The sequence below is a fragment of the Candidatus Electrothrix sp. genome (assembly GCF_052785085.1).
This window is the reverse complement of sequence record NZ_JALAAI010000005.1, coordinates 1-57,671: the sequence shown is the minus strand read 5'-3', so window position 1 is coordinate 57,671 and position 57,671 is coordinate 1. Positions and strand designations below refer to the sequence as shown.

Below are 57,671 nucleotides of genomic sequence, written 5' to 3'. Positions count from 1 at the left end.
CTCCAGACGTCATTATTGCCAGCACCGCTGTGAGAATACAAACTCTTACTCCCTCCTTAACAGTTCGGTATCGCATTACATTCTCCTTATTATACAACATTTTTCAAACTTATTTTTCAATACTCTCACTATTCTTAACACGGTCAACAGTATCAAAGAGCTGTAAAGTACAGCAGGAATTCCTGATTCCCCTTTGCCCCACAAACCGATGAAGCAACTTCTCCTTGACAATGCAGCCCTATTTCTCCGGCAAATTGCTTTACGGATTCAAGAGCCTCTTGATGCAATGCCCTGTCCCGCACAATCCCACCTTGCCCGACTTTATTCTGAGCCAGCTCAAACTGGGGTTTTACCAGGGCCACAATACGTACCCTTGGTCCAAACAAGGGGAGCAACGGTGGTAACAAGGGTTGCAAAGAAATAAACGAGGCATCCAACACAGCCAGATCCACAGGGTCTGGCACATGCTGACGGGTCAGGTAACGGGCATTTGTCCGTTCGTGCAGAATAACCCGTTCATCCTGGCGTAATTTCCAGGCCAGCAATCCATACCCCACATCCACAGCATAAACTCTGACAGCCTTCCTTTGAAGCAGACAATCTGTAAAACCACCAGTTGAAGAGCCAATATCAGCACAGATCCACCCCGCAGGTTCAATTCCTAACTGCTTCAGGCCACCAGCCAGCTTTTCCCCGCCTCGACTGACAAAAGCAGATTTTTTTTTTCTCAGTCGAATTTCGCTGTCTGCCGGAACAAGACTGCCTGCCTTATAATCAGTCCGTGTATTAACAATAACCTGTCCAGCCCCGATAATGGCCTGGGCTTTTTTAAGATCAACTGCCAATCCCTGCTCAGTCAGTAGCTGATCCAGACGTTTCTTTTTTGCCACGTCTTGACCTTTGTTTACAATCCTTCCATACGTTGCCGGGCCACTCCTGCTTCCCTGCTGTTGGGATAATCAGCAATCAGTTTTGTATAGATAATCTTAGCAGTCTCATGATCAGTGAGTTTTTCAAAAGACATCCCCTGACGGAGTAAGGCAGCAGCGCTATGAGGGTTTCTACTGTAATTTGAAATAACCTTCTGATAATCAAGAATGGCTAAATCATATTCTCCCATATTGAAAAGACATTCCCCCATAAAATATAAGGTCTTGGCAGCCTGATCATCTCCAGGACGACCAGCAAGAACCTGCTCAAAGGTTTTATATGCTTCTTTATATTCCTTGGCTTTAAACAGAGAAATCCCTTGACCCAGCAAACCATCTTCCATTACTGCCCCTGATCGTTGGTTTTGCGGACGATGCTCGACAACAGCAGCTTGCTGCTGTACCGGGGCTGCTTGTACCTGTTGCTGAGCCTGATGCACTGGCTGTACTTGAGGACGCGGTTGTTGCTGTGCAACGTTCACAGCTTTTTTCTGCCTTTCTGGGGTAATGCGGGGATGGGAAGAGGTATTAACAACCGGCTGATTAATCCTGACTTGGGTCTGTGGTTGTGGAGCAGCATCCACCACTGTGCCATAATTTTTCCGTACCTTTCTATTACTTGGAAGCAAGGTTGTCTTATTCCGGCTTCTCGCAGCCTGGACAGCTCGCCTCCTGGCCTCCTCTGCCCGTTCTTTTGCCTCCCGCGCTTTCTTTTCCGCTGCATAAACACTGGCCTGACCCAACCGCTTTATATTTCCAGATAATGTATCAATCCTGGTCTCAAGCGACTTAATAAGCTGCTCATTTTCCCGTCGAATCTGGGTGCTCTCAGAACGGATCTGATCACTTTCAAAACGAATCTGCTCATTTTCCCGTCGCACCTGCTGCAAGGCCTCTTCCAACTCGGCAATCCGCTGGGCATCCTGTTCCCTCATCCGATTGATTGCTTCCAGATTTTCTTCTGTTACGGTCCGCAGTTCACGGGTTTCCTCTGCAACAGTATCCAACTGGCTGGATGATTCAGCAGTTCGTTTCAATACCTGATTTGTCGTATTGGATTCAACATCCTTAACTTTCTGATTCATAGTACGGAGCTGATAATTTAATCTCCGCACATCATCCACACTTGCGCATTGGCAAAGCAGAAAAACCGAGCAACCGGCAAACGCAATAGTTTTTATATGTTTCATATCTCTTTCCTTATATGTACAGCTGAATTAAAAGTTTTTCTCGTATTTTTCCAAGAAATTATTACTTCATCCGGGGAGACCAGCGCGGATAAGACTGGTTGCCCTCCAAGGCAAACATGGGGCGCATCCCTTCCCCATTGGCCAAGGCAACATAAATTTCCATCTTGCCATTGACCTTGCGGGAAAAGGCTATCAACCTGCCATCAGGAGACCATGTAGGAGATTCATAGCTGCCAGCACCCGAGGTTATCCGGGTGGACTCACCGCCATTGACAGAAATAGTATAAATATGATATTGGCCTTGAACAAGACGGGTATAGACGATTTTGTCCCCTCGTGGCGACCATGATGGCTCAACATTTTCTTTGCCCTTAAAGGTTAAACGACGCGCCCGCATGGTTTGGAGATCCATAATATACACTTGGGGCCGACCGCTTCGGTCAGAGACAAAACATATTGATCGTCCATCAGGAGAAAAGGACGGAGAGACATTGATCCCTGCCCGCTTGGTGAGACGTTTGATAATATCCCCATCCATAGTAATAAGGTATAAATCAGGATTCCCGTCTTTACTCAGGGTAACAACAGCTGACCGATTATTGGGAGAAAATGCCGGGGCCAGATTCATTCCCCTACGCCTGGATAGAGTACGGGTCTTTTTGCTCTGATCCAAATCTGTTACAAAAAGATCCTGATTTCCCCGGTGATAGGAAGTATAGGCCAGCTGGCGTCCATCAGCAGTAAAGCGCGGCGAAACACAGAGATGATGATGCCGGGTTACTTGCCGAACCTTGCGACCAAACACATCAGAGATATAAACTTCTTTCCGCCCGGTTGCATCAGAAATAAAGGCCAAAGAACTTTGGGCAACCCCTGGTTCGCCAGTAAAGGCTTCAACCAGAGCATCAACAAGGCGTAAGGCCATCTCTTCTCGCTGATGAGCTTTCCCCTGGTAATTTCTTGTTGCAAGCATATCTCCGCTCGTTACATCAAGCAGACTGCCATCAATACTCATCCGTTCTCCTGTCAGGCTATACCTTCCAGTCACAACATAGTCTGCACCCAAACCGCGCCAGTCCGGCCTGTGCTGCCCCTCATAACGATGAGCATCCAGAATGCGGACAAAACCATGAAAACGCAACCCCTCTTCCAGTAATCGGGCAAGATCGCGACCTGTCGCTGTATTCTGATTACCTTCTCCGTTAACAAAAGATGGCACAGCAATAACAAGCTTACGTACTCCAGAGCTGGCAATATCCAGATAAATCCGTTCAGCTGAAGCACTGGGAACGAGAAAAAAGAAAGTCACCATCAGGAGTGAAAAGACTGCACCACTACCAAGCAAGGATCGAAAAAATTTCATTACATGCATGCCAAAAATAAGTGAGTTAAAACATAGGCAAGAAGTATATACTGCCCACCGAATAAAATACAATGTATAATCCTGCCACTGAAAAATCAAGCTAATGCCAACACTCCCTTTAGGTCAGAAAGCCAAGCCCTGGGGAGTAAAATTCAACGCAAATTCCAAGGTCGACTTATCAATCAAAACAGGGAAATCCGGAAAAGGTGCAGAACTCTGTAAGGCCTTTAGCACGGATTGATCAAAAATAGTATTGCCGGATTTCCGTTCAATCCGCATATCTTTAATAAATCCATCCCGACCGATAGTCAGGGCAACCATCGCTCTCAGATGAGGCTTTTTTTTAAGTATTTCAGGAAGTTGCCAGTTGCTGCTTATTCTCCCGTGCAACGAAGCAATATACTGCTTGAGCACAGCAGGGTTTCCCTGTTCACTCCCAGAACCGCTGTACACACCGTTTCCAGCCCATCCTCCTCTGCTATCAGCAGCCCCCCAGGAAGCACGGGAGGATATCGGAGTATTAAGGCTTGAAACCGCCTGAGAAACAGAGGCATATTCCCGTTTCAGTGCTGCAGCCTCCAGACGAGCCTGTTCCGCAGCCTGTTCTGCCTGACGGGCCAACCGAGCTGCTTCAGCAATCTCCCGTTCCCTGCGTCGCTGATCAGCCAGTAGTTCTGCCTGCCTTCTCTTTGCCGCTACTTGTTGCTGCTTTTTTTTCCGGGCAATACGTCTTTTCTCTTCCTCAGCAGCCTGTTCTCGCTTACGTTGTTCAACAAGACGTTTTCTTTCTAATGCGGCCAGTTGTGCCTGTCGTTCCTGTCGTTCCTGGTACTGTTGTTTTTTCTTTGCCTCTTGCTCCTTTACTTCAGCCAACCGAACATCCTCAGCAAGCTTTTTTTTTCGTTTAAGAGGACGTAGTGAGACCGGCTTGGCCTGGGCAATTGACTGAGGACGAATTTTCGGCTCAGGCGCAATCTCTGGTACAGGATCAGGAGTTTTCACCACCTTTTCAATCACTTCTGGCTTGCTGTCAACAGCTTCCGGTACAGGATCTGGTGCTTTAACTTGTTTAGGTTGAACAGGTTCAGGCTGTTGAGCAGGAAATTCCTTTTTCTTTGCCTGCGGCATCACAGCCTGCTGTTCCACCTCTGGAGCCGGGGCAGCAAGAGGCAAGGAGAGTAAATCTACTACAACCACGTTGTCCATCTCAGGCCTCTTCCCCGCATCTGGCAGAACAACAGCTCCCGCAAAAACAACAAGATGCAGTGCTACAGCTATATTAAAGGGAATCTTCCAGCTGGGCACCCGCTCTGGCTGTGCTAAAAAAGTCTCCCAATTATCGACACTGTACAAACCACTCATTGTCTTTTTCACGCTCTCTTCAAGGCTGTCAGATTTGTTTCAAGTCTCTTATTGCTCCTTGTTATCAGGCTCGGTCACCATACCCAGTTTTGCAAAACCAGCCTGTTTGATCTGGGCCATGACTTTGACCACGGTTCCGTAGGGTACATTTTTATCTGCCCGGAGATACACTGGTTCCTTTTTCACCTCCTGCGATTTTTTTTCCAGCTCTTGCCGCATAAGAGCTAGAAGTACCGGTGTTTTACCAAGGTGAATCTTTCCATCACTGTCTATCTGCACAACCAAGGGATCTTCTTGCTGGCGCAAAGCCCTGGACGTGGTCTGAGGAAGATCAACATCCACCCCCTGAGTCATCATTGGAGCTGTTACCATAAAAATAATCAGCAAAACCAGCATGACATCCACAAGTGGCGTCACATTGATTTCCGCCATTACGCCTTTTCGACCTCTACTCCTGGAAGATCCCATAGCACTTTCCAATGATTCCCTCTCCTTTGAGAAGGACAACAAAATAATTCTGCCTGAGCCCGGCTACTCTCTTGACAGCATATCACGTTCAACCAGATTTAAAAAATCAAAAGAAAAATTCTCAATATGTGATTCAAAATCAGCTACTTTATTGCAGTAAAAATTATAAAACACAACTGCTGGGATCGCCACCGCCAAGCCTGCAGCGGTAGCAACCAAGGCCTCAGCAATACCCGGAGCAACAACAGCCAAAGAGGCAGAACCATGGGCCCCTATTTCCTGAAAAGAGGTCAGGATTCCCCAGACCGTCCCAAACAGTCCAATAAAAGGGGTAGCGCTTCCAGTGGTGGCTAAAAAAGAAAGAGAACGCTCCAGTCGATCAGTTTCCACCAGTTGGGCCTTGCGAACCGCTCGCTTCAGATTATCCATTGAGGCCAGCTTGCTTTGCAGGGTTTCTGTGGGGACACGTTCACTGCGGGCTGCACTGATCTTGCGCAACTCATTAAAGCCTGAGACAAAGACAGAAGCCTCTGGACTGAGCGTAAAATTCTGTGCAGCCTCATACGCATTATTCAGGGTTTTTGATTCCCAGAAATCTGCTAAAAAATCCTCCGAGGCATAACGAGCCCTTGAAAATAAAAAATATTTGGAAATAATAATCCACCAGGAAAGCACGGAAAAAATAAGCAGGACAAGCATAACCAGCTTCACTACCCAACCGGCATGCGCCATCATGCTTAACACAGAAAGATTCACAAATTTCCCCCTACTGATCTGTTCATTCAGCTCTTATCAGTGACACTATTCAAACCAACGACGCTGCCCACTGAATAGCATTTCTTTCGCCGTTAAAACAGCTCTGCAATACGTGATTATACAGGAACTCAAGAGAATAAAATCAGAGCAACTTTATCCATTGTTTATCTTAAAAAAACATAGAAGGAGTATAACGGGTTCTGAGAATTATGTCGACCCTGAACTGAATATAGTGTACATAAGCCTGAATAAAATCAAACAAATTCTTTTCTGTTTTTTTTGCGAGTTAAACTTCCCTCTTGAAAAAACGAAGAAAAACATCCATAACGACCCATAACGACAAGAGGAGGTCTTTCATGTCGGATGCAATCTATGATGTTATTATTATCGGCGCAGGACCAGCAGGTATCCAGGCAGCCATTCATTCAACCAGAAGAAAAACCCATGTCCTGCTCTTAGGACGGATTGAAAATAGTGCTCTTTACCCGGCCCATGTAGAAAACTACGCCTGCATCAGCGAAATCCTGGACGGCAAGACCTTACTGGAAGCAGGTATGCATCAGCTTCAGCGTTTTGGCACCGAAGTACGACCTGATGATGTTTTAAAAATTGGCCAGGGAAAAAATGAGTTGTTCACTGTGGAACTGGAAAGTGGTGATACTGTCATAAGCCGGACCATCATCTTTGCCATGGGGGTCTCCAAAAATAAACTTTCCGTTCCTGGTGAAAAAGAACTCAACGGCATGGGAGTCAGCTACTGTGTTGACTGTGATGCCAACTTCTATCGCAATGATACCGTAATGGTGGTTGGTAACCAAAGTGCAGCCATTGATGGAGCATTAACCCTGCTTGATTATGCAGCCAAGGTCTATCTGGTGGCAGAAGAGCTGCAAGGTTCTGAGGCGATGCTGGAAAAACTTCATGCCAGTGACGTTGAACTCCGCACTGGTGACTGGGTACAGGAAATTACTGGTAATGACAAGCTGGAAGAGGTTCTCCTCAAAAATGGGGATAAGATACAAGTCGATGGTCTTTTTATCGAACTGGGATCCAAAGGAGCCCTTGAATTAGCCACCCAGATCGGCGTAATGTTAGACACTGAACGCTTTAAATATATTGACGTTAATCGCAAACAGGAAACCAATATCCCAGGGATTTATGCAGCCGGTGATATTGTCGGCCCTCCGTATCAGATGGCCAAGGCTGTTGGCGAAGGTTGTGTTGCAGGCATCGAAGCAGCCATGTACGCCCGAAAGAAACGGCAGTAGTCCGGTTCACCGTACCACCCCTCAATAAAGGGCGATCACCAGGGTCGCCCTTGTGCGCCCTACGAGAACCCCACTGATCATCACTCTTTCTTTCCTTTTTCCTCTATTGGTTTTTTTCGCAATCCATCCATAGCATGTCTCAAGGCCATGATTGGATTGGTCAGGATCATCCGGGGACCAACAACCCGCATCACCTTACGAATTTTTTCACGCATGCTTGGTTTATAGCAATGAACCTGACAATTGCCACAGGTTGTTTTCCCTTCCTGAAAAGGACATTGAGCAAGACTTTGCTCGGCATAGCGCAACAGTTCAGCACAATCCGCACAGAGTTCCTCGCTGTCATTATGTTTGAGCCGACGACAGTACTGGTGAATCATTACCGCAACCGTGTCAGCTTCGCGCTGCATTCGCCCAGACCTTTTCTTGATTTTTTTATCACATTTCATATCATCACCTCCTTATCCATTTTCCACCCCTACACAGGTCAAAAGTACGTGACAGCATACTATTCGTCAAGAAGAACCCTATAACAGGACAACGTCAACAACAAAGAAGATGAATTACTGATCGCATTCTGCTATCCTTATCCTTGGTTAAACCTCTTTCACCTGCCAACTACGAAAATAACAACCTGTTCCAATTCTTTTTCACCTATGAACCGCCGATCTTTTCTTAAAAAAAGCAGTAAATTAGGCGCAGCAGCTCTGGTAACAACAGCCTTTCCCAATATCATTAAGGCCCGTAACCACAAACCAACCATCCGCATAGTGGGAACTCATGTCACTCTTCAGGAAAAAATTCGCCAACAGGCAGAAAAAGATCTTGGAATCAATATTGAATTTTATCCCGGCGGAAGTGCCGAGGTACTCCTCAAGGCAAGTACTGATCCTGACTCCTTTGATCTCTATGAACAATGGTCAAACAGCATTAAAGTACTCTGGCAGGCCAGAACTATCCAGCCCATTGATACCGACCGCTTGGTGTACTGGGATGAAATCAACAGCCTGAGCAAAACCGGACGCATCACGGAGAAGGCAAGATTGGGCCTTGGCGATGCCCCTTATAAGCTGCTTTATGTCCAGGCAAATAACAGACTCGGTTCAAATGCAACCAGTCAAATTAGCTTCCTGCCCTATGTCCACAACACAGACTCCTTTGGCTATAACGCAAATGTGGTGAAACAGGGTATTCCCTATACCACAGAAAGCTGGGGCTGGCTCCTGGAAAAACGTTTTCACGGCAAGGTTGCTATTGTGAATGCACCAACCATTGGTCTGTTTGACCTTGCACTTGCTGTGCAGGCCCAAGGAGAGATGCAGTTTCAGGACATGGGTAATATGACCAGAGAAGAGGTGGATCAGCTTTTTGACATTATCATTACCAAAAAACGGCAAGGCCATTTTCGTGGTGTCTGGAGTTCTGTTCCACAATCAGTGGACCTGATGGCATCAGGTGAGGTTGTTCTGCAAAGCATGTTCTCACCAGGAGTGAGTACCTTAAACGGCATGAATATCCCCTGCATCTACGCAGCCCCCAAAGAGGGTTACCGGGCCTGGCACGGAGTTATGTGTCTTTCCCGCGCATGCTCAGGTGAACGGCTTGATGCTGCCTATGCCTTTATGAACTGGTGGCTCTCTGGTTGGCCTGGTGCCTTTATTGCCAGACAGGGATATTATATATCAAATCCACAACGCTCTCGTCCCTTTATGTCGGAAGCGGAGTGGGATTATTGGTATGATGGCAAACCTGCTGCAGAAGCACTGCGAGGAACTGATGGAAAGATATCTGTGCAACCGGGCACTGTCCGCACCGGTGGATCTTATATCCAACGCTTTGAAAATATCGCTATTTGGAATACGGTTATGGATACCTATGAGTATACCTTGCCGAAATGGAGTGAGTTTGTTCTTGCCTGAGAGAGAAAAATGGTATCGTTACTCATAAAAAACATCCCCCTGAAAAAAAGGATATACTCTGGCTATATCGTTACCGGGATCCTGGCCTTTATTATTGCCTTTCTCTCGTACGGTTCCCTAAGCACCTTAGCAGACAAATTCCATGCCGTTATCACCTTTAGCCGTCATGTTGAAAAGATCATCACCTTTTCAACGCATATGTCAGAGATGCAGCGTCAGGCTCTTATTTATACCTCTTCCGGCCATAATGCTGCTGGTGAGCGGGTTGGAGAAATTTACACACATATGCTCCAGGACATTGCCAGTATTCAGGGGAAAGAAAAACTGGATAGCTACGAATATATCCAGGAAGCAAAGAAATATCTGCACACCTATTATACAACCTTTCAGGAAGTTCGCAAGCAACGTGGCATTCAACAACGCCTGGTTCGGCAAGAGTTCCGCCAATATGCAACCAACGCTCAACTGCTCATAGAAGAACAGATCACTTCCTTACAGGCAAGTAATAGCAAAAAAACCTTGCAGTACTACAAGATGTTGAACTTCCTCTTGCAGATTGAAAAAAACGCTTACCGATATTTTGATTCCCTTGATAGTACTTTTATCTATTTAGCCACAGAGAACATCCAGAAAACAGGAAAGGTTATTGAAACCCTGTTAAAAGAGCCCAAAGGTGATCAGGCTCATTTGGAGGAAATAGCCAGAGTGCTTGCCCGCTATGAAAGCAGCTTTCTTGAGGCTGTCCAACGAACCCGTGGTTACCTGTATTTGGTCAATGTGGTTATGGCTGCTCAGGCATACGAGACAATCTACCAGGCAGAACGACTTTCCACAATGATTGCGAAAAACTCTGATCAACTTCAAGAACAGATGCTGGATCGTGCAAGTGCAATTTCACATTTTCTCCTTTTGCTCTCTGGTATCCTGCTCCTGTTTATCAGCGTGTTTTCTTTTCTGATCATCAAAAGTATTACAGAACCTCTTAACCGCCTGAGTCACACCTTCAGAAGGCTTGCTTCCGGATCATCAGAGGCTGAAATTCCCAAATATCTTCTCAAGGATGAGCTGGGCGAACTTACCAGAGCAGCAGGCAGTTTTAAAGAGAGAAATATTGCCCTTGAAGAGAGCAGAAAGGAACTCAGCCGCTCCAATGAAGAACTGGAACAATTTGTGTATACAGTATCCCATGATCTGAAATCCCCCATTGTCACGAGCATGGGCTTTATCAGTATTATTCGTAAACTTGCTGGTCAGGGAAAATACGAGCAGGCTGTGGATAAACTGGACAAGGTGGTGAAGGCCAATGAGCGGATGAGCCAGCTTATCAGAGACCTGCTGGAACTAAGTCGGGTGGGAAGAATGGATATGGATAAAAAAAAGATTGATCTCAATGAATTGCTCGCATCTTTTACTGAAAACCAGAGCATGCGTCTCAAAACAGAGCATTTCTCCTTTGAGATTACATCCAAGCTTCCTGTTCTCTATGCCAATGAAAGCAGAATTCTTCAGGTTTTTGAAAATATCCTTTCAAATTGCCTGAAATATGCATTGAATGACAAATGCGGAAGGCTGGAGATTCATGCTACTGAAGATGAAAAATGGTGGTATATTTTTTGTAGAGATAATGGCCCTGGAATCCCCACTGAATATCATGAAAAAATTTTTGGGCTGTTCTATCGCCTTGATTCCCATACAGAGGGAACCGGCGTTGGCCTGGCAGTGGTCAAAAAAATTATGAAATTTCATGGGGGAGATATACAGGTGGAGCCACAGCTCCAGGGAGAAGGTGCTGTTTTTCGTCTTACCTTTCCCAAGTGCCAGTCCGACACCTCTCATCAAGCAGGTCAGAACAGCAAAACATAATTCATATTTTGTTCCCCCAAAAGTGGCAAGATGGACGTTTATACAAACAAAATATATTGAGAAAAAATCAAAAAATACAGAAACAAGGGAGGAGTAAATGAGAGAGCGAAAAACTGAACAGCTTTTGTTGGTTGAGGACAGCGATGATCATGCTGAACTTGCCGAGTTCTATATTTCAGACTACAATAAAAAAATTCGGGTTAACCGCCTCCATGATGGGGCTGAGGCTATGACCTATCTGGAACAAATAGAAACGTCCCCTGAGCAAAACCTTCCCTGGCTTGTACTGTTGGATCTGAAACTCCCCAAATATGACGGTCATGAAATCCTGGCCCGGATTAAAAACAGCAAACGGCTGGCAGGCATTCCTGTGGTTATTTTTTCCACCTCCAATTCAGGAAAAGACATTAAGCGTGCCTTAAGCAGCTATGCCAATAGCTATATTGTTAAGCCTATGGAAGCAGATCAATACGGAGAAGTCATCAACGAAATCCTGCAGTACTGGGAATTAAACCAACACCACCTGGTACAGAGTACAGAGAAATGTGATGCATGACAAGGAGTTACACATACTCTTGATAGAGGATAATCCAGATCATGCGGAACTCTTTCAGGCTAATCTTGCCTTAACCGCTTATAGCAGGGCGCGGGTTCAGCAGCATCGAACCCTGGAAAGAGGGTTGGCCTCTCTTGAGACAGGCACATTTGACCTGCTCTTCATTGATCTTTCCCTTCGGGATAGTAGCATTAACGAGACCCTTGCGCAGCTCTCCTCTTTGGTTGCACCCTGCCCGATCGTTGTTCTGACCTCTTTGGATGATGAGCAGACCATTCTCAATATTATCAGAAAGGGAGCAGACGATTGCCTCCCCAAGTCCGAACTCACCGATACCCTGCTTGAACGCCTGATCCAGTTCAACCTGGACCGTTGGCAGCTCAAACAGCAGCTCGTAGAGAGCAGAGAAGCATACCGGGATCTTTATCATCGCTCTCCCAATATGCTCGGGTCTGTCGATGCTGGGACACGCCGGATATTGACCTGTAACCAAACCTTTGCAGACAGCCTTGGTTACACAAGAAAAGAAATTATTAATCGCAAGATAACAGACTTCTATCACCCTGATTGCCATAAAGAATTCAACCAAATCTTTACCATCTTTCTGGAAAAAGGCAGAGTCAGTAATGAAGAACTCCAATTGGTACGATGTGACGGCAGTCGGATTGACGTGCTGCTCAATGTCTCAGCTGTCCGGGATGCAAGTGGAAAAATACTCCACACCCGCTCCACCTGGATTGATATCACAGAGAAAAAAGCTGCTGAAAAACAACTTCACTATATGCAACGCCTGAACCGATTGATTATAGAAACGGTTCCAGACCTTCTTTGGCTCAAGGATATAGAGGGGGTATACCTGACCTGCAATCCCCGTGTGGAACAATTTTTCGGGGTACTGGAAGCAGACCTTGTCGGTAAGACAGATTATAACCTTATTGAAAAAGAGCAGGCAAAACGATTTCATGAACGGGATCAGCAGGCGATCGAAGCGGGTACTGCTGTGGTTCATGAGGAATGGGGAACCTTTGCAGATGACGATTCCAAGATGCTGTTGGAAACCATCCGAACCCCCTTACTTTATGATGACGGGATTGTTGCTGGTGTCTTAGGTGTGGGACGTGATATTACTGAGCGCTATGAAGCAGCTGAAAAAGCAGAGGCAGCCAGCCGGGCCAAATCAGCTTTTCTTTCCAGTATAAGCCATGAACTGCGCACTCCCCTGAATGCTATTCTCGGATACACCCAAATCCTGCTGCGGGATGATACCTTAACCGAGAAACAACATAACGGTATTCAAACCATTCATCGTTCAGGGGAACATCTTCTGTTATTGATAAATGATATCCTGGATATCTCCAAAATAGAATCTGGCAGGCTTGAAGTAATTAAGACAGAGATTCATCCCCTTTCTTTTCTTCATAATATAAAAGATATTATAGAGCTCCGCAGTAAGGAAAAGGGGCTGACTTTTCACTATGCCATTGAAGGCGATGTACCAAGCACCATTCTGGTGGACGGGTTACGGTTACGCCAGGTTCTTCTGAATTTACTTTCCAATGCTGTAAAATTTACTGAAACTGGCTACTGCACCCTGATCGTTCGAGGTGAGAAGACTGAAAATAACAAAGTGCTGTTAACCTTTTCCGTGGAAGACAGCGGACCTGGAATTGCTCCTGAAGATCAGGAGATAATCTTTGAGCCGTTTCGCCAGGCAGGTGATCGTCTACACCATAGCGAAGGAACTGGGCTGGGGTTGTCCATCAGTGCTCAGTTAGTACACCTGATGGGCGGTAAGCTGCAACTCATCAGCCCAATGAAGAAAGAAGTCACAGGGCACGGGGGACCAGGCAGCTGTTTTTCCTTCACCCTGGAAGTTTCGTCCCTGGATGAGAGGAGCGAGAGGATCAATAATGGAAAAAATCACCTGCAAGCAATAACTGGCTATACATCCCATGATAACCCGGAAAAAAAACAGCAGGTTCTGGTGGTTGATGAGACACCTTCCAACCGGGCAGTACTTCGGGATATTCTCCAATCAGTCGGTTTTATTGTCCATGAGGTCAAGGATGGTCAAAGAATTATTGAAAAATGCCGGGCAGTGCAACCTGATATCCTTTTGATGGATCTGCCCATGCCACTGACAGACAGCCTCCGTACAGGACATAAGATCACCCGTCATGAGGAGTTGGCTCATATCTCAATGATTGCAATTGCTTCCTTGGAAACCGAGGAGAATGGCCTCCGTCAACAATGCCTGGAGCACGGTTTCAGCGATTTTATCGGAAAGCCTTATTCAGTCAATAAGCTGCTGGAGACCATGGCTGCCCACCTGCCTATAACCTTACTCTATAGTACAGCCCAAAAACGCACAGTCCCGAAAGACTGTTCCCTGCCTGCACCAGAAGTACTGGATGAGCTGGTCAGCCTTGTTGAAATAGGTGACATCAACGGAATAACAGAAAAAATAAACGATATATGTGAGATGGATCCAGGAAAATATGCAGTCTTTTGCACCCATTTAAAAAAATATTCTGATGAATTTCAGTTTTCAGGATTATTAAACTTTATCGCAGCAACCCGGAGCAGTACCTTATGCAACCCGAACAAGACGCAATCCTTGTAGTTGATGATCAACCTGCCAACCTCAAGGTACTGCTTTCTTTTTTACAGGAGCATGATTACCGGGTATATATGGTGGACAGTGGGCAAAGAGCATTAGATATTCTCCCAAAAATCCAACCCGACCTTATTCTCCTGGACGTGATGATGCCGGGAATAAATGGTTTTGAGATATGCAGGAAAATCAAGGAAGATAAAAATCAGGCTACCCTGCCGATCATTTTTATGACAGCACTGGACAGTGTTGGTGATAAAATGGCAGGCTTTGCAGCAGGAGCGGTTGATTATATTACCAAACCTTTTCAACAGGCAGAGGTGCTTGCCCGCATTAATACCCATATTACCCTGCGAAAACGGGAAAAAGAGCTGGAACAGGCTCTGGAGGAGATAAAAACCCTGACCGGCATCCTTCCTATTTGTTCGTATTGCAAACAGATTCGCAATGATGAAGGCTATTGGCAACAGGTGGAAGAGTATATTTCCGAACATTCTAAGGCAATGTTCAGTCACGGGGTTTGTCCCAATTGTTACAAAGAGGCGATGGCGCGTATTGAAACGGAAAATATTTCAGATTGATCTCATTTTATGAACTTACCGGAAATACAAAAGATAGGGCCGCTGGAGATCAAAGCAGAGAGTTTTCGGATTATTGATCCGAGATCGGGCCTACCGAGTTTTCACCTCTGACCTGGTGATCGGTGTACCGATCGGCCTTGTCAATGCTGTGGAGTCCAAGGGTATTTTGGCAAATAAGCCCTACCCTTTTACACCTCATTGGGACGAAAAGCTGGCACCCCTGTGTAACCCCGTTCAGACCCCTCTCATTTTTTTACGCAGCAAGAGGCAGAGGAGGTACATCCAGACCCTGACGCCGAGCCGTGATAACCTCAGCGAGATATTTCCACGGATAGATCTCGTAAAAAACATTCTGACGGTTAGGCTATCGTGATCCTCTTTTTTTGTCCAGTTTTTTTGTGTGGAATGAGGGGAGGGGGTGAATACGGTTACGCTTGAGAAGCGTTAATTTACTATGTCTGTACAGGAAATGAACAAGAGAAAGATGTGCTCGCCAAAGGCCTACCAACAAAAAAAAACCACCATGCTGCATTTGCAACACGGCGGTTTTTTTATCCCATCCTCAAAAGGACAGGACAGGAGGAGGTTATGTCTTATACCGAGCCAATGGATCAGAACAAGGTTACATCATCACATACCCATAGCCTGAAAGCTGACCTGCATAGACCAAGGCAAAACGAATAACAGCACCACCAATAAGAACAAGAACAGCACTGCTATTCATCAGGAAAAGCCCAAAGCCGGTAACCTCATCAGTATGTTTACCCGTGACCTCAAGAAACTTCATCACAATTGCCAGAGGTAAAACAATCCCGATCGTCACAATACTCAGGAAATACGGAAAGGTATCATGAGAAGAGTTAAAGAACGGCATGATTGCTGCCTGATGAGCTGCATCACCGGTATAATGACCGTAGAAGAGCAGAGCAATAATTAGAAGCTCTCCCAGGATCAGCCAGATGTCCAGCTTTGTAAAGAAAAGTTTAACCTCTTTATTCTTAGCCACAATAATCATCACCGCAGCCCCTGTACTCATACCACTGGCCAGGAAAAGAAGGGGCAGGATAGCCGAGTTCCAAAGCGGTCGGGCCACAAAGGTACTCAGTAGAATACCGGTGTAGATAGCCAACAACACACCGAACACCAGGTTAAATTTTGCCAGCTTTGCCAGATGCGGTGCCAAAGCATCTGCTGTATTTTTGATAAAGGCATTCTTGATTCGCACCTTCACCTCATCTGGCAGGGCTGCTAAGGCGTAAAGGATCATCAAGGGATAGATGATCAGGACAATCCATGCACCCCAGCTCATGGGAGAAAGCGGTTTAAAGGTCATATAAAACAAATGCCCGTGCAATTTCCGCTCAAGATCCAGCCAGAGAAAAAACAGGCCTATAGATAAGAGAATCGGTGCCAACACCGGAATCTGCCAGCAGCAGACGCTCTGCATAGGACCACATTTTTTTCCTGGACGCAGATAGTTAATCGCACTCATCGTCATTAACCCGCCAGCAAGACCGCCGAGAAAGAGATAAATGGCTACCCGCCAGTCCCAGACATGCACGACCGGATAGGTAATGGCATTGGTGCCGGTAATACTCAGTTCCATGGTATCTCCTCCTTACGATCTTGTAGGATACTGGTTAATATAATAGACATTCGGGCCAGTTCCGATCGACTTTTTGAGAACCCGATGACTGGTCTTACGAAGAAGCACAGATATTTCACTGTTGGGATCGTCAAGATCACCAAAAATCCGGGAACCACCCACACAGGTGGCAACACAGGCTGGTTTTTTCCCTTCAATCAAACGGTGCTGACAGAAAGTGCATTTATCAGCAACCCCGAGTTCCTTATTAATATGACGGGCGTTATACGGGCAGGAAGTAATACAGGCCTTACAACCAACACATTTCTTACGGTCAATCTGAACTGTACCGTCTTCTTCGTGATGGGAAGCTCCGGTGGGACAGATGTTCACACAAGGGGCTTTATCACAATGATTACAAAGCTCAGAGCGCATCTCTGTGGTCAGGTCAGGAAAGGTGCCCTGTACCATTTCAAGCACCCGGGTGCGGTAATGTTCCGGCGGCACATCGTTTTCGCGCTTGCATGCCACCACACATGCCATGCAGCCGATGCATCTTGACTGGTCAATGACCATGGCGTATCTGGGCATATCAGGCCTCCTTAATTATCTTAACAAAGTTAACCCGCATTCCGGTACCGCCGGTAATCGGATCTTCGATATATTTGGTTATCAGCTTTTGATCATCAGCACCGCTCCCATCTGCCCGTGTCATCTGTGGAGCGTTATGACCAAAACCATGAACCATGTACACACAGTCATGACGGATACGCTCAGTGACCTTTGCTTTAATCTTATTGCATCGCATACCGTCCTGATTTTCCAAGCGAACATACTGACCATTTTTTACCCCAAGGCGCTTGGCCTCTTTTTTATTCAGCCAGACCTCATTTTCCTTCTGAAGTTCCCAAAGCCACTGGGTGTTGATGGTTCGACTGAAGGTATGGACCGGACTACGACCGTATATCAGACGAAACATGTCCTTTGGGGGCTGTTCAACCTCCTCATACTGGGGAACGGGATCAAAGCCTTCTTCTTCCAAGGCCTCGCTGTACAGATTAATTTTCTCGGAAAAGGTATCAAAAAACGGCTGGTTATCCGCTGTAATATAGGGTCGTTCACTGCCGGGGATGGTCACATAGCCAGTGTCCTTGGAGAGCTTATCAAAATCAATACCCCAGGCCTTGGCCTGTCGACGCATCCGACCTTCCCAGGCATCCATACCGTTACCTTTGACTGCATACTGATCAAGCCCCAACTTCTTGCAAAGCTCACTGCCGATCCACCAGGCAGGTTTGGTTTCATACATAGGCTCAACAGCAGGCTGACGGATTGCAACTCCAGCCTCACGGGTTTTGATCTTATACAAGCCGTCATGACGCTCCAGATAGGTACATTCAGGCAGGATCACATCAGCCAGCATCACGGTTTCTGTTGGCATAATATCAACAGCGACCAGCAGATCCAGATTATCAATGGCATCTTGAGTCTTTTCCTGATTCGGCAGGGCTTTCATCAGGTTGGTCCCAGCAACAAACCATGCCTTAATCGGATAGGGGTTCCCTGTGATAGTGGCATCACGGAGAACCTGGGTTACACCAGCACCGCCAGCAAAGGGAAAATCACCTCTTATCAGCGGAGGTTTACTGGCAGGAGGATAGGCTGGCGCACCGTCATTAAATTTGGCAAATTTTGCCTTGGGAGGCAACCACATTCCGCCTTTCCGTCCCCAGGTTCCAAGCAGGGCATTCAGAATCGCCACAGCACGGGCACGCTGGGTGTCATTGCCGTACCAGGAATAATGGCGTCCCGGATGCACAACAACATTAGGTGCATAACGACAAAGCTCGTGAACCGACTCAATAATCTGGCGCATGGGAAGCTCTGTTTCCTGAGCAGCCCATTCCGGGGTATACTTTTTGACCGCTTCTTTGACTTCCTCAAGACCCACAGTATATTTTTCAACATACTCCTTATCATACAGTTCTTCACTGATCACGATATTGATCCAGGCCAGCAGCAAGGCTGTATCGGTTCCCGGCTTGATAGGCAGCCAAAACGAAGACTTGGAAGCTGCAGTGGAGTAACGGGGATCCACACAAATGATCTTGGCCCCACGACCAACAGCCTCGGCAAACTCCTGATTCTGCGAGTTATGCATATTCTCGCCCAAATGGGTACCGATAAGAACAATAACACGGCTGTTTTCAAGATCAACCTGCTCACAGCTGGAACCGGGCTTATGGCCATAGGTCAGCAGCCATGCCTCATCACGAATTCCCTTACACTGGGCAAACGACGGGAAGGCAATATTGCGAGATCCCATTGCCTTCAAGACATTAGTGATATAATCACCAGAAGAGCCATGGGACATCATGGCAATGGCTTCCGGGCCATGCTTTGCAGCAATGGCTTTCATCTTCTTTGCCACATAGTCAAGCGCTTCGTCCCAGCTTGCTTTCCTGTACTTGCCTTCGCCCCGTTTACCTTCAAGAATCATGGGGTGCTTCAGCCGGTCCTCATCATACAGTTGACCTATCCCCCCCTGACCACGGGCACAGAGTTTACCCCGGCTCTGGGGATGATACGGATTCCCCTCCAGTTTAACCACCTTGCCATCAACTACTTTGGCAATAGCCCCGCATTTCCAGAAGCACATCTCACAGCTGGTTGGCACGTACTTTACATTCCCTCCCTCAGCCTTTGCTCTGGCTTCAGCGGAAATAAAAGGGGTGTCGGCAAGCACTGCGCCTCCAGCGGACATGGCGGCAAATTTGAGAAAATTCCTCCTCGAAAAAGCCATTATATTCTCCTCAGTTAAAGAAAAACCAAAAGCCGATACTCAAGTAAATCGACCATAGCGTTCATGAAATTAGATCATAGTTCATACACCATCTTGTGGCACCCTGTCAACTCCCTCGTTGTGGTACCTAGTAACTGATTTAACAAAATATCTCTTCTTTATCTTCAAGCAACTTTTAACAAAAAGAGTTCGTACTAACATAAAAATAATCGTATAGCAATCTGGAAAATATCTCTTGCTCAGTATATTTTCTTCTCTTCTTCCTTTGTATCGCTCCCCGGTAATCACCATGCTATAGATAAACTTCAAGGAATCTTTCTGGTATTTTCTTCTGGGGCAATGCCTGTTCTTCTGTTATTGTTCTACGGTTATGCTGTTTTCATGATAACCTGACAGATACCACTCTACAGTCCTTAAGGAGCCTGATACCATGTCCATAGAACTGCAACTGACCTTCACCGATGCTGCCCATGTCAGCGTTGCCCTGCTGGGTGCGGCAGCGGAGTACAGCCCGCCTGCCGGGTTCACCAGTCCCCTCAAGGAAGCCGATCTCAAAGAACTGCGCTGGTATCTGGAGGACTACGGAACCAGCTATGCGGCTGAACCGGATGATGCACGGGCCGTTGCCGTGCAGGAGCGGCTGCCTGTCTGGGGAACCGCCCTGTTCGAGGCGGCCCTGGATAACGAGCGCAAGGCGGCCAAGTTGTTTGACCGCTTCCTGGAGAGCAACGAGCCGGGCCGCGTCCTCAGTATTGCTGCTGATGAACCTGCCGTGCTCACTCTGCCCTGGGAGCTGCTCCACACGCCGGGTGGCTCCTTTCTTGTCAACGAGAACCCGCCCATCTCCATCCGGCGGGGACTGCCCGGCGCAGGCGATGCCCGTACCCCGCAGCCCCGTGCGCCCAAGCTTAATCTGCATCTCCTCTTTATTGTCAGCAGACCGGAGGGAGCTGGCTTTATTGATCCCCGCCGCGATGCCGATGCCGTGCTCTCGGCCCTGGCAAAGCAGGAACAGGCACGGGTGGATCACGGCATACCGTGCCCGTGCAGGCAGCAGATTCGCAACAGCGTCCCAAAGGGACAGCACCGGGAATAGCCCGGTGTTTCAACACCGGGCAGGGTGGTATGTGCCACCAGAGAAGAGAAAACAGGGGCATTAATTTACCGATTCAACAGTATGGAGGATGATGAAAATGGAAACAACACAATCAGCAAGAGCACAGCTTCTTTTTGAGAAAGAACAGCTCTACCGGCAGAAGCTGACCGAATTAGCCCGGTTGGAGCGGAGCGACGGGGTGCGGCGGCAGACCAGCTCAGCCTGGATGGATCTGGCTGATGTACTGCGTGATCAAGGCGACTACAGCGGGGCAAAAGAAGCCTATCAGGCAGGCCTGGAGATTTCTGAAAAGCTGGGTGATAAGCGGGAGGTTGCGGTAAGCAAAAGCCAGCTCGGCACCCTGGCTCGAAGACAGGCCGAACTGGTAGAGGCGGAGGAGTGCTGCAAGGAAGCAATTACCCTTTTTCGGAGCATAGACGAACCAATGCAAGAGGCTATGAATACGCACAACCTTGGTATTGTCTATCAACAGGCAGAGCAGTGGGAGGCAGCAGAGCAGGCCTATCAGCAGGCAGCCCGGCTGATGGAGGAGCAGGGCTTGCTGGGGGGCAACGTCAGTGCTGCCGCAAGCTGGCAACAGCTCGCTCAAATCTGTGGTTATACAGGTCGCCATGAAGAGGCAGAGCAGTGGTTCCGCAAGGCATTAAAGGCCCTCCGGGCAGCGGATGAGCAGCCCGGCATCGCCCGTACCCTGAACAATCTTGCCAGCCTTTTAGCCAATAACCCGGCCCGTCTGGATGAGGCCCGTGCCTATGCTGAGGAAGCCCTGGCCATTAGCGAAAGCCTTGACCCGGCAGCAATGCAGATATGGATGACCTACACCCTGCTTGCCCGCATTGCCGACCAGCAGGGCGACAGCAGCCAAGCTGCCGAGTACCGGGCCAGGAGCAGGCAGGCGTATCTGGCCTCTCCTGGCTGGCAGCAGCAGCTTCAGGAGAATGAGGCGATAATTTATGCAGTCGTGGAGGCATGTATCACTCCAGAGTTGCAAGATGAGCTGGAGGCAGGTCTGGAAGAGTTGATTGAACTGGGCTGGGAGGATCTTGTTGAGGCCATTCAGCGCATCCTTGACGGCGAGCGCGATGAGGATACCCTCTGCGAGTCACTGGATTACGAGGATGGTGCTGTTATCCACGCCATTCTGGAGGGGATTAAGGAGAAGGGGTAGGGGCACGGCATGCCGTGCCCGTACAGGCAGGCAGCAGAGATTCCGGGGTGTTACCCCGGCCTGGTATAGCGGAACCCTTTCAGGGTTCTCCAGTTTGTAGGTGCTGTCCAGGGCCAAGCAGATTCCAATATCCCCATAAGCAAAGAACCCCAAAGGGGTTCAACAAATAAGCCCAGGGTAACACCCTGGGCATCGGGGTGCCCGTACAGGCAGGCAGCAGAGATTCCGGGGTGTTACCCCGGCCTGGTATAGCGGAACCCTTTCAGGGTTCTCCGGTTTGTAGGTGCTGTCCAGGGCCAAGCAGATTCCAATATCTCCATAAGCAAAGAACCCCAAAGGGGTTCAACAAATAAGCCCAGGGTAACACCCTGGGCATCGGGGTGGCGTAGGGGCACGGTGTGCCGGGCCCCTACAGCGGGTTGAGGGAAAGGCACCCTGTCGCCCTATGCCATACATAGGTTTCGATCTGATCAAATGCATGGTTTCGATTCGATCAAATGCATGGTTTCGATCCGATCAAATGCATGGTTTCGATCCGAACGATTGCATGCGTGTTATGAATACGCGACATCGTGTTACGCAAATGCACAGTTTCTGATGCGGCTTTCCGTTTCAATAAATTGCGTTGAATCAAGAAGAGCGGAAACACAAAGATCACCTCGTTCTGCCCAAGGCTTGACATAAGCAATGCAGTACGATACCTTGCCCTGTACACATATATATAGCCCAACGCCCAGGAAACACCAGCGCGTATACCAAATACCATGATACGATTCTTCAATACAGCAGGGCCGGTCAACCCGCAGGATCACTACACCCTGCCCCCGCTCTCACGCCTGGACCTGGAGGAACTGCTCCTGCTCATAGCGCAGAAGAAGTACTTTGTCCTCCATGCCCCCCGACAGACCGGCAAGACCTCACTCCTGCTCGCCCTGATGGAGTACCTGAACAACGGCAAGGAATATACCTGCCTGTATGCTAACATCGAAACAGCCCAGACCGCACGGGGCGATGTTGAGCAGGGTATCTTTGAGGTGGCACGGGCCATTGCTGCATCAGCTAATATATACCTTGGGGACGAACGCCTGTATCAATGGCTGTGTGAAGAAAAGGAGAAACGTAATGGACACGGCCTTCTGGATGCCCTGCTGACCCGATGGTCTCAGGAGAGCGCAAAGCCTGTAATCCTGTTCCTGGACGAAGTAGACGCCCTGGTCGGCGATACCCTGATCTCTGTGCTGCGGCAGCTCCGCAAAGGCTACAACCAACGTCCGGCTGCCTTTCCCCAGTCGCTCATCCTCTGCGGTGTCCGGGATGTGAAGGACTACCGCATCCAACAGGGAGACGGCGAGGTGATCACTGGCGGGTCAGCCTTTAATGTCAAGGCAGAATCCCTGCGCATGGGCAACTTTACCAGGGAAGAGATCAATACCCTGTATCAACAGCATACCCAGGAGACAGGGCAAGCCTTTGCCCAGGAGATCTTTCCCCAAGTCTGGCTCGACACTCAGGGCCAACCCTGGTTGGTCAATGCCCTTGCCTATGAGATGGCCTGGAAGGATAAGGCAGCCCGTGACCGTACCAGGGACATTGGCCTGGAGCAGTATCAGGCAGCACGGGAACGCCTGATTCAGTCCCGCGCCACCCATCTTGATCAGCTGGCGGATAAGTTACAGGAAGACAGGGTGCGCCGCACCATTGCTCCACTCCTTGCCAGTGATGCAACAGCCTTTCAGGTACCCACAGATGACCTGCAATACCTGGAGGACCTTGGCCTGATTCAGCGCAAGCCCCAGGTACGGATCGCCAACCGTATCTATCAGGAGATCATCCCCAGAGAACTGACCGCTTCCACCCAGGATACCATTGTTGAGCAGCAGGAGTGGTATGTGGATACAGAGAACCGGCTGGATATGCATAAGCTGCTGGCCGCGTTTCAGCAATTCTTCCGTGAGCATGCAGAATCCTGGATCGAACGCTTTGAGTATAAGGAGGCAGGGCCACAGCTCCTGCTACAGGCCTTTCTCCAGCGGATCATTAACAGCGGCGGCAGGATCAGCAGGGAATACGGTCTGGGCCGGAAACGCACTGACCTGGTTATTGAGTGGCCTCTGGACAAGGAACAGGGGTACTTCGGCCCGGTGCAACGCATCGTCATTGAGCTGAAGATATTGCGGGGTAACCTGGATACGCTTATTGAGCAGGGCATGAACCAGGTTGCTGAGTACAGTGATACCTTTAATGCTGATGAGGCCCATCTTGTCCTGTTTGATCGTGGTCCAGAGATCGCATGGGAGGCCAAGATATGGCAGCAGAGTCGTCAGCACGGCAGTCGTCAGATTGCAATATGGGGATGTTGAACAAGAAGGCAAGGCCCGCAGGCTAAGATGAGCACAAAGGAGAACACCATGTATCGCCCACAGCTGGTCAGAGCGGAACCGAACTATGCTCTCCAGGTGGATGTCCTTCATTAAACGAAGAGGAGAGCTTGAGGCTCCTTCTCCATCTCTTTAAAAAGTATAGTATTTTATACTTTATTTTATTTTTTTTACAATTACCTCTTAAGAAGTAACAGCTTGATTTTTATGCTTGTGCTGAGCAAATACAGCTTAGCAACCCAAAGCACAGGATTAATTATTGAAGAATACTGAATTCATTTGACAAAATCATTTTATTCGTTTGACAAAACCATTTTATTTGTTTTATACTCAAAAACTTTTTCTTATGAAAATATTAGAAGGACAATGTTGGCGTGGAGCATGTGATGCGTGCCATAGAGGGTGGACTTTTTTTAAACTTTCCCCTTACATTCGACATTCTTCACAAAATCACTGCACGTTAACAGGTACGGCATAATTTTACTTGCCAAATATATATAGAATAATACATATGTAGCTCTATGTACTATAATGATGAGCACACACTGCTTTTCAACTTCAATGCAACACAGATACCTTTTCATTTTATTAACAATTACAATACCTCTACTTGAAGAAAGCCTCTCCGTAACTACAGATTACTCTCGTAAAACCTTCCAAATTCAGCCAACTGAAGGAATGAAACGGGTGTTTTCTTGATTAAAGGCAAACGTATAAGAGCTGTGCAATGAAAAAAGTATTGTTGGTAGATGACGATGAAATGATCCATGAGATTGTGGAATCAACCCTGGGCGATTATAAAAAAATATTCCAGATAGTACATGCCTATGACATCAAAGAAGCTGCCAGACAAATAGAGCGAGGAGGTATTTCTCTTGTTATTACCGACCTTGTTATGCCTGGAGGAGACGGTTTTCAGCTATTATCCTATATCCAGGAAAAACATCCTGAAATACCGAGGATTGTTATAACTTCCTATGATTTGCCAGAACTGAAGACCCGGCTTATGGGAAAGGCTTTCCAGATCTTTAAAAAGCCATTGGCTTCTGAAGAACTTGCCGATGCAATTATACGAGGACTGAAAACACAGCAAAAAAAAGGTGACCTTGGAAAATTTTCTGTTGTTGGAATTGTTCAACTAATGGAAACAGAAGAGACTACCTGCCGCCTTGATGTTCATAATTGCGGGGAACATCAAGATATTGATCATTGCATAGAGAATAAATGTCCTGAATACAAAGGGAGCCTTTTTCTTGTTCAGGGAAAAATTTACGATGCCCTTTGCGGCAAGCTGATTGGCGAAGAAGCTGTGCTCAAATTGCTCAGCATGGAAGGCGTTCAGGTCAGCAGTTGTACATTAAAAGATGACGTGGTCAGGAGGGTTCATAAAAGCAATCAAAACCTGCTGATCAACGCAATGATTCAGAAAGACAATCAATGCGATGACGTTGAGCCGGAAGGGCCACCCCAGCAACAACTTCTGGATGAAGGTATTGAACTATGTAAAAGATTGGAGCTGAACAAGGCCCAGAAAAAACTGATGGCCTTTGTTCGCGATAATCGCAAAAGTGCTCAGGGCTGGCTCTGGCTCTCTCGCTCCTTAACAGACTTACCAAAAATTAAAAAAGCACTGGGTGAAGCGTATAAATGTTCCCCAAAAGAACCTCATATCCTTGAAGATGTAGAAAAGGCTCGCCTCTTTAAAGGCAGCGAAAAAATAATCCGTTGCCCTTTCTGTTTTGCGCCTATGGAGCAGCATGCTGTCTTTTGTCCCTATTGCCGGGCAAACGCACTCTCCGATTCCTCAACCTTGTCGAAAATTGATCCCTATAAAGTAGAGCGAAAAATGGTTCTGGAGGCTGTTGCTCGTTTTGAACAAGTTCTAGCTGATGAAGTCAACCCCAGACTGCTCTACTATGCTGGTGCGGCCTATCTTAACCTGAATGATTATGATAAGGCATTGACCTATTTTGATCTCCTGCTGCCCATTGTTCAGGTTGACACTACATTGCAAAAATTTTCTGGACAAGTTCGTGAAATAGTTGAATATATTGCATCAAGCCAGAGGCCGGAAACTGGTAATGACGAAACAAAGGACAGCTGGCATGAGCAAAAGGTAAAGCGCTTAATCACCAACCGCTCAAACAGTAAAACAATTCTTGTTGTTGAAGATAGCCCCACAACCAGAAAGGTTATCAAAATGACTCTGACCAGCAGTGATTTTCGTGTTATTGAAGCTGCTGATGGTGTAGAGGCGTTAAGCAGGTTGAATGAGGAACGACCGGACCTTGTTCTCCTTGATATTATGCTGCCAAAAATTGACGGATACCGTGTCCTCTCTATTCTAAAAAAGAATAATGACACCAAAGATATACCTGTTATTATGTTGACAAGTAAAAACAGGATAATTGATAAGGTCAAAGGCAGGTTATCTGCGGCCAGTGCCTACCTGACAAAGCCGTTTAAACCTGCTGAACTTATTGATATAGTCAACTCCACCATCGTAAAGGGTGGAACAAAAATTGAACAGGCACCTGAAAGAGCATCTGAGTAAGCACTCACTGCACACGATCCAGATGTGCTGTTTTTTCATCACCTTACAACTCTATTCCGACCTCTGGACCGGAATAATAAAACATGAAAGCTAGTACTTTCATAAAATAAAGAAGGAATATTATGTCTGCGAGAAAATTACTGATTGTTGACGACAGTCCAACAGAGCTTAAGTTAATAACTGATGTATTCAATACCCCTGATTATAACGTTGTTACTGCCACTGATGGTGAAGCTGGTGTAGAAATGGCCATAGCAGAACAGCCTGAACTCATTATCCTTGACGTTGTTATGCCCAAAATGAATGGGTTCCAGGCATGCAGGAAGATTAAATCTATTCCTGAACTAGAAAATATTCCGGTGATCCTGTTGACCAGCAAAAACCAAAAATCGGATGAATTTTGGGGAAAGAAACAAGGGGCTGACGTCTACCTGACAAAACCTTTTAATACCGACGAAGTAATAGAAGCCGTAACCAGCCTTCTTTCTTAATTTTTTCTCATTCCCTAAGAAAGACAATGCGTGACGATATAGGTGACGGAACAGCCCCTTCTCCTGACCTTTCAGAACTTCTGCAGAGTATTGATCAGGAAATTGACCAAGCCGTGTTGCAATACGGAGACGGTCTCAAAGATACTTCTGATGAACACCTGCAAGAGCTGGGGAGATATATTTGCTTTGAGCTTGGGAACAAAAACCTGGCCCTCCCTCTTTCACTTGTTGTGGAGGTAGGTGAACTGGAAAATGTCCGTCCCCTCCCCTTTTTGCCTGAATGGGTTCAAGGTATAACCAATATACGTGGCGAAATAGTCTCTGTTACTGACATAGCTTGTTTTTTTAATATTACAAAAAAACAGCAGAAAAAGACACATCACGCATTTATAGTCATCTATAACGGCCAGGTAAAAACCGCAATTATTGTTGATCGGATTGCTGCCACACGTATGTTATACAAAAAAGAGGACGCTGAAGAAAAACTCTCAACAGAACGAATAAAACAAGGTGTTTTATCGGGTTTCCTCATTGGTTCAGCAGTATATCACTCTGGTGGAAAAGAAGAAGTAGTCCAACTTTTTGACGGTGAACAATTACTCTCATCTATAAGAATATAATGAACAATAGCTTGGAGAGAGTAGATGGATAGCAGCATGGGCAATGAAATAGTAATAGGGTTTATCGGGGAGGTGGAAGGATACGTTCCCGATATGAGTCGTTGCCTTCAGACTCTGCAGCAGGATCGCACCCATAGACCGTCATTAACAGAACTGCATAGAATCACCCATACCATCAAAGGTGCAGCCGCAATGGTTGGCCTGGACGACCTGAGCGATATTGGTGAGGTTCTTGAAAAAGTGATGGAAAACCTTCTTGATTCTTCTCTGGATTTAGACGATGAGATCATTACTCTGCTGGGAGATGCAACTGGTCGTATTGAAAGCTATTGCGCAATGCAACGAGAGGGAAGGCCTGATGATGGTCACCTCCTTTTACAACCAATTGCAAAAATTGAAGAAAAAACTTTAAAAAACATTTCTGATTCTAACAAATCAGAAGGAGACTCTGCAGAAAATAATCCTGAACTCCTTCATTTTGATAGAGAAGAGGAGTATCCCTTTCAGCCAGAAGCTGAAGCATTTGATCAAGATGAGTCTGCCAAGCTGGATAAAGATATCAATAGCGATGCGATAGATGATCTTTTTGCTGAAGATAAGAGCAAATCATTTGAAGAGACTGGAGATACAGACAGTCTTTTTGATGAAATTTTTGACGAAATTCCTTCAGCATCATTGCAAGAAAAGACACCTACAAAGGAAAACGGTATTTCCTTTATTGAAACCGAGCAGGATTCTCAGGAACTTCCTGAGTCAGTACCGATTGGCCCTGAACTTCTGGAATGTTTTCAGGAGGAAACAGAAGAGCATCTGGAAAACATTGACAGATGCCTTAACAGTCTTGAGGAGCACACCACTGACCTTATCACCCTCACTCCGTCAAGTCAGGAAACCCTTCACTCCCTGCGTCGTTCTGTCCACACCCTCAAAGGTGCTGCTGCTGTTATAGGGATTGAGCAGGTTGCAGCCTGGGGCCATGATTTTGAAGATTTTCTTGATTGGCTCCATGATGAAGCTCAACAACTGGATCCCACCACACTAGTTGCTCTCCGCGATGGATCTGACCTTCTGGCCTCTCTGGCTGAAACGCCTGGTTTAGCGATTGCAAAGGAGAAGCAACGAATAACCACACAGTTTGAAGATATAATCAAACAATTTTCTTCCCACCCTGTAGGTCCAGATAAACAAGAAGCAGAAACAAAAACATCATCATTTATTGCAGAAGAACCGGATGAGGCTGACAGTTTTTTTGATGAGTTTTCCTCCCTCCCATCTGAGACAGAGGAAGAAGACGATTTATTTGCCTCTGCTCTTGCCGGATTATCTGAACATCCTGAAAAATCTGACAACCTCTTTGATGCTTCCAGTGCGACAGAAGCGGATCAAAACGAAACGGACTCTGTTGCCATTGACCCTGAATTATTGGAATGTTTTCGAGAAGAAACCGAAGAGCATCTGGAAAACATTGACAGATGTCTTAACAGTCTTGAGGAGTACACCACCGACCTTATTACCCTCACTCCGTCAAGTCAGGAAACCCTTCACTCCCTGCGTCGTTCTGTCCACACCCTTAAAGGTGCTGCTGCTGTTATAGGGATTGAGCAGGTTGCGGCCTGGGGCCATGATTTTGAAGATTTTCTTGATTGGCTCCATGATGAGGCCCAACAACTGGATCCCACCACACTAGCTGCTCTCCGCGATGGATCTGACCTTCTGGCCTCTCTGGCTGAAACGCCTGGTTTAGCGATTGCAAAGGAGAAGCAACGAATAACCACACAGTTTGAAGATATAATCAAACAATTTTCTTCCCACCCTGTAGGTCCAGATAAACAAGAAGCAGAAACAAAAACATCATCATTTATTGCAGAAGAACCGGATGAGGCTGACAGTTTTTTTGATGAGTTTTCCTCCCTCCCATCTGAGACAGAGGAAGAAGACGATTTATTTGCCTCTGCTCTTGCCGGATTATCTGAACATCCTGAAAAAACTGACAACCTCTTTGATGTTCCCAGTGCGACAGAAGCGGATCAAAACGAAACGGGCTTTGTTGCCATTGACCCTGAATTATTGGAATGTTTTCGAGAAGAAACCGAAGAGCATCTGGAGAATATTGACTATTGCCTGAATCAACTTACAGATCAGGTGAGCGGCCCAACAGAACTCTGTACAACAACCCGGGAAACGCTTCATTCTCTTCGCCGTTCCGTCCATACCCTCAAGGGTGCTGCTGCTGTTATAGGGATTGAACAAGTTGCTGCGTGGGGTCATGATTTTGAGGACTTTCTTGATTGGCTTCATGATGAGGCAGGCCTGCTTTCCCCTTCAGTTATTGCCCTGCTTCGCGAAGGGACTGACCTGCTGACCGAACTTTCGGAAAATCCGGCTATTTCAGTTGAAAAGAAAAAAAATGATCTCAACGCTCAATTCAACATCATCATTGCAGATCATGGGAGTTTGACAAATCAACAAACGCCTTTTGTTATAAAAGAGAAAAAGGAACCAACCAATCAGCAAGCTGGCAATGACAGTAGCGGTGAAAATATTGACGAGGAACTCCTCCAATACTTTCATGAGGAAACAAAGGACAGTCACGCATCATCAACAGATGAGATTGATCTCCCCCCTGTTGAAGAAGACAGAGCAACGCCTTCTGAACAGATATCAGAGCAAAAACCAACACAAAAATTTCAAACAACTCCTGCTCAACAGCAACGGACAAAATCGGCAACCTTGCGTGTTGACATCAACAGAATTGACCAAATGGTAGGTCTGAGTGGTGACATGGTTATTAATCTGAGTAGTTTTGAAGATTCAATGGATACCATGTCAGGCACAATGAATGAGCTGGATATGATCCTTCAGCGCCTGAAAAATATCAATTCCAGCTTAGAGGCAGGGTACGAACTGGCCTCAATCCCTCATCTTGGCAGCTCAGATGACGGTCAATCTTCTGAGCTGAACCAGGACTTTGACCCCCTGGAGATGGATAAGTATTCAGAATTGAATATCTTAATCCGATCTCTAACAGAGGCTGTTAGTGACCTTGATTCGATCATGACCCAGAATACTCTGGATAATGTCATCTGGCAAAAAACGGTTGAACAGCAGAGTATGGTTTTGAAAGAGCTGCAAAACAGGATGATGGGTATCCGGATGACGCCCTTCTCAACCCTGTCCGGCAGGATGCAACGAACTGTACGGGAAGCAGCGCGAACCACTGGTCACCCTGCTCAACTCACCATTAAAGGTGAATCCATCATGATGGATACCAGGGTCTGGGATGTCATGGCAGACCCTCTCATGCATATTCTACGTAATGCCGTAGCCCATGGTGGGAGTTCACCAAAACAGGGTAACAAAAGCCCCCTTGCCATCACAATAACAGCGCGAAGAAAAGGAGGCTTATGTACTCTCCAGGTGAGCGATAACGGAAAAGGACTGGATTACGAGGCCATCCGTATCAAAGGAATGAAGCTGTATCCTGATGATCGGGTCAACCTCATGAGTGATAATGAATTGGCTGACTTAATCTTCAGGCATGGTTTTTCAAGTACTGGCACAATTACCAATATTGCAGGTCGTGGTGTTGGAATGGATGTTGTTCGTGACGGGATTGACCAACTGAATGGCTCTATTGAACTTATTTCAGAACAAGGCCAGGGAACAACATTTATTATGCGCCTGCCTGTTGCTGTTGCCCAACTACCAGCTATTCTCGCTCGTTTTGGAGCCCAGGTTTACGCCCTGCCAATGCACGACGTTGAAAGCGTTGTCAGAGCCACTTCTGAAGAAAAAAAGAGCCGTGAATACAATTTTGACGGGGAAAACATTCCGCTTCTCCACCCTGCCGAGATACCAGGCTTTGAGACTGGTAGAATCTATACTCAAGAAAACCTTACGGAGGAAGACCAAGCCCTTCTTGTCGTGCATGCAGGACGAAAGCGGGCAGCAATTCTTTGTGAACAGCTCATTGGGCAGAGAGATATTGTTTTCAAAGATCTGGGAAACCATTTACACAATGTTCCTTGTATTTCAGGGGTCACAATTATGGGTGATGGTTCCCTTATCCCCATTCTTCAGGTAGAAGAGATCCTCCGCACATGGACATCTACAGTTACAAAACAGGATAAAGGGATAGAGAGACGGGCAGCTCAAAGTCAGGCACTTCTTCGCGTTCTAGTTGTTGACGACTCTATCAGTGTCCGAAAAGTAGTTTCTAATTTAATTACTCAGCAAGGATGGCTGCCTGTTTCTGCCCGTAATGGTATCGAAGCAATTGAAAAAATACGTGATGAGCGACCTGATATCGTACTTCTTGACGTTGAAATGCCTCGCATGAACGGGTTTGAAGTTCTCCAGGCCCTGCAGGCTCAGCCTGAATTACGGGACATCCCGGTTGCAATGCTGACATCACGAAGTGCGGAGAAATACCAAAATAAGGCTCGTGAGCTTGGAGCACGCGGTTTTATGAATAAACCCTTTAAAGCCGATGAAGTTATCAGCTTTATCCGTAAGGTGACATCATCTGAAAAAGTAGAGTCATACTAATATAATCTTACAGAGTTACGTGAAAGTACCAAACAGGACACTTAAGTGATTTTGCTGACTTTCATTATTTGTTACTCCAGCCCAAAGGGGCGGAATGGGGGCCAGAAAAAATGAAAAAAGTTTGTTTAGTCAAAGGAGGTAATTTTGTTTTGGGGATTGAGTCCAGCTACATCCTTTCCCGCCAAAATGGAATGCTGGCTCCAGAAACAGCGGCACAGGAAGGAAATATCTTCCATCTCGGCGCGTTACTGGCGCGCAAGCATTGCAAGCGTCCAGAACCTGGATCTGTTTTTCTTCAAGTGGAGAAAGAAAAAAATAACTTTTTTTTACTGGTTGATCAGGTCATTGATGAAATAGAGCTTCCCGGACAAACAACACGACTCCCCCCACCTTCACCCGAACTTGCCCATATACTTTTTCCGCAAGTTGCTGTTTGCATGAATCTTATTGTCCTTTTGCTGGATCCTGGACAAATTATCCCTGTTGCTCGCCAGCTGGGCCAGGGAATCGGGGTTCTTGCCAGAGAACACTGTGTACAGGTGAGAGCACCGCAAAGACATAAATATGTTCCAGCTGTTGACACTACTGCTCAACAGTCAATCAAGTCCTCTTCAAAAAACGTGTTAAAACAGCCTGCTGAAACTCAGCCAGCAGACAAAAAAGTTGTCAGGCCAGCTGGTAGGTGGAAAACAATTAAAAAGAATAAAAAACGGCCTAAATCCGTTAATGAGGAGACCTTTAAACGCATCATGGCGTGGACAATCTCACAGTTTAAGCAGGGTAAGGTCAGTGCAGGAGAACTCCTTGCAGACCAGCTTCCACCTGGATTAGTTCAGCAGGAAGGGCTCAGTGATACGGTTATTCAATATCTTATTGACCAGATATCTCTTCGGTGTCAGGAAAGTATCACGCCAAGCCACCCAGAGGAGCACCATGAGGGATAAGAAAAAAAAATCTTTGAAGGGACAAGCAAAAACCGTTGCCCTTTCCTTAGATGCTGAACAAATCAAAGGAAGGGATCCTGTTTTGCTCTTTACTGCCAGTCAGATTGACGAGGTACTGGCAGATGCCGAGGTACACCCCCTGCCCTTTGCAGCAAATCATCTTGTCGGTCTCTGTGCTTGGCGGGAACAGGTTTTACCGATTATAGATCTTGTTGCATTTTTCGACCTGATACCATCACAAAAAGATAAAAACGAACGATATGTAGTTGTACGAACCGTTGACAGTACCCTGCTCGACACGAATAAAGACAACAAGGAAAAACAAAATACCAACAAGGTGGTTCTCCGCTGTGTCCTTAAAGTCTCAAACCAGATTATCAGTGGAGACATTCCCACAGAGTGTACAGCTGTTTTTCCAAAGCAGGCTGGCTTTGCCCCGGTTTTCCTGAAAGGGCTTTTCCAGGGTGAGAAAAAATTATTTCTTCTCCCTGATCTTGCGACAATAATACATTCAGATGTACAAGGCAGTACAACCTGAAAACACACTTGCAGGAAATCACCAGAATGGATCACCAGCAAGACTGTGAGTGGAAGAAATTGGTTTACAAAAATTGTTGATATTGCAATGCTGTAATGCTGTAATACGCCGTAAACAGTGATCGCTCTATAAGTGATTGCTGGCCCCTACGTTTAAAAAAAATAAAAAAACAAGCAGTTACCTGTTTACATTATCGTGTTGGGTAATTTTTTCAAAGGAGAAAAAATGGCACAGAAGGCTAAGGATAAAAAGATGTTGAATATAAAAAAGCTGTTTCACAGCCGACAGACTATCAGGGGCAAGCTGCTATTCTGGCTTCTGATTATCTCACTGGTGCCAATGGCTGTTATCGGCTTTGTAAGTTATAATTATTCCTCCTCCTCATTGCAGCATCAGTCTTTTGAGCAGTTGGAGACAACTTTGGCATTCCAGTATCAGGCATTACAGCGATATTTTGATGACCAGGCCAAAAAACTGGAAAATATTGCCAGTAATATGGAAGTCTTTCAGGAAGAAGCCTATACCAAACTCTCTGCTATTCGGGCCTTGCAGAAAAAACAAATACAGGACTATTTCAAAATACGTTTTGAAGATGTAAAGATATTTGGCCAAAACCCTCAACAACAGCAGGCCTTTAGCCAACTTCTGCAAAATGCAGATACAGAACCCAACTCTGAGTTTGTTGAATTTCTTGATGAATGGTTAATGAACCGGGATTTTGCCTCGCTTACGATGCTGAACCAGGATGGTGAGGTTGTCTACTCTACTGATAAAAATGTACCTCGCGGTGCCACGGTCCATGAAGGTACATCAGAGTGGGAGGCAATGCAGAAGGGTATGCTGGAAACCCGCTTTATTGACTACCGTCCTTCCTCCTTTCACGAACTGAAAAATGTAGCTTATTTTTCTACTCCGCTCTTTAGTGCTGATCAACCTCCGAGCCTTCTGCTTTTTCGCCTTCAGGACCATGCCCTGGACAGCATCATGAAGGAGGTTCCTGGATTGGGAGAAACCGGTGAAACCTACCTGGTTGGTATGGACGGAATGTTCCGCTCTAACTCACGCCATTTTGATGAACCCACTATTGCAAACCCATCCTTTCTTGTGGATACAGAAAGTATTGTTTACGCACTGGCAGGTGAAGATGGAGAAACCAGCGTTGTCAACTATCGCGGTGATAGTGTTCTTTCCGCCTATACAGCAGTAAGCATATACGGCGTTACCTGGGTTTTGATGGTTGAAATTAATCAGGCCGAAGCTGTGATTCCCAAGCTGGAAGATGGTAAAACAGATCTTCTTTCCCAGCTTGCCCAAACATATACGTTTTCCGATCTGTATCTGGTGGCCCCAGATGGATATATCTTTGCTTCTGCAAAGCGACACAAGGATTATCTGACCAATATCCTCACTGGTCCCTATGCAGACTCAATGTTCAATAAAGCAGTTCAAGAAGTTTTAGAAACGCAGAAAATGGCCATCAGCGATTACGCCTTCTATGAGCCCGCAGGTGGACAGGCTGAGGCCTTTATGGCTATACCGGTAATGAATGACGACGCCATGTCAATGATCGTTGCCCTTCAGATTTCTATTGATCCGATTAATGATATTATGAAAATCCGACAGGATTTTGAAAAAGAATCTGGACAGGCAGAAATGGAAGGCCATGTTGAGATGATCCATGTAGACACTTACCTGGTTGGCTCAGATAAATTATGGCGTTCAGAAGCGTTTAATCCCGAAAAATACCAGGCAAAATCAACCCTATTGAATCCAAAAGTCAAAGCAGATACAAAAGCTGTTCAGCAGGCCCTTGCTGGTAAAAGCGATACACAAGTTATTGTCAACAGCCTGGGAGAAAAGGCATTGACCTCCTGGTCACCGGTTCGCTACAAGGGGCTTCAATGGGCTCTTATCAGTGAGGTTGCTCAGAAAGAAGTTGATCGCCCTGTTATGCAGCTGCTTCGCATTGTTGGACTGCTTGCTTTTCTTGCTGCAATAGCGGTTATTTTCATCAGTTTACGGGTTGCCGGCGGGGTAACCAAACAGGTTGATGAAATTATGCAAGGTATTGCAATGGTTGAAAAAGGTGAATATGGACAGCAGGTTAAAATAACCAGTAAGGACGAGCTGGGACAGATGGCGGGCTCATTTAATCAGATGACAACCACCATTCATGACCTTATTGAATCCAGGCAGCAGGAGCATGATGAACTTCAGGATTCCATTATCCGCCTCCTTGAAGAAATTACCGAGCTGGCAGACGGAGACCTGAGTATTCGGGCCACTGTAACTGAGGACGTGATCGGTACCCTGGCTGACTCATTGAACCTGATGTTGGAAGAGCTTGGAACAGCTTTTGTTAGAATTAAGCAATCTGCTGAGCAGGTTGGTTCAACAGCAAATATTCTGAGTGCATCAACAGGGGAACTGGCTGGTCAGAATAATAATCAGGCAAACATGATTAATGAAGCTGTGCAGGAAATTAATCAGCTGACAAAAGCCATCCGTGAAGCTGCTGATCAGGCCAACCAGTCTGCAAGCTTTTCCCGTGAATCCAGTCAGGTTGCTGGAGAAGGCGCAAAGGCTGTACGGGAAACCAGTCAAGCTATGGAAGCTATTCGTGGTAATGTGCAAAATACAGCGCGTTCTATTAAACGACTGGGTGAAAGCTCTCAGGAAATCAGTGACTTTGCCCGAACAATTAATGAAATTTCCGACCGTACCTCTATCCTGGCCCTGAACGCTTCTATTCAGGCGGCTGCGGCTGGTGAAGAAGGGCGTGGTTTTGCAGTGGTTGCTGAGGAGATTCAACGCCTGGCAGAGCGAGCAGCTGTTTCAACCAGACAGATTGAAACCTTAATCAAAAACATTCTTGGCGAGATTACAGAGGCAGGCATCAGTATGGACTCCAGTATTCAAGAGGTTGTTCAAGGAACTCAGCTTTCTCAAAATGCTCTTTCACGGCTTGACGAAATCACAGAGCGCTCCAATGAAGTTTTTGAGCTTATTCAAGGCGTTGCCTCAGCTTCACAGCAACAGGCAGATACAACAGCTATTCTGGCAACCTCAATGGGCGAAATCGGCAGTATCAGTCTGGAAACTGCTGAAGAGGCTATGGGTGCTTCGGTTTCCATGCAGGAAATGGCGGTTATGGGCGATGACATGCTTCAGGCTGTTGCCACCTTTAAACTTGAATCAGACAAAAAGGATCCTGATAATGATGTCTTGGAAGCAGATCCGTTTGATGCGTAAACTGATATCTGTTCTCGCTACAGCAGGTAGCTTTTGCAGGATATTTCCAGTCAGGCCGGTAATTGATGAGTATATAACGACAATTGACAACTGAAAAGGGTTGAAAAGAATGAAAAATAATAGATGGAATATTCTGTGGGGCTGCTGCTTCTCTCTTATAGCTGCTCTGCCCGGACAGAGTGATGCTGAAGTTACGCTTGGTCAGTCCTGTGCATTGACAGGAGGAACGTCATTTCTTGGCCAACAAATGCATAAGGGGGCAATGGCTTATCTGAAGACATCTGCCCCGGATGAGATTGAAGTACTGGTCAGGAATGATGGCTATGAACCAGGGCGTTGTCTTGAAAATACAGAGTTTTTCTTACAACAAGGTGTTGATGCGCTGTTCGGCTATGTGGGCACTCCTACCTCAAAGGTGGCCGTTCCTTTGTCAACCGAAAGCAAGGTGGTGTTTTTTGCCCCGGTTACCGGAGCTGGCTTTTTAAGCGATGTGGAAAAGAACCCTTATTCCTTTGCCGTCCGGGCAAGCTATGCAGCTGAAATTGAAAACATGATGCAGCACCTGAAAGAGGATTTGGGAATCACCCGAATCGGGATCTTTGTCCAACGTGATGCCTTTGGAATGGCCGGAGTACAAGCTGTTGTGAAAGCTCAGGAAAAAATCAAAGGAATCACTATTACCCCTCCTATTCCAGATCTTCCTGATGAGCAAAGCTCAATGGATCACTGGAACGCCTTTTGGAAAAGTGTCCCTAATTATCGCAGAAATACAGTGTCAGTTGGTGGGGCTGTCCGGCAAATCAGAGGACAGGCTGTGGAGGCAATTATCCTGATCGGTGCGAGCAGACCCAGTGCATTGGCTATTAACCAATGGCATAAGATAGGCTTTAACGTCCCCATGCTCAATATCTCCTTTGTTGGCTCCAACGCTTTGGCAAGCCGTTTGAAAAAAACTGATAATGTCTACATCAGTCAGGTGGTGCCTGACCCTTGGGATAACAGCATTCCGTTGGTAAAGGAGTATCAGCAGGATATGGGGGCTGTAGAATATGGTTTTGCTAGCCTGGAAGGCTATCTTAGTGCCAAAACTTTTCATCAGGCCCTTTCAAGAGTTCAGGGTGAGGTCACAACAACGTCTCTAAAAAATGCGCTGGAATCAATGACCGCATATGATGCCGGTGGTGTGGAAATTTCTTTTGGAAAAGATGACCATCGGGGAATGGATTCGGTGTATTTAACAAAGATAGATAAATCTGGTGATACAATTCAGTTTAGCTATGTAGACACGTTGTCTCCGGTGGAATAAGTTCCTGTTCGAAAGCAGGTGTTGAGAATGTGATTGATATTTGAGCTGGCATTGTTGCGGAATGATACTGCAAAATATAAAAAACCGATTCCTTTGGGATTGGTTTTTTTTATAGAAACATGAGGTTGAAAAAAAGGAAGATAAGCAAATGAAGAAACAAGATTGCTGGGAAGCCAAGAAATGCGGGCGGGAGCCTGGTGGTATAAAAGCTGATGAATTCGGGGTGTGCCCGGCTGCTGAAGAGCAAAGAGCTGACGGAATCCATAGCGGCACAAACGCTGGGCGTTGCTGCTGGGTGGTTGCAGGCACCTTATGTAAGGGCGCAGTTGCCCAGGGTGCCTATACAGAAAAGTTTGGTGATTGCCAGAAATGCGATTTTTACGCCACGGTCAAACAGGAGGAGGAACCACATTTTAAGATCGGCTTATCCATCTTAAAGGAGATACGGGCAAAGAGGTGAGCTATAAAAGAACTCACTTCCGATTTAGGAATCTGCCAGGACAATCTCCACCAGTCCAACATTGGTGGAGATTTTGTGCTCAAAAAAAATGTAAAATCGGAATCTCCATTTTAAAAGAGATTCGGGCAAAGAGGTGAGCTAAAAACACTCACTTCCAATTTAGGAATTTGCCTGGACACTCTCCATCAATTCAACATTGATGGAAATTTTAGACTTACTCCTGAGATATTTATCAGCAACAGGCGTGAAATATCCCGAGACAGTTCCTTCAACCAATTTCTGTTCCATATCCAGTATCGAACGGAGTTCTTTAAAAATCTTGCTGGCCATTTTTTCTGCAGCCGATGGCATGAATCGGCCCGTGTCGCTGTTCGCCATTACACTGAAAACGATAAACTCTTTTTCAATGTTCCTGAGTTTTTCTTTAATCTCCTTGGAAACGAATTTCTCATCAGCCTCCAGAAGCTCTTTATATATCTTCTCAGTCTGGTCAACAACCTGTTTCAACTCTGTTTCGTAATCAGAGTCAGCTACTCCCCATGCCTTCATCAAGTAGAGGGCTGCCAGCCGTTGCGATTCCATGCCCAATTCAGCAACCAGAACCACATCATGCTCTCCTTTAATGCCGGTCTCCTCTGAGATATTCTCGGCAACCTCTTCGCAACGTGTCGTGAATTTCTCAACCATCACTCGAAGGTCATGCATTTTTGTTTTATCCGGTTTCTTTTTAAATTCCGGTTTGATCTCGTACCAGAAATTCTCAATGTCAACAATCTCGGAAGACAGTTTATCATTTAGTTTATGCCCTTTAAGATCATTGATCTCCTTATCCATATCCTCCAGGTTTTCTTTCAGATCTTTGGCTGGATCATGATAATCCACCCCCATGCCGATCAAGGTGTAATCTTTTAAAATGCGGTTGGCCTGCATACAGATGTCGGCCATGTCATGTACATCTTTTGCTGAAGCTGTGGCCGACACCTCTGTGCAGAACAACAAGATAATACTGGCTGTCAAGGTCAACAGCATTCTCGTCTGCATCCAGTTGCTTTTTTCATCTTTTTTCTTCCGTTTCATGATACTTTCTGATTACCTCCAAAATGTTTGTGGTTTGTTGCGTGAAGTCATGCCGTTATTTCGCATATAACTCCCATCCCTCCTCTTCTGAGAGGGATAATAACAAAACATGAAAGTTAATGGGGTGACTCTCCAAGGAATCACTCGGTACTTTCCTGTAAACACCCATCCCCCCCTCTGGGGCGGGACAACAAAACATGAACATACTGATTTCAAAAAGCTGGTCAGTATTTTCATATTAATCGGATTGACAGTCCTGCAAAAATATATTTATCGTCACAGGACTGCCCTTTTCACTCAACGCATTCGCAGTTTATTCATCATTTTGCGTTTGAACTCGCTTTTTTATGGTGGAAGTCTTCCAATACCTCAAGTTCATTTACCAGCTTTTCTACCGAAGCAAGAACAATCACAGGCAAAGCACCTCGTTGAATATCAACAAAGAATTCCTTGGCTACTGGCCAGAATTCGTTAATTTTGTTGCGACTGGTCAAAGTTATGCCTTCGTACTTGGTATATGCATTGACTTTAGCCAAAGTGCTTTCAAAATCCTGTACAGCCTGCTTCAACTGGACAACATTATTATAGTCATCAAAACCGGCCTGGTAAGCGATGTAGAACTTGTTGATTCTCTCCAGAAAAAAAAGCATCTCTTCTACTGCAACCAGCATTTCTTCCTCGGCATTCCCTTTTTGCATATGCTGCTGGGCAACAAACTCAGCTCCCTCCAGCAACGATTCGCTGTAATCAATCATCAATGCGCCGTTTTCCTTGCTGTAGGGCTTATCAACAAGATTCAACAGTTCTTCCGTGGTATATTCAAGATAGACCACGATATTTTTTTCTTCTTTGCTCCCCTTTGCCAGCCCGTCCTGAATTATAATCAGATCCTTTTTTAGACGAGCAAGACTCTTTTTCAAATCTTCGGTCGCACGGTCCACGCGGACACCCTGTTGCTTATAAAAATATGCTTTGGTGATTGTTTGGCTGGAAAACTTAATATTTTCAGCAGCCTCAACTGTAAGCAGTTCACGGTTTGAATCCGCAGCCAATGCCGGGGTAAGGTATAAAGCAAAAATTATACCTGCTACTGCATACTTCAATGTCTTTATTGTTCCGAATTTCATGATTTGATTCCTCCTTTTGTATGTACTATTCCTGTAATTGCTCTGAAAATCTCCCCTGCTGTTTTTTCATCAGCTATTGGGGTAAAATAACCTGACACGGTTCCTTCAACCAGTTTCTGCTCCATCTCCAGTATCTCACGAAGTTCTTCAAAGATCTTGGACGCCATTTTTTCAGCCGCAGATGGCATGAAGCGGCCTGAGTCACTCTTGGCCATAACGCTGAAGGCGATAAATTCCTTTTCAACCTTTTTTAGTCTTTCTTTAATTTCCTGAGAAACCAGTTTTTCATCAGCTTCAAAAAGTTCTTTGTAGATCTTCTCGGTCTGGTCAACAATCTGTTGTAACTCTGTTTCGTAATCAGAGTCAGCTATTCCCCATGCCTTCATCAGGTAGAGGGCTGCCAGCCGCTGCGACTCCATGCCCAGCTCAGCGACCAAAACCACATCATGCTCTCCCTCAATACCGGTGTCCTGGGCAATATCTTCGGCAACTTCTTCACAGCGAACAGTGAACTTCTCAACCATCTTCCGAAGATCACTCATTTTGCTCTTATCCGGTGTTTTTTCAAATTCCGGTTTGATGGCATGCCAAGATTTCTTAATTTCCTCAATCTCTGCTGCTATCTTTTCGTTTTGCTTATGTCCCTCAAGATCCTTGATTTCATTTTCAATGAGTTCAAGGTTCTCTTTCAGGTCCTTGGCTGGGTCATGATAACTTACACCCATGCCGACCAGAGCATAATCCTTTAGGATACGATTGGCCTGCATACAGATATCCGCCATTTCATGGACATCCTTTGCTGATGCGTTTGCTGATACTTCTGTGCAAAAAAACAGCGTGGTAATCGCTGTCAGTACCAGAAGCACCCTGTTGGGGACGTGGATAATTTTTTTACCAATGTGTTTTTGTTGCATGTTCTTTTTCATCCTCTTGTTCGTTTAAATATTTGCACGAAATACGTTATGTATTCCGTACGTAAAAATACTATCTACAAAAAATCAGGTATGATTTTTATTGACTCTGAAGTTGATTATTACTGCCTGAAAAACAGCATAGGTTTTGCCTTTCAAAATATATGTATTTTGAGAGGCAGAATACATGTATTTTGAGTTGCGAAATACGCATATTTCGTGAATCAAAATATAGGTATTTTGATATACAAAATATGGGTATTCTGATTCTTGTTTTTTATACCAGGAGTGGCACGAAGGGGAGAGACGGGTAGTAATGTGCTACCAGGAGCACTGGGAAATGTACGTGAAAGAAAAAAAATCTCATAATAAACCTTCCGATAGAAGTTACAGGTAAAAGCAGGTAACCCGGCTGTCTCCATCATTGGAGACCCGTGGCTTTCCGACACTGCCTCGCAGCAGCTGTGGCGTTATCAACTTTCCGTTTCTTATCGGAAAGAAGGTATCAAATAAAGTTCAAATGCGTTCAACAATGCGTTGCCACTACATGACAAAGCATGTTCTGAGTAGTGAAAGAACAACTCCTTTCAAACATCACATTGTGGCATTTATTAGATACTTTTATTATATCCAATCAATTTAAACAGTTAAACGACATATTTTCATATTAATGCTAAAAATATGCCACTTCCTATAATTATACCTTTTTCCCTTCTAAGGGGCTATTTTTCCAGATAAAAAAGGGGGAAGACAATATCCTTTTTGCAATATCTGTCTGTAGCTCCCCTCGTATTTCTGTATAATTTTTCATACCGTCAACACTATAAAGTTTTATTTTTTATACAGAATGAGGCGAACAGGAAGAGGTATTAAAAAAACAGGAAGGTTATATTATGGGACGCACTTGCGAGGAGAAAAGAGAAGAAGCAGGCGTTCCTGGAACACAGAAACGCCTGAAGGAGTAAGGTGCAGGAAAAAAATGATATTACAAGGTATCAATACCCTGGCTCAGGGGCAACCTCAAGATCATAGGGTTCACCTTCCCTTGATCCTGGAAATGAATTCCCTTTTTTTTGTTCTTCATCCAATATTTTATGCAAAATAGCGGTCAGGCAACCAGGTTGCAGATAATCCTGCCCTCGTCCGTTGGCAAAAATAAATGATGATTTTGCAGCCATATCCTCCCAGGTAATCGTTGCCGGGTTCTTGGCTACAGTTTCAAAAAAATTACGATTATAAGGATCATTGATAATCGCCATTCCAGTGCCAATAGTGGCCAGGATATCAATATGACCATGAAACATCCGGGTAAGTTTGGTATAGGCTTTCACTCCACCGCAGGAGCCCAGGCTGAGAAAACGCTGCCGCTTGGTAAGATCATGCTCAGAAATCTGGTTATTTTCTTTGAGTTTTTCCAAAGGATCGGTAATTTGCTCTGAACGCCAATACGAATGACCACGTTGGGCAAACATCTCATCATCTCCCTGGAGAAAACGCTTCATCAATAACTGCTGGTCAGCTTCATTGGCATACACATATACAGAATGACGTATGGTGATTCCATTGACCTTTTTGACAAAAACCACTGCAAAAGGACTCCGCCGCATGGTATCAAAAAGCGCAGCTAATCCTTTACCTGACCGGGACCGTTGCACAGCCCGCTTACTCACCTTCTGCACAGCGACCTCTTGATACGGGCTGTACTGTTCAGAATATTGTATCTGATAACCATGCTTGAGCAGGTTCCGGGCGTTGGAGACAAAGGATTTCCGGCCATCATCATCAGGATGAAAAATCGAAATTGAACCTAATTGCTTATCTTCCTTCCAGTCCGCAAAAGGTGTCAACAGGTACTTGTCCAGATCCACAGCCCCGTTGCGTTCAACAGTCTGTTGGATAAGTTGCTGAGCTGGCTTATTAAGCAGGTCTGGATATTCCTGTAAATAATATTGAAGAATCACAGTAATCAGCTTGCTAAAGCTGGTCCGTCCGTTATCAGCCTGAACCATTTTATCAATCAGATAATATCGTACATCCGGTTTGAGCACTTTGAGCAGATGGCGAAAGGTAGCAGAAAAAAGAAGTATAGAGTCCTCATCCTTAAAAGCAGAGGCTGCAACTAAATCCAGAATTTTCTCCTGTTCAGCAGCGTCTTTTGGGAAAAAAGTAGTGAGCTTCCCTTTTTGAGCCAGACTGACAATAAAACTGGACACCAGATGATTTGACGGGTCAGTTGCCTTGAGAAAAGTGAGCAGGTTCTTTTCATAGCCTTTATGGATTCTCTTTTTCAGGATAGGCACCAGAATATCCCGAAACGAAGAATCGTAGAGTTCGCTCCCCTGGGCCAGCAAGGCATAGATATTTGCAGAGGTCAGGTCCTGAGAAATCTGGGTGCGATCTGCTGTGGTTGCTTTACGCAGTATCCTGATCATGCTGTTTTTTTTGCCTGCCTTAAAGGCATTCAGGAAATGACCTCCATAGTTTGTCCTGGTCTTTTGAGAGAGCTTGTCAAAAAGCCTTTTCAATTCTTTTTTGGACATAGACTGGAGCGTGGCACTGGAATACTCCATTCCGTATTCATCGCTGACAGCATGCAAACTGTTGATCCGCCAGATCAAATCTTCGCCAGCAGCATAAAAGGCATCTAAAAGCTGCGTTCTTTCAGGGACGTCATATCGATAATACTGCTTCTCCTGCACATGGACCGGATGGGCAAAATAGCTGATAAGCCATCGCCAGGCCGCATTTCTGGTTAATTTATTCTTTTTGATCAGGGTACGCATGTTCCAGGCAGCATCATCGCGCAACTGCTGAAAGAGGGGTAAGGCATCTGTCACGGTTACCGGATCCATCCTCCTGGCTTCTGCAAAGGCCGCATAAGCCCATGCCTGTTTATCAGTAAAGGTATCAATGAGCGTCAGGTTGTCCAGGGCCTGCTCTACTTTCAACCCACGAACCGTAAACATCTTACGGGCAGCAAAATTCCCTGAAGGCTCCATTGCCACGATTTGAGGAATGAGCAAGAGGATTGCATCAGCTCGCTGATCAGCAATAGTGAGAAAGGTTCGAAGACATTTTACCTCTTCACGGGTCAGGTCTCTGATAGCCTTAATGACTTGAACTGCCAGCGGCATTGTCGCATGAGGGAGCTTTGTCCAATCATCAAAGGCAAGGATTTGATCATAGGAAATCTTTTTGTTGTCCAACTCCTGCCAAATCTCTTCACACCGGGCAAAATTCGCTCCAGGCAGGAGACTGATTTGGCGGGTAATCCGCTGGGAGTTATAGTCCATCTGTGCAATGACCTGTCTCCCATACTCCAGTTCCTGTGCTGTCAGGCCTGGTATCCGGGAAAAGCTTGCCATGGTTTTTTGAACCACAATTTTACTGGAAGCGTTTGAGGCAGCCTGGACAGAAAGAGGAACAAAGGTGAGAAAAAAGAAAAAGAACAATGCGAGAGACCAGCACAGGGAGTCTCTTATTTTTTGGGATGATACGGATGCAGCAGATAATGCGTATAATACATACATAAGGGAAAAAATATATTGAAGGACGTGGGAAACCCCGATTTTCCGGGACAGAATTGTAGGAGCAGACCTGCGTGTTTACCCGGCATAAAAGGGCGAACACAGAGGATCGCCCCTATGGTACCTACGGCACCTACAATAATAGGCAGGAAATTTCTTATTGCATTCCTTGTTGTTCAATGATGGGTTGATTGAACAACTTAGAATGAATAACGAACAGAGGCATTGATAGCACTGCTTTTCAGGTCATCAACCCGGGACATCTCATGATCCCGGCCAAACTCCACATCACCGGTTCGCAGGTACTCATAGCCAAGATCCACAGCCATATTCCGAGCAACATCCATAGCTACACCAGCTCCGGCTTTATAGGCAAAGGTGACTTCGCTGTCATCGCCATCAGCAAAGGCCATTTCAACCTTGGCCGTACCTGCGCCTGCTGTGCCGTACACAGAAAAGGGGCCGTAAACAGGAACGCCATAAAATCCGTTCAGCATAGCTGTGCTGATTGTAATATCAGAAAGATTTTCACCTTTGATATCAGCGGTTCGTCCGGCCAGTTCCCCTTCAATGCGAAGATTGCCAAACTGGCGTCCAGCAGAAAAACCAAAGCCATATCCTGTATCTGTGTCTGCTTGATACCCGTAATGTGCTTTATCAAGATCCAACGAACCCATCCAGGTCAGCTGGGCCGTGGCCTTCACATACCAGGGATTATGGATCTCCTTTGTTTTCAGCTTTTCAATCTCCTGAAGATTGTTTTGGATATCAGCAGCATTGGCCTCAATCGCCTGATCCTGACGTACCTGACTCTCCTCCAGGGCCTCAAGCTGTTCATCCTGCCGGGCCTGACTGGAATTCAACTGATCAATCTGATCCTGACAATCAGCAGGACAATCCGCCCCCAAGGAAGGCGGCATGATTTTCATATTACCGGCCATTCCAGGGGCTGCTGTGAACATCAGGGCTGAAATTGCTGCTGCGCTTAATATTTTTTTCATAACGCTCTTCCTTTTTTTATTCCCGCTGGGAGAAGTCTTGTAAAATAATGGCCTTCCCTCCCTTTGGGGAGAGACAACACATTATGAAAGCTGGTCAATGGGGTAAGTGATTTATCAATTACCCGACACTTTCATATAAATTTTCCTGGTAAAGTTATGCTTAATGTATCCGATCAAAGGTAAAAAAGCAAAGAAGAAACTTGGCAGTATCAATTTTTGCACTTTCTGAAAAAACAAAAACACTGGGTTGATATGGTAAAGAAGAACAATATTTAGTACCTTCTGTCTTCTCGTAAAACTTCTTTGCTCTTTTTGCTTTTCTTCTTCTCTAGATATCGTTGAATTTCCTCAACGGAAAACCTATTCAGGTATGCTCAGGGTGTTACCCTGAGCTGGTTATATACAGCCCCGTTGGGGCATTGATAATTCCGTTATTATCGCAGGGGAATGTCAATTTCCTTCCCGGATTTTCGAGCAGCAACAAAGGAGACTGTTGAAGAGGCAGATGAGCATGTCGTAACGGTTCAGCAAGGGGGAAAACCAAGGAAGCAAGCCTGCGATGCGGCAGCGTAGCTTGGAAAAATAGGAAAGTAGTGCCCCTTGATGAGTTTTCCATGCTCCTGAACGGTTTTTCCGTGCTCCTTGATGACTTTTCTCTGCTCCTCGGTCATTTTTCCACGCTTCTGTATGATTTTTCCGGGCTGTTTTGCCGTTTTTCACCGCTCCTTTGTGATTTTGCCCGGCTGTTTCATCTTTTTTCCGGGCTGCGCAAGGGGAAAAACACAGGCCGCAGTAACACCCCGTGCAAACAGTTCAATCCCACAGATACTTTTCATCGTACTTCATCCCATACTTCTGCATGATCCGACGAAATTCATCCTGAAAAGAAAGCTGCCGATGATGTTCCTCCTGCCGGGCAATATATTTTTTTAACGCATCAATATGTGACGGGCTGACAGAAAAAACGCCGTACCCGTTCTGCCAATGGAAATTGGAGGTAGTTTCACTCTGCTGTTTGAGCCAGCTTGAGGAGGTACGCTTGATATCCCGGACAAAATCCGCCACCGTTATGGTGCGGGACATGATGCAGATAAGGTGTACATGATCTGCGATACCACCGACTGTCACGGCGGGAGTACTCAATTTCCGACAAGTCCCAAAAAGGTAGGCATGGGTTTTCCGGCGCACTTCCTTGTCGGCAAGAAAGGGGATTCTTTCCTTGGTGGAAAAGATGATGTGGAGATATATCCTTGTGAGGGATTGCGGCATGGTGCAACCTCTTATATTTTGGGATGTGCGCTCAGGGTGTTACCCTGAGCTGGTTATATACAGCCCCGTTGGGGCATTATGTTTTCCTTGTACGGCGGCTTGACGAGTCAACGCATACCCCGAAGGGGTTATACAATTCCAGCACGGGGTAACACCCCGTGCAATCACTGTCCGTCGCGCACCAGCCGCACCGCAAAGTTGTAGGTGCGGTTGAGGATGTGGGAATAGCCGTCGTAGAAATCGACGTACCACGCGTTGACCGAGTAGTCAGCATCCGGCGACCCGGACCAGACAGAGTCAGTATTCGGAAAAACCTGCTGGTTGATAGTCGGACTTTCATAACCATTCTTGCAGTCACCCTCTCTGTCTTTCCCTTTGCTGCAATACACCAAGGTTTTCAGTTCATCAACGGTCGGCAGCCGCCAATCAGCATAGCCCGCGTATTCAACATTCTTGAAACGCTTCACCGCATCATTCCATGTATACTCTTTGGCCTTGCCATCTTCGCAGTTCACACCGGACAAACCCTCTGAACAGCGTTTCCACATCAAACCGGTTTTCGTATCCGTTATCGTGCCATCGCCATGATTAATATATTGCCCAATTGTTCTTTCTTCCCGCACAGAAACAGTCTCGGGGCGAGACACCCATTGTTTCAAACTCCACCACCCAATTGCAACAATAAAGCCTGCAAAAACAAAACGCAAGAGCAGGTCGGCAAAAACATCGTAAAGCAACCAATTCCATAGATTCTTTGTTCTACTTGGCGTGTCCTTATCACCTTTTTGTTCACTCTCATTTGACAAGCAGGTCTTCACCCAACACTCAACAAAGTTTCCCGTACTGATCCGCTCATCAGCAAGCTGTTCAATCAGCAGGAGACATTCCCTGTCTTTGGTCGTCATCTCCTTGTCCGGCAAAGAAATGATATGCACCGCCTTACTGACGATACCGTCTGACAACCAACCCTGCGCAGCCAGTTTGTAGAGGATTGCCCGCAGCTTCTTCCGCCATTGTTCTTTGGCCTCCCTGCCGCTCCGTGCAACCACCAACTTCCCCTTCACATGCAGATCCCACTTCATGGGTTCCTGCGCCCCTTCCCCCTGCACCTTCTCATGGACATACTCATACAACTCCTGCATATCCACAAAGCCGTCCTCGTTCTTATCCGCCTCGCCGGAACGAATCCCCGCCACAAGATGCTTGGTGAACAGACCGTACTTATCGCCCTCCTTTTCCACTGCCACCTCAATGCCGGTGGAAGCAGTCATGATAAAGGTGCCCTGCCCTCGGGACACGAGCTGTAACTGATCGTCAACGCCTCCCCTGGCAAAATCTTTACCCACAGCCCCGCTGTAGCAGCAGTCCAGCAGGAGAATCTTCTTCCTGCTCGCGGAATGATCAAAGTAGGACTTGATTGATCCTGCCGGAATGGAGGTGGAACCCAAGGCCCGCAACTTAGTGTTTGCCGTGGCAAGACAGAGCTGTCCTGCCGGATTCAGCTTACCGTGTCCAGAAAAATAGATGAGCACCAGATCGTGCTGACCTGCCTCGCCCAGCACGGTCTCAATCCGTTCCAGTACCTCATGGCTGGGCCGGTTCTTGAAAACAAAGGTCTCGGTGAAACCCCCAAAATCCGACGAGCGCAACACGGCATCCAGCGCATCAACATCATTCTCCGGACAGCGCAGGTCCTTCAGGCCCGGTTCTTTAGGGTAGCTGCTGCTGGCAATCAGAATTGCGTAGCGTTTTTCAGCCGTTTCCGCCATTATCCGTATCCCTGCTGTGCTCACAGAGCTGTTGCACCGCTCGGGTGGTCTGTTCTATCCGGTCCGTTTTGAGATGTTCCGCCTCAATCTTCACCTTGCTGCCGTCTGCATTCTCTATTTCAATCCGCAGGGTCGGCTTACGCTCAACATAGGATTTCAGCACCTGCAACAAGGCCACAACTGTCCCGGAACTCAGGGCGGCAAGAATGATCTGACCGACAATCCCAATATCCCCTTTGGTCCCAAGGCCACCTGTTTCTTCAGGTAAACCGGCTGTCAGATCGGTCTCCTGATTCAGCGTCCGGGTGAGAGAAAAGACCAGCTCCTGAATATCCTCATCAGCTCTCTCATCATCGTGCAGGCTGAGTATTGCATCCATATCTACCGCCCTCCCCCCATCTCCCGATACACCAGTAGTGGAGACACCAGCACCCTGGGATAGCGACAGGTACGCACCATCTGTTCAAAGCCTTCAAAGCCACGAAAGACACTGCGGAAGCCCCGTTCCACCGCCTCTTTACTGGACAACTCACCGCCCTGAAATTCCTGGTGCGGATTAAAAGCAGCATCCTCTGGATTGGGCACAGAGCTGACAATCCCGAGCATGGTTAATTCCTCTGTAGGCACTGAGCCATAGGTAAAATGAAAAGCAGAGACATCCATGTCAAAAAAGTTTTCCTGCTTCAGATGGCCAAAGACCTGCACTGCTGTCTGCTCCTGATCCGGGTAGACCCGGAAATTAATGATACCAGGGATAAAGGTGTCAATCCAGGTCCTCAGACCGTCGAGAATCCACTGCTCCACCACGCCAGCCCTGGTATGGTTTTCCAGCAAATCCTGCAGCTTCTTCTTTTGCTCCTTGAGCGGGACCTGTTGAATATTACGGGCATTCCTATCCTTTATCTTGGCAATCTCTGCTTCTCTGGTCTTGATCTGCTCCACAAGCTCTTTATAGGCATCCGTGCTTTTGACGGCGGCCTTATTGCTCTGATTAATCAACTCGGCAATATCCGGGAAGGACTCAGAGATCTTTTTCATCCGCTCATAATGCTCAAGCACACAACGGCCTGTGACCTTGATGCAAAAGGTATCCTTCAAGGTTGCGCGAAACGCCTTATCCTGAATCTTTTCTGCCATCTTTTTGCCGGAAAGGTCTACCAACTGCCCTTGATTGTCCAGTTCCTGTTCCAACTCCTGAAACAAAGTATGATGGGGCTTTATCTGCTCCTGCGCCCCGTGCTCCTCCTGCGTAGCAGAATCACTTTTAAATATCTTAAAGTCATACTTCTTTTTGTTCTCAGCCTGACCAAGAGTTGCATAGGTGGACTCTCCGGCAGAAACAACAGCTCCGGTGAGTTGGTTGTACACAGAGAGAATTTTTTTGGTGTCTACATAGAGGTAATCGCAAAGGGAGATGTTCTTCTTTTTCATAGGTATCCTTATGATGGTTCGCTGTTCCGGCCAAGGGAAAAGATGGCTTGTTTTCTCAAAAAATACAGAGCATTCATAAACTGTTGTACTTACCAAAGAGCATATCCGCCTGTCAAGCTGAAGTCGGTGTCTCTTTGGAAAAGCCACATTAAGGGTACTTGACACGGCCCGGCGGGAAAGGTATTTTTCTTGATCATGATACTTCTTAAAAAGTATCACCTGAATGCAGCTACGATCCGGATTGCAATAAAGAAGGCATGTACCGAAAGAATACTCTTATGAAAATCCCTTACGGCATCAGTAATTTCAAATCCCTTATCACTGAGGGGTATCTTTATGTTGATAAAACACCCTTTATAGAATCTCTTGAGGCAACCGGAAAATACAACATCCTGCTCCGCCCCCGCCGCTTCGGCAAAACGCTTTTTCTCTCCGCCCTCCGGTATTATTACGATATCCGCTTCAAAGACGCGTTCGAGGAAATTTTCAGCGGTCTTGCTGTCGGTCACAATCCCACCCCGCTGAAAAACAGCTACCGAATACTGTTCATGGAGTTCAGTGGAATCAGCATAAATAATAAGGAGAGTATTGAGCGTGATTTCGCCCTTGAGGTCGCCGGAAGACTCAGAGCCTTTCTGAAAGAGTATCAATACCCTGCCGAAGAAATCCACCGGCTTGACGAGCACTCCTCCCCGGCATCTTTAATGAAGGCTTTTTTCAGGATCGTTAGAGAAGAAAAAATTTATCTACTCATCGACGAATACGACCATTTCGCCAATGCTGTGCTCAGTGAGGATCAGGAATTGTTTAATGCCATTGTGGGCAAAGGCGGGTTTGTCCGGGCCTTTTACGAAACCGTCAAGACCGCCACCATGGAAGGCATCATCGACCGCCTCTTCATCACCGGTGTGACCTCCATCACGCTGGACAGCATGACCAGCGGCTTCAATATCGGCAAAAACCTCTCGTTCAAAAAAGAATTCAATCAGGCCATGGGCTTCACCTCTCAGGAAACAGAAAGCCTGATCCGACCGCTTGTCGATATCTGCGGATTTGATGCTCTGGAAACGATGCGATCCCTGGGCACCTGGTACAACGGCTACCGCTTCAGCAGCCGTGCCAAGGAAAAGGTCTTCAACCCGGACATGGTTCTCTATTTCATCGACAGCTTTGACACGGACGAATGCCGTTATCCCGAACAGATGCTTGATGAAAACATCGCCTCGGATTACGGAAAAATCATGCGGCTTTTCAGTATCGGCGACCGGGAGAGCAATTTCCGTCTTCTTGAGGAACTGATCGTCAACGGCGAAATCCTTGGACGGCATAAAGGGAAACTTGATCTGGACATCAGCAAGCCCTTTGAATGCGACGATTTCATCAGTCTGCTCCTGTACATGGGGTTTATCACCATCAGCGGTGCAGTCCTGGACGAGCTGCTCTACCGGGTGCCGAATTACGTTGTCGAACAGCTTTATTATCGCTACTTTAAAACGGAAATCGAACTGCGTTCACAGATCACCATAGAAAACGACAGGATCAAAGAAGCGATCCGACAGCTCGCCCTGCATAACAATATCAATCCCCTGACTGAAGAAATCCGCAAGGCACTGGCCCTGTTCTCCAACCGCGATTTCATGCGCATGGACGAAAAGCATATCAAGGCCGTGATCCTGACCCTGCTCTGTCAATCCGGGGTCTATTTCATCCAGAGCGAACCCGAGATGAACAACCGCTACCCGGATATTCTCCTGCTGGAGCGTAACCCCTTCAAGGTGCGGTATCAGTTTCTTTTTGAGCTGAAATACAGCAAGAAGAAAGACGGCGCAAAGGGGCTGGAGGAAAAACGAGCTGAGGGTATCAGGCAGATCAAGGAGTATCAGCAGCTCGCAGATATTCAGCAGATCTCTGACTTGAAATCCTACCTTCTGCTCACCGACGGTAGCGGGATCGAGGCGGTGGCGGTTGGGTGATCGGGGCCTGATGCATGGCTGTTATCGCCTTTACCTGCATTGACCTGAATTCAAGAGGACAAACATGAAAATCCCTTACGGCATCAGCAATTTCAAATCCCTTATCACTGAGGGATATCTTTATGTTGATAAAACGCCCTTTATACCATCTCTCGAAGAAACAGGAAAATACAACATCCTGCTCCGCCCCCGCCGCTTCGGCAAAACGCTTTTTCTCTCCGCCCTCCGGTATTATTACGATATCCTTTTCAAGGATGAATTCGAGACTCTTTTCAGTAAGCTTGCTGTGGGTAAAGATCCCACTCCGCAGAGCAACAGCTATCAGATTCTTGATTTTGACTTCAGCGGCATTGAAACCGGCAGCCGGGAAAGCATTGAACAGGGATTCAACCGCAGAGTCGAAACAGCCCTGAAAAAATTCCTCAGACGCTATGGGTATAACCCGGAGGCCGCCGGGGTCATAGAAAACCAGGGGAGTCCGGCAGGAAAACTGGATTACTTCTTCAATGTCATAGGAGAGGCGAATATCTACCTGCTGGTTGATGAATACGACCATTTTGCCAATGCTGTGCTCGGAGAGAGTCTGGAGCTGTTTACGGAAATCGTCGGCAAAGGAGGTTTTGTCCGAACGTTTTATGAAGTCATCAAAACCGCAACAAGCCAAGGCATCATCGACCGCCTCTTCATCACCGGTGTGACCTCCATCACACTGGACAGCATGACCAGCGGCTTCAATATCGGCAAAAACCTCTCGTTCAAGAAAGAATTCAATCAGGCCATGGGCTTCACCTCTCAGGAAGTTGAAGGTCTGATCCGGCCGCTTGTCAATATCTGCAAACTTGATGCTCTGGAAATGATGCGATCCCTAGGCACTTGGTACAACGGCTACCGCTTCAGCAGCCGTGCTAAGGAAAAGGTCTTCAACCCGGACATGGTTCTGTATTTCATCGACAGTTTTGACACGGACGAATGCCGTTATCCCGAGCAGATGCTTGACGAAAACATCGCCTCGGATTACGGAAAAATCATGCGGCTTTTCAGCGTCGGTGATCGGGAGAGCAATTTCCGTCTTCTTGAGGAACTGATCGTCAACGGCGAAATCCTTGGACGGCATAAAGGGAAGCTTGATCTGGATATCAGCAAGCCCTTTGAACGCGACGATTTCATCAGCCTACTCCTGTACATGGGGTTTATCACCATCAGCGGTGCGGTCCTGGATGAACTGGTCTACCGGGTGCCGAATTATGTTATCGAACAGCTCTATTACCGCTACTTTAAAAAGGAAATCGAACTGCGCGCACAGATCACCATAGAAAACGACAGGATCAAAGAAGCGATCCGACAGCTCGCCCTGCATAACAATATCAATCCGCTGACTGAAGAAATCCGCAAGGCACTGGCTCTGTTCTCCAACCGTGATTTTATGCGCATGGACGAAAAGCACATCAAGGCCGTGATCCTGACCCTGCTCTGTCAGTCCGGGGTCTATTTCATCCGAAGTGAACCTGAGAGGAACAACCGCTACCCGGATATTCTTCTGCTGGAGCGTAACCCCTTCAAGGTGCGGTATCAGTTTCTTTTTGAGCTGAAATACAGCAAGAAGAAAGACGGCGCAAAGGGATTGGAGGTAAAACGTGCCGAAGGCATCAAGCAGATCAAAGAGTATCAACGGCTGGCGGATATTCAACAGATCTCCGCATTAAAATCCTATCTCCTGCTCACCGACGGCAGCGGGATTGAGGCGGTGGCGGTTGGGTGATCCTCACTTCTCTGAAAAAAACACTGATAGATTGCGTTGACAGAGCGATTCAGCTATGATGTGTTCAGGCAGGTCAGCCTCAGTCTTGGGCACAATCAGGGCTGACAACAAGATATCCTGCAAGAGTTTTAAGATCGCGCTGAATATATGAACACAACAATCATCTTAACATACCTGAAAAATGCCTTTCTGGTGAGCCTCTGGTTCTGCTTCCTCACCTTTCCCATCATGGTTATCAAGGTGAATCCCTATGAAGAGACGGTTGTCTGGCGTTGGCAGAATATGCTCTATGTGGGGTTGGCCAGCTTTTCCCTCTACCTCTTCAGCCGATTCTTTCTGTTCTGGAAGGCTGGTCAGCAGGAAAAGAAAAAAGCACAACCCAGCCCGGAGAGCAACAAAAAAAAATGGCAGCATGTGCTGTTCAATGAACCGAAAGTATTCCTGCCGATTATCGCTGTCCTTATAGCTGTTTTTTCCTCCTTTCCGTTTTTCCTCTCCACCTATCAGATCAACATCATGATAACCGCCCTGATGTACGTGGTCTTAGGGCTGGGCCTGAACATCGTGGTCGGAGTGGCGGGTCTGCTGGACTTGGGTTATGTAGCCTTTTATGCAGTGGGGGCCTATACCTATGCCCTGCTCAATCTCCATTTTGATATCGGCTTTTGGACAGCCCTGCCCATCGGCGGATTACTGGCCGCCTGCTTCGGTATCCTGCTCGGCTTTCCTGTCCTTCGTCTGCGAGGGGATTACCTGGCCATTGTCACCCTGGGATTCGGCGAAATCATCCGCTTGGTTCTGGAAAACTGGACAGAGTTCTCCCACGGCCCCAGCGGAATCGCCGGTATTCCCCGACCCGGCTTTTTCGGGATGGAGCTGTCTCTGGACCAATCCATCAACTATCTCTATTACCTGATGATCGCTCTGGTGCTCTTTACCGTATTTGTGGTGAACCGCCTGCAAAATTCCCGGATCGGGCGGGCCTGGTTTGCCCTGCGCGAAGATGAGATCGCCTGCCAGGCTATGGGCATTGATAAAACCAAGACCAAGCTCACTGCCTTTGCTTTGGGTGCCTTCTGGGCAGGTATGGTTGGGGTTGTTTTTGCGGCCAAGACCACCTTTGTCAACCCTTCTTCCTTTACCTTTCTTGAATCCGCTATTATCCTCTGCATCGTGGTGTTGGGTGGGATGGGATCTATCATTGGGGTGATTATTGCGGCCCTGGTTCTGATGCTGCTGCCCGAATACCTGCGGGCCTTTGCCGATTACCGGATGCTGGTCTTTGGGGCCACTCTGGTGCTCATGATGGTCTTCCGGCCCAAGGGATTGATTTCTACAGTGCACCGGACGTACAACATTGAGTCATAAAACCGCAGCTTTTTACAGAGAAAAACTATTATGGGCGAGACACGAACTCTGGTCAGTTTCGACTGGATGATTAAAAATGTCCTGAGCGACAAAGCCAGCAAAAAGGATATGATCGAATCAGCATATGAGAGAGGTATTGAACAAGGTACTGAACGAGGTATCGCAAAGGGAATGGAGAAAGGAGTCAGCCAGGGCGAACAAAAAGGAAGAGCTGAGAGGAAAAGAGAAATTGCGATTAAACTGCTTGCCTCCGGGAACTTGGATACAGGCGCAATTGCGGAAATTACGGGGTTGTCGATCAAAGAGTTTCAGGGGGTGCAGCAGATATGTCATTTCAACTGAAAGAAATTGTGCCGTGGGGTAGATCGTTCCAAGAATATGTGGCTATGTTTGCCCTGTCAGAGGAAGATCTTGCCAAGCAAATTCTCGGGTGTGGTGATGGCCCCGCCAGTTTCAACGCCGAATTGACCCAACGAGGGGGAACGGTTGTCTCCATTGATCCTCTCTACGCCTTCAGCATGGATGCTATCAGCAGGCGAATTGACGAAACGTTTGACAATGTCATGCGGGAAACGAACAAAAATAGAGATGAATTCGTTTGGGGACACATCCGCTCTGTTGATGAACTGGGTAAGGTGCGGATGAAGACAATGCGCAATTTTCTCTCAGACTACCCGCAGGGCAAGATCGAAAAGAGGTACCTTGCGGAATCGGCTCCTAACCTGAGTTTTCCTGATGACAGCTTTAGTCTTGCCGTATGCTCACATTTTCTCTTCCTGTACAGTGACCATCTTGATCTCCGTTTTCACATCGACACCATCACTGAACTTTGCCGTGTATGCAGAGAAACGCGGCTCTTTCCTTTACTTCAATTGGGAGCTGTGCCCTCTCGGCACGTCGTACCGGTGATCAAGCATTTTCGAACTGAGGGATACGAGGTGACATGTGTCCAGGTGCCCTACGAGTTTCAACGAGGTGAAAATCAAATGCTGAAAATCAGGAGAGTTGAGCTATAGCTATAAGCTATAACCAACAACATCATGAGCAAAATGACTGAAGCAAAAAACGAGATTTTGTTACGCAGATCATCACTCTTGTTGAAGAAAAACAAAAAGCTGTTCCCTTAACATAGAAAATGTAAGGTAAATCCCCATGAAACATGTTGCATCATTACGGTACGGAGTTGTCTTTAAGAAAGCATTCTGTGACCCAGAGATCTTTGTCGCATTTATTCGGGATATGCTGGGAATGGTTCTGGAGATCGAACAGGTTGAAACTGAGAAAGAATTCGATCCTCCCATAGGGTATGTCGCACCGCGTTTTGATTTGTTTGCAGAAGACAAGAAACACCGTGTCATAGTTGATATTCAGCATGCGCGCAGCATTGATCATTACGACAGGTTTCTTTATTATCACTGTGTCGCTTTATTGGAACAGATTGCAAATTCAAAAGATTATCATCCGGCACTCAAGGTGTACACCCTTGTGGTCCTGACTTCCGGTGACCGGTATAAAACTTAATGGCACGACTTTAAGGCTTGGCCTTTATGAACGAGTTGTATTTATTGAGAATTCAGAAAATTAATTTAGCCACAGATGTTAATGGCACGACTTTAAGGCTTGGCCTTTATGAACGAGTTGTATTTATTGAGAATTCAGAAAATTAATTTAGCCACAGATGTCATAACATATTGACACAGCTATTGATTTCTTGTAATAATGAAATTTTCACATCAATAAGCTACAGAGAGACATATGACATTTTCAAAACCAATCAAAAAAATCGGTCACCAAATTAACAAGCTAAAAGCCCGCTTCTGTCAATC

Annotated in this window: 46 protein-coding genes and 1 riboswitch (1 of these 47 running past the window's edge); of the genes, 26 read left to right on the top strand and 20 right to left on the bottom strand. The window is 46.5% G+C overall.

Annotated features, from left to right (window positions below):
• The 7 genes from L2082_RS01730 to tolQ all read right to left on the bottom strand — a co-directional run.
• Positions 1–76, bottom strand: partial view of an SH3 domain-containing protein gene (locus tag L2082_RS01730; RefSeq protein WP_446011388.1) — the 5' portion only. The gene continues 395 nt to the left of window position 1, outside the view; 76 of the gene's 471 nt are visible here — the first part of the coding sequence; it begins with the start codon at positions 74–76; the stop codon falls past the left edge of the window.
• A gap of 76 nt (positions 77–152) precedes the next feature.
• The gene (locus L2082_RS01725; protein WP_446011387.1) at positions 153–890 is read right to left on the bottom strand and encodes a TlyA family RNA methyltransferase; all 738 of its coding nucleotides are present in this window, start codon (positions 888–890) and stop codon (positions 153–155) included.
• Positions 891–904: 14 nt separating this feature from the next.
• Positions 905–2,119 carry a tetratricopeptide repeat protein gene (locus L2082_RS01720; RefSeq protein ID WP_446011386.1) on the bottom strand — a complete coding sequence of 405 codons (1,215 nt, stop codon included), beginning with the start codon at positions 2,117–2,119 and terminating at the stop codon, positions 905–907.
• 61 nt (positions 2,120–2,180) lie between these two features.
• Positions 2,181–3,482, bottom strand: a complete 1,302-nt coding sequence (gene tolB / locus L2082_RS01715) for a Tol-Pal system beta propeller repeat protein TolB (protein ID WP_446011385.1) — start codon at positions 3,480–3,482, stop codon at positions 2,181–2,183.
• Positions 3,483–3,605: 123 nt separating this feature from the next.
• A complete protein-coding gene (tolA, locus tag L2082_RS01710; protein WP_446008881.1) occupies positions 3,606–4,856 on the bottom strand; it encodes a cell envelope integrity protein TolA in 1,251 nt (416 codons plus the stop codon).
• A 36-nt stretch (positions 4,857–4,892) separates the two neighbouring features.
• Entirely contained in the window at positions 4,893–5,312 is a 420-nt protein-coding gene (tolR, locus tag L2082_RS01705) for a protein TolR (protein WP_446008892.1), read from the bottom strand.
• A 63-nt stretch (positions 5,313–5,375) separates the two neighbouring features.
• Positions 5,376–6,068, bottom strand: coding sequence for a protein TolQ (tolQ, locus tag L2082_RS01700; RefSeq protein ID WP_446008882.1), 693 nt, complete (start codon positions 6,066–6,068; stop codon positions 5,376–5,378).
• Between the two features lie 356 nt (positions 6,069–6,424).
• Here tolQ and L2082_RS01695 point away from each other — a divergent pair, with 356 nt between their 5' ends.
• A complete protein-coding gene (locus L2082_RS01695) occupies positions 6,425–7,336 on the top strand; it encodes an NAD(P)/FAD-dependent oxidoreductase (RefSeq protein WP_446008883.1) in 912 nt (303 codons plus the stop codon).
• 80 nt (positions 7,337–7,416) lie between these two features.
• On the opposite strand, the gene L2082_RS01690 is transcribed toward L2082_RS01695, so the two are convergent.
• Positions 7,417–7,785 carry a nitrous oxide-stimulated promoter family protein gene (locus L2082_RS01690; RefSeq protein WP_446008884.1) on the bottom strand — a complete coding sequence of 123 codons (369 nt, stop codon included), beginning with the start codon at positions 7,783–7,785 and terminating at the stop codon, positions 7,417–7,419.
• 207 nt (positions 7,786–7,992) lie between these two features.
• Between L2082_RS01690 and L2082_RS01685 the strand changes: the two genes are divergently transcribed.
• The 5 genes from L2082_RS01685 (at position 7,993) to L2082_RS01665 (ending at position 14,869) form a co-directional block, all read left to right on the top strand.
• Positions 7,993–9,255, top strand: coding sequence for an ABC transporter substrate-binding protein (locus L2082_RS01685; RefSeq protein WP_446008885.1), 1,263 nt, complete (start codon positions 7,993–7,995; stop codon positions 9,253–9,255).
• 9 nt (positions 9,256–9,264) lie between these two features.
• The gene (locus tag L2082_RS01680; protein ID WP_446008886.1) at positions 9,265–11,118 is read left to right on the top strand and encodes a sensor histidine kinase; all 1,854 of its coding nucleotides are present in this window, start codon (positions 9,265–9,267) and stop codon (positions 11,116–11,118) included.
• A gap of 97 nt (positions 11,119–11,215) precedes the next feature.
• A complete protein-coding gene (locus L2082_RS01675) occupies positions 11,216–11,674 on the top strand; it encodes a response regulator (RefSeq protein ID WP_446008887.1) in 459 nt (152 codons plus the stop codon).
• Entirely contained in the window at positions 11,667–14,297 is a 2,631-nt protein-coding gene (locus L2082_RS01670; protein ID WP_446011384.1) for a PAS domain S-box protein, read from the top strand. The genes L2082_RS01675 and L2082_RS01670 overlap by 8 nt, the downstream gene beginning before the upstream one ends.
• Positions 14,267–14,869, top strand: coding sequence for a response regulator (locus L2082_RS01665; RefSeq protein ID WP_446008889.1), 603 nt, complete (start codon positions 14,267–14,269; stop codon positions 14,867–14,869). Before L2082_RS01670 ends, L2082_RS01665 begins: the two co-directional genes overlap by 31 nt.
• Positions 14,870–15,491: 622 nt before the next feature.
• Here the strand turns inward: L2082_RS01665 and nrfD are convergent.
• The 3 genes from nrfD to L2082_RS01650 are packed head-to-tail and all read right to left on the bottom strand — an operon-like array spanning position 15,492 to position 19,257.
• On the bottom strand, positions 15,492–16,475 hold the full coding sequence (gene nrfD / locus L2082_RS01660) for an NrfD/PsrC family molybdoenzyme membrane anchor subunit (protein WP_446011383.1): 984 nt from the start codon (positions 16,473–16,475) through the stop codon (positions 15,492–15,494).
• Between the two features lie 12 nt (positions 16,476–16,487).
• Complete coding sequence (locus L2082_RS01655) at positions 16,488–17,045, bottom strand: 4Fe-4S dicluster domain-containing protein (protein WP_446008891.1); 558 nt, start codon at positions 17,043–17,045, stop codon at positions 16,488–16,490.
• Between the two features lies 1 nt (position 17,046).
• Entirely contained in the window at positions 17,047–19,257 is a 2,211-nt protein-coding gene (locus tag L2082_RS01650) for a molybdopterin-dependent oxidoreductase (RefSeq protein ID WP_446011382.1), read from the bottom strand.
• A 430-nt stretch (positions 19,258–19,687) separates the two neighbouring features.
• Between L2082_RS01650 and L2082_RS01645 the strand changes: the two genes are divergently transcribed.
• From L2082_RS01645 to L2082_RS01590, 12 genes are all read left to right on the top strand, one after another.
• Entirely contained in the window at positions 19,688–20,353 is a 666-nt protein-coding gene (locus L2082_RS01645) for a hypothetical protein (protein ID WP_446011381.1), read from the top strand.
• A 97-nt stretch (positions 20,354–20,450) separates the two neighbouring features.
• Positions 20,451–21,542 (top strand): tetratricopeptide repeat protein, encoded by a 1,092-nt coding sequence (locus L2082_RS01640; protein WP_446011380.1) that lies wholly within the window; start codon positions 20,451–20,453, stop codon positions 21,540–21,542.
• A 764-nt stretch (positions 21,543–22,306) separates the two neighbouring features.
• Complete coding sequence (locus tag L2082_RS01635) at positions 22,307–23,902, top strand: AAA-like domain-containing protein (RefSeq protein ID WP_446009193.1); 1,596 nt, start codon at positions 22,307–22,309, stop codon at positions 23,900–23,902.
• Between the two features lie 745 nt (positions 23,903–24,647).
• On the top strand, positions 24,648–26,474 hold the full coding sequence (locus L2082_RS01630) for a response regulator (protein WP_446009192.1): 1,827 nt from the start codon (positions 24,648–24,650) through the stop codon (positions 26,472–26,474).
• A gap of 122 nt (positions 26,475–26,596) precedes the next feature.
• Positions 26,597–26,965 (top strand): response regulator, encoded by a 369-nt coding sequence (locus L2082_RS01625; RefSeq protein WP_446009191.1) that lies wholly within the window; start codon positions 26,597–26,599, stop codon positions 26,963–26,965.
• A gap of 113 nt (positions 26,966–27,078) precedes the next feature.
• Complete coding sequence (locus L2082_RS01620) at positions 27,079–27,585, top strand: chemotaxis protein CheW (RefSeq protein ID WP_446009190.1); 507 nt, start codon at positions 27,079–27,081, stop codon at positions 27,583–27,585.
• A 24-nt stretch (positions 27,586–27,609) separates the two neighbouring features.
• A complete protein-coding gene (locus L2082_RS01615; protein ID WP_446009189.1) occupies positions 27,610–32,133 on the top strand; it encodes an Hpt domain-containing protein in 4,524 nt (1,507 codons plus the stop codon).
• A 110-nt stretch (positions 32,134–32,243) separates the two neighbouring features.
• Positions 32,244–33,077 (top strand): hypothetical protein, encoded by an 834-nt coding sequence (locus L2082_RS01610; RefSeq protein WP_446009188.1) that lies wholly within the window; start codon positions 32,244–32,246, stop codon positions 33,075–33,077.
• Positions 33,067–33,615: a chemotaxis protein CheW gene (locus tag L2082_RS01605; protein ID WP_446011379.1), complete on the top strand. Its 549-nt coding sequence runs from the start codon at positions 33,067–33,069 to the stop codon at positions 33,613–33,615. The genes L2082_RS01610 and L2082_RS01605 overlap by 11 nt, the downstream gene beginning before the upstream one ends.
• A gap of 225 nt (positions 33,616–33,840) precedes the next feature.
• Entirely contained in the window at positions 33,841–36,867 is a 3,027-nt protein-coding gene (locus tag L2082_RS01600; protein ID WP_446011378.1) for a methyl-accepting chemotaxis protein, read from the top strand.
• Positions 36,868–36,976: 109 nt separating this feature from the next.
• Positions 36,977–38,173, top strand: coding sequence for an ABC transporter substrate-binding protein (locus L2082_RS01595; RefSeq protein ID WP_446008330.1), 1,197 nt, complete (start codon positions 36,977–36,979; stop codon positions 38,171–38,173).
• Positions 38,174–38,321: 148 nt separating this feature from the next.
• The gene (locus L2082_RS01590; protein ID WP_446008331.1) at positions 38,322–38,633 is read left to right on the top strand and encodes a two-CW domain-containing protein; all 312 of its coding nucleotides are present in this window, start codon (positions 38,322–38,324) and stop codon (positions 38,631–38,633) included.
• A gap of 159 nt (positions 38,634–38,792) precedes the next feature.
• On the opposite strand, the gene L2082_RS01585 is transcribed toward L2082_RS01590, so the two are convergent.
• The 5 genes from L2082_RS01585 to L2082_RS01565 form a co-directional block, all read right to left on the bottom strand.
• On the bottom strand, positions 38,793–39,710 hold the full coding sequence (locus L2082_RS01585) for a hypothetical protein (protein ID WP_446008332.1): 918 nt from the start codon (positions 39,708–39,710) through the stop codon (positions 38,793–38,795).
• A gap of 320 nt (positions 39,711–40,030) precedes the next feature.
• On the bottom strand, positions 40,031–40,837 hold the full coding sequence (locus L2082_RS01580) for a hypothetical protein (RefSeq protein ID WP_446008333.1): 807 nt from the start codon (positions 40,835–40,837) through the stop codon (positions 40,031–40,033).
• A complete protein-coding gene (locus L2082_RS01575) occupies positions 40,834–41,751 on the bottom strand; it encodes a hypothetical protein (protein ID WP_446008334.1) in 918 nt (305 codons plus the stop codon). Before L2082_RS01575 ends, L2082_RS01580 begins: the two co-directional genes overlap by 4 nt.
• A 396-nt stretch (positions 41,752–42,147) precedes the next feature.
• Positions 42,148–42,227: riboswitch (cyclic di-GMP riboswitch) on the bottom strand.
• 516 nt (positions 42,228–42,743) lie between these two features.
• On the bottom strand, positions 42,744–45,128 hold the full coding sequence (locus tag L2082_RS01570; RefSeq protein WP_446011377.1) for a hypothetical protein: 2,385 nt from the start codon (positions 45,126–45,128) through the stop codon (positions 42,744–42,746).
• 347 nt (positions 45,129–45,475) lie between these two features.
• Positions 45,476–46,276: an outer membrane protein gene (locus L2082_RS01565; RefSeq protein ID WP_446008336.1), complete on the bottom strand. Its 801-nt coding sequence runs from the start codon at positions 46,274–46,276 to the stop codon at positions 45,476–45,478.
• Between the two features lie 447 nt (positions 46,277–46,723).
• On the opposite strand from L2082_RS01565, the gene L2082_RS01560 reads away from it, so the two are divergent.
• Complete coding sequence (locus L2082_RS01560) at positions 46,724–46,849, top strand: hypothetical protein (protein ID WP_446011376.1); 126 nt, start codon at positions 46,724–46,726, stop codon at positions 46,847–46,849.
• Positions 46,850–46,869: 20 nt separating this feature from the next.
• Positions 46,870–47,139, top strand: a complete 270-nt coding sequence (locus tag L2082_RS01555) for a hypothetical protein (protein WP_446008337.1) — start codon at positions 46,870–46,872, stop codon at positions 47,137–47,139.
• On the opposite strand, the gene tnpA is transcribed toward L2082_RS01555, so the two are convergent.
• The 4 genes from tnpA to L2082_RS01535 all read right to left on the bottom strand — a co-directional run bounded on the left by tnpA (position 47,090) and on the right by L2082_RS01535 (position 50,745).
• A complete protein-coding gene (gene tnpA / locus L2082_RS01550) occupies positions 47,090–47,545 on the bottom strand; it encodes an IS200/IS605 family transposase (RefSeq protein WP_446008338.1) in 456 nt (151 codons plus the stop codon). The genes L2082_RS01555 and tnpA overlap by 50 nt on opposite strands.
• 164 nt (positions 47,546–47,709) lie before the next feature.
• The gene (locus tag L2082_RS01545; protein ID WP_446008339.1) at positions 47,710–49,314 is read right to left on the bottom strand and encodes a caspase, EACC1-associated type; all 1,605 of its coding nucleotides are present in this window, start codon (positions 49,312–49,314) and stop codon (positions 47,710–47,712) included.
• Positions 49,298–49,693: an effector-associated constant component EACC1 gene (locus tag L2082_RS01540; protein ID WP_446008340.1), complete on the bottom strand. Its 396-nt coding sequence runs from the start codon at positions 49,691–49,693 to the stop codon at positions 49,298–49,300. The genes L2082_RS01545 and L2082_RS01540 overlap by 17 nt, the downstream gene beginning before the upstream one ends.
• Before the next feature lie 2 nt (positions 49,694–49,695).
• Positions 49,696–50,745 (bottom strand): DUF6414 family protein, encoded by a 1,050-nt coding sequence (locus L2082_RS01535; protein WP_446008341.1) that lies wholly within the window; start codon positions 50,743–50,745, stop codon positions 49,696–49,698.
• A gap of 278 nt (positions 50,746–51,023) precedes the next feature.
• Between L2082_RS01535 and L2082_RS01530 the strand changes: the two genes are divergently transcribed.
• From L2082_RS01530 to L2082_RS01505, 6 genes are all read left to right on the top strand, one after another.
• Positions 51,024–52,718 carry an AAA family ATPase gene (locus L2082_RS01530; protein WP_446008342.1) on the top strand — a complete coding sequence of 565 codons (1,695 nt, stop codon included), beginning with the start codon at positions 51,024–51,026 and terminating at the stop codon, positions 52,716–52,718.
• A 64-nt stretch (positions 52,719–52,782) separates the two neighbouring features.
• On the top strand, positions 52,783–54,477 hold the full coding sequence (locus L2082_RS01525) for an AAA family ATPase (protein WP_446008343.1): 1,695 nt from the start codon (positions 52,783–52,785) through the stop codon (positions 54,475–54,477).
• A 147-nt stretch (positions 54,478–54,624) separates the two neighbouring features.
• Entirely contained in the window at positions 54,625–55,845 is a 1,221-nt protein-coding gene (livM, locus tag L2082_RS01520) for a high-affinity branched-chain amino acid ABC transporter permease LivM (protein WP_446008344.1), read from the top strand.
• Between the two features lie 66 nt (positions 55,846–55,911).
• Entirely contained in the window at positions 55,912–56,187 is a 276-nt protein-coding gene (locus L2082_RS01515) for a hypothetical protein (RefSeq protein ID WP_446008345.1), read from the top strand.
• Positions 56,172–56,861, top strand: a complete 690-nt coding sequence (locus tag L2082_RS01510) for an SAM-dependent methyltransferase (protein ID WP_446008346.1) — start codon at positions 56,172–56,174, stop codon at positions 56,859–56,861. Before L2082_RS01515 ends, L2082_RS01510 begins: the two co-directional genes overlap by 16 nt.
• A gap of 136 nt (positions 56,862–56,997) precedes the next feature.
• Positions 56,998–57,366, top strand: a complete 369-nt coding sequence (locus L2082_RS01505; RefSeq protein WP_446008347.1) for a hypothetical protein — start codon at positions 56,998–57,000, stop codon at positions 57,364–57,366.
• Positions 57,367–57,671 lie beyond the last annotated feature (305 nt).

Coding starts and splice junctions, on each gene's coding strand:
- L2082_RS01625 (WP_446009191.1), top strand. CDS start 26,597: ATGTCTGCGAGAAAATTACTGATTGTTGACGACAGTCCAACAGAGCTT.
- L2082_RS01545 (WP_446008339.1), bottom strand. CDS start 49,314: ATGGCGGAAACGGCTGAAAAACGCTACGCAATTCTGATTGCCAGCAGC.
- tolR (WP_446008892.1), bottom strand. CDS start 5,312: ATGGGATCTTCCAGGAGTAGAGGTCGAAAAGGCGTAATGGCGGAAATC.
- L2082_RS01665 (WP_446008889.1), top strand. CDS start 14,267: ATGCAACCCGAACAAGACGCAATCCTTGTAGTTGATGATCAACCTGCC.
- L2082_RS01640 (WP_446011380.1), top strand. CDS start 20,451: ATGGAAACAACACAATCAGCAAGAGCACAGCTTCTTTTTGAGAAAGAA.
- livM (WP_446008344.1), top strand. CDS start 54,625: ATGAACACAACAATCATCTTAACATACCTGAAAAATGCCTTTCTGGTG.
- L2082_RS01695 (WP_446008883.1), top strand. CDS start 6,425: ATGTCGGATGCAATCTATGATGTTATTATTATCGGCGCAGGACCAGCA.
- L2082_RS01585 (WP_446008332.1), bottom strand. CDS start 39,710: ATGAAACGGAAGAAAAAAGATGAAAAAAGCAACTGGATGCAGACGAGA.
- L2082_RS01565 (WP_446008336.1), bottom strand. CDS start 46,276: ATGAAAAAAATATTAAGCGCAGCAGCAATTTCAGCCCTGATGTTCACA.
- L2082_RS01540 (WP_446008340.1), bottom strand. CDS start 49,693: ATGGATGCAATACTCAGCCTGCACGATGATGAGAGAGCTGATGAGGAT.
- L2082_RS01610 (WP_446009188.1), top strand. CDS start 32,244: ATGAAAAAAGTTTGTTTAGTCAAAGGAGGTAATTTTGTTTTGGGGATT.
- L2082_RS01680 (WP_446008886.1), top strand. CDS start 9,265: ATGGTATCGTTACTCATAAAAAACATCCCCCTGAAAAAAAGGATATAC.
- L2082_RS01525 (WP_446008343.1), top strand. CDS start 52,783: ATGAAAATCCCTTACGGCATCAGCAATTTCAAATCCCTTATCACTGAG.
- nrfD (WP_446011383.1), bottom strand. CDS start 16,475: ATGGAACTGAGTATTACCGGCACCAATGCCATTACCTATCCGGTCGTG.
- tolB (WP_446011385.1), bottom strand. CDS start 3,482: ATGAAATTTTTTCGATCCTTGCTTGGTAGTGGTGCAGTCTTTTCACTC.
- L2082_RS01560 (WP_446011376.1), top strand. CDS start 46,724: ATGTCAATTTCCTTCCCGGATTTTCGAGCAGCAACAAAGGAGACTGTT.
- L2082_RS01675 (WP_446008887.1), top strand. CDS start 11,216: ATGAGAGAGCGAAAAACTGAACAGCTTTTGTTGGTTGAGGACAGCGAT.
- L2082_RS01590 (WP_446008331.1), top strand. CDS start 38,322: ATGAAGAAACAAGATTGCTGGGAAGCCAAGAAATGCGGGCGGGAGCCT.
- L2082_RS01690 (WP_446008884.1), bottom strand. CDS start 7,785: ATGAAATGTGATAAAAAAATCAAGAAAAGGTCTGGGCGAATGCAGCGC.
- L2082_RS01615 (WP_446009189.1), top strand. CDS start 27,610: ATGGATAGCAGCATGGGCAATGAAATAGTAATAGGGTTTATCGGGGAG.
- L2082_RS01575 (WP_446008334.1), bottom strand. CDS start 41,751: ATGCAACAAAAACACATTGGTAAAAAAATTATCCACGTCCCCAACAGG.
- L2082_RS01535 (WP_446008341.1), bottom strand. CDS start 50,745: ATGAAAAAGAAGAACATCTCCCTTTGCGATTACCTCTATGTAGACACC.
- L2082_RS01595 (WP_446008330.1), top strand. CDS start 36,977: ATGAAAAATAATAGATGGAATATTCTGTGGGGCTGCTGCTTCTCTCTT.
- L2082_RS01635 (WP_446009193.1), top strand. CDS start 22,307: ATGATACGATTCTTCAATACAGCAGGGCCGGTCAACCCGCAGGATCAC.
- L2082_RS01515 (WP_446008345.1), top strand. CDS start 55,912: ATGATTAAAAATGTCCTGAGCGACAAAGCCAGCAAAAAGGATATGATC.
- L2082_RS01530 (WP_446008342.1), top strand. CDS start 51,024: ATGAAAATCCCTTACGGCATCAGTAATTTCAAATCCCTTATCACTGAG.
- L2082_RS01655 (WP_446008891.1), bottom strand. CDS start 17,045: ATGCCCAGATACGCCATGGTCATTGACCAGTCAAGATGCATCGGCTGC.
- L2082_RS01510 (WP_446008346.1), top strand. CDS start 56,172: ATGTCATTTCAACTGAAAGAAATTGTGCCGTGGGGTAGATCGTTCCAA.
- L2082_RS01600 (WP_446011378.1), top strand. CDS start 33,841: ATGGCACAGAAGGCTAAGGATAAAAAGATGTTGAATATAAAAAAGCTG.
- L2082_RS01650 (WP_446011382.1), bottom strand. CDS start 19,257: ATGGCTTTTTCGAGGAGGAATTTTCTCAAATTTGCCGCCATGTCCGCT.
- L2082_RS01505 (WP_446008347.1), top strand. CDS start 56,998: ATGAAACATGTTGCATCATTACGGTACGGAGTTGTCTTTAAGAAAGCA.
- L2082_RS01670 (WP_446011384.1), top strand. CDS start 11,667: ATGCATGACAAGGAGTTACACATACTCTTGATAGAGGATAATCCAGAT.
- L2082_RS01630 (WP_446009192.1), top strand. CDS start 24,648: ATGAAAAAAGTATTGTTGGTAGATGACGATGAAATGATCCATGAGATT.
- L2082_RS01580 (WP_446008333.1), bottom strand. CDS start 40,837: ATGAAATTCGGAACAATAAAGACATTGAAGTATGCAGTAGCAGGTATA.
- L2082_RS01605 (WP_446011379.1), top strand. CDS start 33,067: ATGAGGGATAAGAAAAAAAAATCTTTGAAGGGACAAGCAAAAACCGTT.
- L2082_RS01685 (WP_446008885.1), top strand. CDS start 7,993: ATGAACCGCCGATCTTTTCTTAAAAAAAGCAGTAAATTAGGCGCAGCA.
- L2082_RS01645 (WP_446011381.1), top strand. CDS start 19,688: ATGTCCATAGAACTGCAACTGACCTTCACCGATGCTGCCCATGTCAGC.
- L2082_RS01720 (WP_446011386.1), bottom strand. CDS start 2,119: ATGAAACATATAAAAACTATTGCGTTTGCCGGTTGCTCGGTTTTTCTG.
- tnpA (WP_446008338.1), bottom strand. CDS start 47,545: ATGCCGCAATCCCTCACAAGGATATATCTCCACATCATCTTTTCCACC.